At 70.5% G+C, this 55,565-nt stretch carries 58 protein-coding genes and 1 tRNA gene; 38 read left to right on the top strand and 21 right to left on the bottom strand.

Annotated elements, in window-relative coordinates; genetic code table 11:
* The first annotated feature begins 657 nt into the window (after positions 1–657).
* Both H9I49_RS21970 and H9I49_RS21975 read left to right on the top strand, forming a co-directional pair.
* A complete protein-coding gene (locus H9I49_RS21970; protein WP_188032548.1) occupies positions 658–1,059 on the top strand; it encodes a VOC family protein in 402 nt (133 codons plus the stop codon).
* A gap of 113 nt (positions 1,060–1,172) precedes the next feature.
* Positions 1,173–1,430 (top strand): DUF3303 domain-containing protein, encoded by a 258-nt coding sequence (locus H9I49_RS21975; RefSeq protein WP_188032549.1) that lies wholly within the window; start codon positions 1,173–1,175, stop codon positions 1,428–1,430.
* Between the two features lie 130 nt (positions 1,431–1,560).
* Here H9I49_RS21975 and H9I49_RS21980 read toward each other — a convergent pair whose 3' ends face one another.
* Positions 1,561–2,133 (bottom strand): NADPH-dependent FMN reductase, encoded by a 573-nt coding sequence (locus H9I49_RS21980; protein ID WP_188032550.1) that lies wholly within the window; start codon positions 2,131–2,133, stop codon positions 1,561–1,563.
* A gap of 69 nt (positions 2,134–2,202) precedes the next feature.
* The gene (locus tag H9I49_RS21985) at positions 2,203–2,376 is read right to left on the bottom strand and encodes a hypothetical protein (protein ID WP_188032551.1); all 174 of its coding nucleotides are present in this window, start codon (positions 2,374–2,376) and stop codon (positions 2,203–2,205) included.
* Positions 2,377–2,838: 462 nt separating this feature from the next.
* Between H9I49_RS21985 and H9I49_RS21990 the strand changes: the two genes are divergently transcribed.
* Positions 2,839–3,936, top strand: coding sequence for a glycoside hydrolase family 32 protein (locus H9I49_RS21990; RefSeq protein WP_188032552.1), 1,098 nt, complete (start codon positions 2,839–2,841; stop codon positions 3,934–3,936).
* A 458-nt stretch (positions 3,937–4,394) separates the two neighbouring features.
* Here the strand turns inward: H9I49_RS21990 and H9I49_RS21995 are convergent, their stop codons facing one another.
* The gene (locus tag H9I49_RS21995) at positions 4,395–4,877 is read right to left on the bottom strand and encodes a MarR family winged helix-turn-helix transcriptional regulator (protein ID WP_188032553.1); all 483 of its coding nucleotides are present in this window, start codon (positions 4,875–4,877) and stop codon (positions 4,395–4,397) included.
* A 37-nt stretch (positions 4,878–4,914) separates the two neighbouring features.
* Between H9I49_RS21995 and H9I49_RS22000 the strand changes: the two genes are divergently transcribed.
* The 5 genes from H9I49_RS22000 to H9I49_RS22020 all read left to right on the top strand — a co-directional run bounded on the left by H9I49_RS22000 (position 4,915) and on the right by H9I49_RS22020 (position 12,677).
* Positions 4,915–6,234, top strand: coding sequence for a multidrug effflux MFS transporter (locus H9I49_RS22000; protein ID WP_223129105.1), 1,320 nt, complete (start codon positions 4,915–4,917; stop codon positions 6,232–6,234).
* A 587-nt stretch (positions 6,235–6,821) separates the two neighbouring features.
* On the top strand, positions 6,822–9,494 hold the full coding sequence (locus H9I49_RS22005) for a response regulator (RefSeq protein WP_188032554.1): 2,673 nt from the start codon (positions 6,822–6,824) through the stop codon (positions 9,492–9,494).
* Positions 9,491–9,886: a response regulator gene (locus tag H9I49_RS22010; protein ID WP_188032555.1), complete on the top strand. Its 396-nt coding sequence runs from the start codon at positions 9,491–9,493 to the stop codon at positions 9,884–9,886. Before H9I49_RS22005 ends, H9I49_RS22010 begins: the two co-directional genes overlap by 4 nt.
* Positions 9,886–11,061: a response regulator gene (locus tag H9I49_RS22015; protein ID WP_188032556.1), complete on the top strand. Its 1,176-nt coding sequence runs from the start codon at positions 9,886–9,888 to the stop codon at positions 11,059–11,061. The genes H9I49_RS22010 and H9I49_RS22015 overlap by 1 nt, the downstream gene beginning before the upstream one ends.
* Positions 11,058–12,677 (top strand): peptide ligase PGM1-related protein, encoded by a 1,620-nt coding sequence (locus tag H9I49_RS22020; RefSeq protein ID WP_188032557.1) that lies wholly within the window; start codon positions 11,058–11,060, stop codon positions 12,675–12,677. The genes H9I49_RS22015 and H9I49_RS22020 overlap by 4 nt, the downstream gene beginning before the upstream one ends.
* 4 nt (positions 12,678–12,681) lie before the next feature.
* Here H9I49_RS22020 and H9I49_RS22025 read toward each other — a convergent pair whose 3' ends face one another.
* A complete protein-coding gene (locus tag H9I49_RS22025; protein ID WP_188032558.1) occupies positions 12,682–12,876 on the bottom strand; it encodes a hypothetical protein in 195 nt (64 codons plus the stop codon).
* 150 nt (positions 12,877–13,026) lie between these two features.
* Between H9I49_RS22025 and H9I49_RS22030 the strand changes: the two genes are divergently transcribed.
* The gene (locus tag H9I49_RS22030) at positions 13,027–13,719 is read left to right on the top strand and encodes a Crp/Fnr family transcriptional regulator (protein ID WP_188032559.1); all 693 of its coding nucleotides are present in this window, start codon (positions 13,027–13,029) and stop codon (positions 13,717–13,719) included.
* 40 nt (positions 13,720–13,759) lie between these two features.
* On the opposite strand, the gene H9I49_RS22035 is transcribed toward H9I49_RS22030, so the two are convergent.
* Both H9I49_RS22035 and H9I49_RS22040 read right to left on the bottom strand, forming a co-directional pair.
* The gene (locus H9I49_RS22035) at positions 13,760–15,055 is read right to left on the bottom strand and encodes a hypothetical protein (protein WP_188032560.1); all 1,296 of its coding nucleotides are present in this window, start codon (positions 15,053–15,055) and stop codon (positions 13,760–13,762) included.
* Positions 15,052–15,552, bottom strand: coding sequence for a SigE family RNA polymerase sigma factor (locus H9I49_RS22040; RefSeq protein WP_188032561.1), 501 nt, complete (start codon positions 15,550–15,552; stop codon positions 15,052–15,054). Before H9I49_RS22040 ends, H9I49_RS22035 begins: the two co-directional genes overlap by 4 nt.
* Before the next feature lie 123 nt (positions 15,553–15,675).
* On the opposite strand from H9I49_RS22040, the gene H9I49_RS22045 reads away from it, so the two are divergent.
* Positions 15,676–16,002: a DUF952 domain-containing protein gene (locus H9I49_RS22045; RefSeq protein WP_223129106.1), complete on the top strand. Its 327-nt coding sequence runs from the start codon at positions 15,676–15,678 to the stop codon at positions 16,000–16,002.
* Between the two features lie 32 nt (positions 16,003–16,034).
* Here the strand turns inward: H9I49_RS22045 and arfB are convergent, their stop codons facing one another.
* The 4 genes from arfB to H9I49_RS22065 all read right to left on the bottom strand — a co-directional run bounded on the left by arfB (position 16,035) and on the right by H9I49_RS22065 (position 19,077).
* Entirely contained in the window at positions 16,035–16,490 is a 456-nt protein-coding gene (gene arfB / locus H9I49_RS22050; RefSeq protein WP_370587697.1) for an alternative ribosome rescue aminoacyl-tRNA hydrolase ArfB, read from the bottom strand.
* Positions 16,491–16,631: 141 nt separating this feature from the next.
* Positions 16,632–17,408, bottom strand: coding sequence for an SDR family NAD(P)-dependent oxidoreductase (locus H9I49_RS22055; RefSeq protein WP_188032563.1), 777 nt, complete (start codon positions 17,406–17,408; stop codon positions 16,632–16,634).
* A 28-nt stretch (positions 17,409–17,436) separates the two neighbouring features.
* The gene (locus tag H9I49_RS22060) at positions 17,437–18,582 is read right to left on the bottom strand and encodes an acyl-CoA dehydrogenase family protein (protein ID WP_188032564.1); all 1,146 of its coding nucleotides are present in this window, start codon (positions 18,580–18,582) and stop codon (positions 17,437–17,439) included.
* A gap of 93 nt (positions 18,583–18,675) precedes the next feature.
* Positions 18,676–19,077, bottom strand: a complete 402-nt coding sequence (locus H9I49_RS22065) for a helix-turn-helix domain-containing protein (protein WP_188032565.1) — start codon at positions 19,075–19,077, stop codon at positions 18,676–18,678.
* Positions 19,078–19,179: 102 nt separating this feature from the next.
* Here H9I49_RS22065 and H9I49_RS22070 point away from each other — a divergent pair, with 102 nt between their 5' ends.
* Positions 19,180–20,100 carry an alcohol dehydrogenase catalytic domain-containing protein gene (locus tag H9I49_RS22070; protein WP_223129107.1) on the top strand — a complete coding sequence of 307 codons (921 nt, stop codon included), beginning with the start codon at positions 19,180–19,182 and terminating at the stop codon, positions 20,098–20,100.
* Here the strand turns inward: H9I49_RS22070 and H9I49_RS22075 are convergent.
* Genes H9I49_RS22075 through H9I49_RS22090 form a run of 4 tightly spaced genes read right to left on the bottom strand, consistent with a single transcriptional unit; the run spans position 20,088 to position 23,188 of the window.
* On the bottom strand, positions 20,088–21,161 hold the full coding sequence (locus H9I49_RS22075) for an ABC transporter ATP-binding protein (protein WP_188032566.1): 1,074 nt from the start codon (positions 21,159–21,161) through the stop codon (positions 20,088–20,090). The two genes, H9I49_RS22070 and H9I49_RS22075, sit on opposite strands and share 13 nt — an antisense overlap.
* Positions 21,158–21,943 (bottom strand): ABC transporter permease, encoded by a 786-nt coding sequence (locus H9I49_RS22080; protein WP_188032567.1) that lies wholly within the window; start codon positions 21,941–21,943, stop codon positions 21,158–21,160. Before H9I49_RS22080 ends, H9I49_RS22075 begins: the two co-directional genes overlap by 4 nt.
* Positions 21,944–21,980: 37 nt before the next feature.
* Complete coding sequence (gene modA, locus H9I49_RS22085; RefSeq protein WP_370587698.1) at positions 21,981–22,796, bottom strand: molybdate ABC transporter substrate-binding protein; 816 nt, start codon at positions 22,794–22,796, stop codon at positions 21,981–21,983.
* On the bottom strand, positions 22,793–23,188 hold the full coding sequence (locus tag H9I49_RS22090) for a molybdopterin-binding protein (RefSeq protein ID WP_188032568.1): 396 nt from the start codon (positions 23,186–23,188) through the stop codon (positions 22,793–22,795). Before H9I49_RS22090 ends, modA begins: the two co-directional genes overlap by 4 nt.
* 131 nt (positions 23,189–23,319) lie before the next feature.
* Here H9I49_RS22090 and H9I49_RS22095 point away from each other — a divergent pair, with 131 nt between their 5' ends.
* The 7 genes from H9I49_RS22095 (at position 23,320) to H9I49_RS22125 (ending at position 30,286) form a co-directional block, all read left to right on the top strand.
* Positions 23,320–23,739, top strand: coding sequence for a helix-turn-helix transcriptional regulator (locus H9I49_RS22095; protein WP_188032569.1), 420 nt, complete (start codon positions 23,320–23,322; stop codon positions 23,737–23,739).
* Positions 23,736–24,233 (top strand): SRPBCC family protein, encoded by a 498-nt coding sequence (locus H9I49_RS22100; RefSeq protein WP_188032570.1) that lies wholly within the window; start codon positions 23,736–23,738, stop codon positions 24,231–24,233. The genes H9I49_RS22095 and H9I49_RS22100 overlap by 4 nt, the downstream gene beginning before the upstream one ends.
* A gap of 5 nt (positions 24,234–24,238) precedes the next feature.
* Positions 24,239–24,679, top strand: a complete 441-nt coding sequence (locus tag H9I49_RS22105; protein WP_188032571.1) for a VOC family protein — start codon at positions 24,239–24,241, stop codon at positions 24,677–24,679.
* Between the two features lie 138 nt (positions 24,680–24,817).
* Positions 24,818–25,396: a hypothetical protein gene (locus H9I49_RS22110; protein WP_188032572.1), complete on the top strand. Its 579-nt coding sequence runs from the start codon at positions 24,818–24,820 to the stop codon at positions 25,394–25,396.
* 111 nt (positions 25,397–25,507) lie between these two features.
* The gene (locus tag H9I49_RS22115) at positions 25,508–27,616 is read left to right on the top strand and encodes a bifunctional polysaccharide deacetylase/glycosyltransferase family 2 protein (RefSeq protein ID WP_370587699.1); all 2,109 of its coding nucleotides are present in this window, start codon (positions 25,508–25,510) and stop codon (positions 27,614–27,616) included.
* A 175-nt stretch (positions 27,617–27,791) separates the two neighbouring features.
* Entirely contained in the window at positions 27,792–29,129 is a 1,338-nt protein-coding gene (gene gabT / locus H9I49_RS22120; protein WP_188032573.1) for a 4-aminobutyrate--2-oxoglutarate transaminase, read from the top strand.
* A 215-nt stretch (positions 29,130–29,344) separates the two neighbouring features.
* Entirely contained in the window at positions 29,345–30,286 is a 942-nt protein-coding gene (locus H9I49_RS22125) for a DUF559 domain-containing protein (protein ID WP_188032574.1), read from the top strand.
* A gap of 76 nt (positions 30,287–30,362) precedes the next feature.
* Here H9I49_RS22125 and H9I49_RS22130 read toward each other — a convergent pair whose 3' ends face one another.
* Together H9I49_RS22130 and H9I49_RS22135 are read right to left on the bottom strand one after the other, a co-directional pair.
* Positions 30,363–31,181 carry an SGNH/GDSL hydrolase family protein gene (locus tag H9I49_RS22130; protein WP_188032575.1) on the bottom strand — a complete coding sequence of 273 codons (819 nt, stop codon included), beginning with the start codon at positions 31,179–31,181 and terminating at the stop codon, positions 30,363–30,365.
* Positions 31,178–31,855 carry a uracil-DNA glycosylase gene (locus H9I49_RS22135; protein ID WP_188032576.1) on the bottom strand — a complete coding sequence of 226 codons (678 nt, stop codon included), beginning with the start codon at positions 31,853–31,855 and terminating at the stop codon, positions 31,178–31,180. Before H9I49_RS22135 ends, H9I49_RS22130 begins: the two co-directional genes overlap by 4 nt.
* Before the next feature lie 43 nt (positions 31,856–31,898).
* On the opposite strand from H9I49_RS22135, the gene H9I49_RS22140 reads away from it, so the two are divergent.
* From H9I49_RS22140 to H9I49_RS22165, 6 genes are all read left to right on the top strand, one after another.
* Positions 31,899–33,077: an N-acetylglucosamine-6-phosphate deacetylase gene (locus H9I49_RS22140; RefSeq protein ID WP_188032577.1), complete on the top strand. Its 1,179-nt coding sequence runs from the start codon at positions 31,899–31,901 to the stop codon at positions 33,075–33,077.
* A gap of 9 nt (positions 33,078–33,086) precedes the next feature.
* A complete protein-coding gene (locus H9I49_RS22145; protein WP_188032578.1) occupies positions 33,087–33,734 on the top strand; it encodes an HAD-IA family hydrolase in 648 nt (215 codons plus the stop codon).
* Between the two features lie 138 nt (positions 33,735–33,872).
* Positions 33,873–35,234, top strand: a complete 1,362-nt coding sequence (locus tag H9I49_RS22150; RefSeq protein ID WP_188032579.1) for a pyridoxal-dependent decarboxylase — start codon at positions 33,873–33,875, stop codon at positions 35,232–35,234.
* A gap of 174 nt (positions 35,235–35,408) precedes the next feature.
* A complete protein-coding gene (locus H9I49_RS22155; RefSeq protein ID WP_188032580.1) occupies positions 35,409–35,708 on the top strand; it encodes a DUF3263 domain-containing protein in 300 nt (99 codons plus the stop codon).
* A gap of 100 nt (positions 35,709–35,808) precedes the next feature.
* Positions 35,809–36,273: a GNAT family N-acetyltransferase gene (locus H9I49_RS22160; RefSeq protein ID WP_188032581.1), complete on the top strand. Its 465-nt coding sequence runs from the start codon at positions 35,809–35,811 to the stop codon at positions 36,271–36,273.
* Entirely contained in the window at positions 36,270–37,352 is a 1,083-nt protein-coding gene (locus H9I49_RS22165; RefSeq protein ID WP_188032582.1) for a P1 family peptidase, read from the top strand. Before H9I49_RS22160 ends, H9I49_RS22165 begins: the two co-directional genes overlap by 4 nt.
* Here the strand turns inward: H9I49_RS22165 and H9I49_RS22170 are convergent.
* Positions 37,346–38,608: a M48 family metallopeptidase gene (locus tag H9I49_RS22170; RefSeq protein ID WP_188032583.1), complete on the bottom strand. Its 1,263-nt coding sequence runs from the start codon at positions 38,606–38,608 to the stop codon at positions 37,346–37,348. The two genes, H9I49_RS22165 and H9I49_RS22170, sit on opposite strands and share 7 nt — an antisense overlap.
* Positions 38,609–38,696: 88 nt before the next feature.
* Here H9I49_RS22170 and H9I49_RS22175 point away from each other — a divergent pair, with 88 nt between their 5' ends.
* Positions 38,697–39,185, top strand: coding sequence for an SRPBCC family protein (locus H9I49_RS22175; RefSeq protein ID WP_188032584.1), 489 nt, complete (start codon positions 38,697–38,699; stop codon positions 39,183–39,185).
* A 255-nt stretch (positions 39,186–39,440) separates the two neighbouring features.
* Here the strand turns inward: H9I49_RS22175 and H9I49_RS22180 are convergent, their stop codons facing one another.
* Positions 39,441–40,361, bottom strand: coding sequence for an MBL fold metallo-hydrolase (locus tag H9I49_RS22180; RefSeq protein WP_188032585.1), 921 nt, complete (start codon positions 40,359–40,361; stop codon positions 39,441–39,443).
* A 104-nt stretch (positions 40,362–40,465) separates the two neighbouring features.
* On the opposite strand from H9I49_RS22180, the gene H9I49_RS22185 reads away from it, so the two are divergent.
* The 3 genes from H9I49_RS22185 to groL all read left to right on the top strand — a co-directional run bounded on the left by H9I49_RS22185 (position 40,466) and on the right by groL (position 43,440).
* Positions 40,466–41,002, top strand: coding sequence for a hypothetical protein (locus H9I49_RS22185; RefSeq protein ID WP_188032586.1), 537 nt, complete (start codon positions 40,466–40,468; stop codon positions 41,000–41,002).
* An 80-nt stretch (positions 41,003–41,082) separates the two neighbouring features.
* Complete coding sequence (locus H9I49_RS22190; protein ID WP_188032587.1) at positions 41,083–41,511, top strand: HIT family protein; 429 nt, start codon at positions 41,083–41,085, stop codon at positions 41,509–41,511.
* A gap of 297 nt (positions 41,512–41,808) precedes the next feature.
* A complete protein-coding gene (gene groL / locus H9I49_RS22195; RefSeq protein WP_188032588.1) occupies positions 41,809–43,440 on the top strand; it encodes a chaperonin GroEL in 1,632 nt (543 codons plus the stop codon).
* Between the two features lie 98 nt (positions 43,441–43,538).
* Here the strand turns inward: groL and H9I49_RS22200 are convergent, their stop codons facing one another.
* Positions 43,539–43,829, bottom strand: coding sequence for a WXG100 family type VII secretion target (locus tag H9I49_RS22200; protein ID WP_188032589.1), 291 nt, complete (start codon positions 43,827–43,829; stop codon positions 43,539–43,541).
* A gap of 128 nt (positions 43,830–43,957) precedes the next feature.
* Between H9I49_RS22200 and H9I49_RS22205 the strand changes: the two genes are divergently transcribed.
* A complete protein-coding gene (locus tag H9I49_RS22205; protein ID WP_188032590.1) occupies positions 43,958–44,746 on the top strand; it encodes a DUF4031 domain-containing protein in 789 nt (262 codons plus the stop codon).
* An 83-nt stretch (positions 44,747–44,829) separates the two neighbouring features.
* Here H9I49_RS22205 and H9I49_RS22210 read toward each other — a convergent pair whose 3' ends face one another.
* Positions 44,830–45,324, bottom strand: a complete 495-nt coding sequence (locus H9I49_RS22210; protein WP_188032591.1) for a YajQ family cyclic di-GMP-binding protein — start codon at positions 45,322–45,324, stop codon at positions 44,830–44,832.
* Between the two features lie 137 nt (positions 45,325–45,461).
* Between H9I49_RS22210 and H9I49_RS22215 the strand changes: the two genes are divergently transcribed.
* From H9I49_RS22215 to H9I49_RS22255, 9 genes are all read left to right on the top strand, one after another.
* Positions 45,462–45,542, top strand: a tRNA-Tyr gene (locus H9I49_RS22215).
* 1,144 nt (positions 45,543–46,686) lie between these two features.
* Positions 46,687–48,030 (top strand): cytosine permease, encoded by a 1,344-nt coding sequence (locus H9I49_RS22220; protein WP_188032592.1) that lies wholly within the window; start codon positions 46,687–46,689, stop codon positions 48,028–48,030.
* A 30-nt stretch (positions 48,031–48,060) separates the two neighbouring features.
* Positions 48,061–49,608 carry a hydantoinase/oxoprolinase family protein gene (locus tag H9I49_RS22225; protein WP_188032593.1) on the top strand — a complete coding sequence of 516 codons (1,548 nt, stop codon included), beginning with the start codon at positions 48,061–48,063 and terminating at the stop codon, positions 49,606–49,608.
* A 2-nt stretch (positions 49,609–49,610) separates the two neighbouring features.
* Entirely contained in the window at positions 49,611–50,687 is a 1,077-nt protein-coding gene (locus H9I49_RS22230; protein ID WP_188032656.1) for a DUF917 domain-containing protein, read from the top strand.
* Positions 50,687–51,823: a DUF917 domain-containing protein gene (locus tag H9I49_RS22235; protein WP_188032594.1), complete on the top strand. Its 1,137-nt coding sequence runs from the start codon at positions 50,687–50,689 to the stop codon at positions 51,821–51,823. Before H9I49_RS22230 ends, H9I49_RS22235 begins: the two co-directional genes overlap by 1 nt.
* Positions 51,824–51,880: 57 nt before the next feature.
* Complete coding sequence (locus tag H9I49_RS22240) at positions 51,881–52,918, top strand: DUF917 domain-containing protein (protein WP_188032595.1); 1,038 nt, start codon at positions 51,881–51,883, stop codon at positions 52,916–52,918.
* On the top strand, positions 52,912–54,411 hold the full coding sequence (locus H9I49_RS22245; protein ID WP_370587700.1) for a PucR family transcriptional regulator: 1,500 nt from the start codon (positions 52,912–52,914) through the stop codon (positions 54,409–54,411). The genes H9I49_RS22240 and H9I49_RS22245 overlap by 7 nt, the downstream gene beginning before the upstream one ends.
* Positions 54,412–54,424: 13 nt before the next feature.
* A complete protein-coding gene (locus H9I49_RS22250; RefSeq protein WP_188032596.1) occupies positions 54,425–54,586 on the top strand; it encodes a CBS domain-containing protein in 162 nt (53 codons plus the stop codon).
* A 115-nt stretch (positions 54,587–54,701) separates the two neighbouring features.
* Positions 54,702–55,016: an aldehyde dehydrogenase family protein gene (locus H9I49_RS22255; protein ID WP_223129108.1), complete on the top strand. Its 315-nt coding sequence runs from the start codon at positions 54,702–54,704 to the stop codon at positions 55,014–55,016.
* A gap of 126 nt (positions 55,017–55,142) precedes the next feature.
* Here the strand turns inward: H9I49_RS22255 and H9I49_RS22260 are convergent, their stop codons facing one another.
* On the bottom strand, positions 55,143–55,562 hold the full coding sequence (locus H9I49_RS22260; RefSeq protein WP_188032597.1) for a hypothetical protein: 420 nt from the start codon (positions 55,560–55,562) through the stop codon (positions 55,143–55,145).
* Between the last annotated feature and the right edge of the window lie 3 nt (positions 55,563–55,565).

A 55,565-nucleotide genomic window follows, 5' to 3' on the forward strand; every position in this document is an offset into this window, starting at 1 on the left:
GAACTCCGCGTCGGCCCCAGCTCACGACGGGAGCAACAGCTGAGCGCAGCATTCCGCATCCGGACGTGAAGCCGCACACCGGCCACGAGGAGCTCGGCCAGCGATCAGCCCGGGGGGTCGACGATCGAGCGCCCTCGCCGCCCCCAGGTCGGAAGCGCAGCACATCGAGGGAACGACGGTCACCGGCTAGAAGTTGATCGTGTCGGGGGTGGGAACCTACGACGGGTTCCGCGGCGAGGCGATTCATTATTAGGGTCAACGGTCAAGTCCGGCCGAGCAGCGCGGGACAGAAATGGACACGAGGAGTCATGGCTAATCGCACAGAGATCACACGACCCACCGGATCCGGTGATTGCGGCATGGCGTTTGTGCAGGTCAGCGGCCTTTTGGGTGGTGGACGCGCTCGAAGGCTTGTAAACAGGTGGTTGAGAGTTCGAGTCTCTTCGCCAGCTCTGTGCTGAGTGAGCCGGATCGGGTGGCACCGCGCCGGCCCGGTCCGCTGTAGCGGTGAGCACGAGCGAACCTTCTCCACCATCTCGCGCTGGCAGCCGATGACCGACCACGCGAACAGGTCCGGAACAAGCACTGCGACGCGAGCGGCGCGGCGCGGGCCTGTCTCAAACTCCGGATTGTTTGACGCTGTGGCAAGATCGCCGGGTGTTGCGACTCACCGATGTCATCATCGACTGCCCGGACACGATGAAACTGGCAGCCTTCTACTCAGAGGTGACGGGTCGCCCGGTCAAGGAGGGGAGCCACGACACCTGGGCCGGGATCCAGTTTGGCGAGATAGAGCTGGCTTTCACCCGGGTGGAGGCCTACTGCGCCCCGCACTGGCCCGACGATGAGCACCCCAAGCAGTTCCATCTCGACTTCGAGGTCGACGACATCGAGGCCGAGCAGAGCCGCGTCCTGGCCCTCGGCGCGACCTTGCAGCAGGACTCCGTCGGCGCCGACGGTTACGGCTGGCGCGTCTACACCGACCCCGTCGGCCACCCGTTCTGCCTCTGCCACAACAAGGGTGTCACCTGGGCCGAGCTAGGCCCGATCTGGGGCTAGAGCCAGACACGCGGCCTTTCGAGACCGCCGCCGAAAAGGATCATGGCCTCGGGTGGCCGTCGCTAAACTCCGGGGGAGGAGTCCGCTGAAGCGCACGTCGACCGAGGAGCGCCATGCTGTTCCACATCAAGCAATCGCATGCACCGGCGGACTGTCCCTTCGGCGCGGGCGGCTCGCGCTCGCTGTTCGACGGCGACTACCCCGACGTCACCGTCCACGGTTTCTGGCTGGCGTTCCCGCAGCACACCACGTACCTGGTTGTGGAGACCGACGACATCGCGCACCTCCAGGCGTTCTTGAAGCCGGGCGCCGGCATCACGTTGTGCGAGATCACTCCAGTCAGCGACAGGCCCGTCACCCCCAACAGGTAGCCGCTTCAAGGGTGCGGCCTCGCCGCGGCAGGCCGCTGGTGGCGGCACCGTGGCACAACGACGTCGCGCTCGTGCTCACCGCCGCTCACACACCCACGCCTCCTCCGACGAGCTCGGATGTGTGAGGTCGCTACGACGAGCGGGGAAGGACCGTCAGGACGCGCTCGATGTGGGCGCGGAACTCCTGCATGAAGTCCTGCAGGAATGCTGCCGTGGAATCGTCCGTGACCTCTCCGCCCTCGGTGAAGACACCGGGTTTGAACTGGATGTAGGCCTCAGGTGCAGTCATCTGCCGCGCGTTGCAGAAGCTCAGCACGGCGCGCAGGCTCTGCTGCCCCACGGCCGTCCCGATCGCACCGGGGGATGCGCCGATGACGGCGGCCGGCATGTGGTCGAACGAGTTCTGCCCCCACGGCCGTGAGGCCCAGTCGATGGCGTTCTTCAGGGCGCCCGGGATCGACCGGTTGTACTCGGGGGTCACGAACAGTACGGCGTCGGCGGCCGAGATCGTGTCCTTGAGGGCGCGCGCCTCGGCCGGGTAGTCGCTGTCGAAGTCCGGGCTGTACAGGGCGAGGTTCCCTATGGGGATCTCGGTGAACTCGAGGTCCCGGGGAGCCAGTCGGATCAGTGCCTGGCTGAGGATGCGGTTGATGGAGGTCGAGGAAAGGCTTCCCACGAAGTATCCGACCTTGAATGACGTCACGTCGCACTCCTTGTCACGGTGATGGCCGGCCTTGGGCCGGGGACCGATTGGGCCGCGTTCCTCAGCATGTCAGGCCCGACCCGGCGGCACCCGTCCACCAGAACCCGGCCGCCGTGGTTGCACGACGTGGAAGTCGATCCGATGGACGAGAGTGTCGTCGGTGATCGGGCCCGAGTGCGCCGCTCGGTGACGCATCGCCTCCCGGTCGCTGTCGCCCGAGGCCTGGACGTCGTCGTCGCTCATGGCAGAGAAGGGCAAGAGCTCGACCGAGTCGATCGGACTGTTGGCAACTTCGCGCAACGGTTCGAGTCCAGCAACCTGCACGGCTCTACGGTCACGCTATCGACGCCTTCTTGCACAGGTTCTTTGACTGGGAAGAGATGCGGGGAGTCCTGCCCTCTCTCCTCACCGAGGGCATTCGGAACACCCTCCTCATTGCGGTCCTGGCCGCCGTCTTGGGCCTGGTCATCGGCATGGTCGCCGCCGTCAGCTGCTGTCCCGGCGGTGGTGGGTCCGGCTGCCGGCGCGCCTGTACGTCGACGTCTTCCGTGGCCTTCCGGCGATCCTCACGATCAGCCTGATCGGACTCGGGCTGCCGGCTGCGGACCTCCGCCCGTTCGGCCGCAGCCCCCTTGGGTATGCCGTGCTGGCCGTCGGGCGACGACCTGCTGCACTGGTCGCCCGAGCCGGTCGCCCTCGCGCCCGGTGACGGCGACGACGGCTGGCGGCAGCATCGTCACCCCACCGGGACAGCCAGCGACGATGTTCTACACCACCGTCGACTTCCCGGACGTCCAGGTCGGCCGCGTCCGGGTCGCCCACCCCGAGGACGAGAGCTGGATCGCCTGGGAGAAGACCGGTCCGGCATTCGCCGAGCTGCCCGAAGGGTTGGATGCCGTCGCGTACCGCGACCCGTTCGTGTTCCACGACGGGGAGGCATGGCGCATGCTCATGGGCGCCGGACTCGAGGACGGTACTGCGACAGCGCTGCTCCACTCCTCGAGGGACCTGGTGCACTGGACCTATGACGGGCCGCTGGCCAGCCGCCACACCAGCGAGACGACACCGCTGTGGATGGGCGCGGTGTGGGAGTGTCCCCAGCTCTTCCTCCTGGGCGACAAGTGGGTCCTGACAGTCTCCGTCTGGGAGCCCTTCATCCCTCACTACGAGGCGTATGCCATCGGCTCCTACGCCGACGGGCGATTCACCGCGGAGCACTGGGGTCGCCTCACCTACGGCCCGTGCTACTACGCCGGTTCCACGTTCACCGACGCCGACGGCAGCCGGGGGCTGATCTACTGGCTGCGCGGTGTCGACGACGCGGACGGCACGTGGGCGAGCGCCAACAGCATCCCCCACCTGCTGTCGCTCGAGGATGACACGGTCGTCGCCCGGCCACATCACAACCTGGAGGCCCTGCGCGGCGACGAGCAGGTGCTGGCGGACGGTGTCCTGCCCATCCCGACCCTCGCCGACCTCGAGTGGGTCCTGGACTCGCCCTCGGCCACCGCCCAGCTGGAGCTCTGCGACAACGACGGCGAGGTCGTCCTGCGGCTGCTGACAGCTGCTGGCGTCCTGCGCGCGCAGACGCCGACCGGCGAATGGGCCATGCCGCTCAAGGGAATCGCCATCCGGCTGCTCGTCGACGGACCCGTCTGCGAGCTGTTCAACGATGCGGGCACCATGGCACTCTCCCTCCCGGCGGTGGAGGGCCTGCGCGCCGGGGCCACCGGCGCAGGGCACGCCACTGCGTACTCCCTGGCCGGCGCGCTCCTCCCGGTGCACCAGTCGGCATCCTCCTGACGGTCGGCATCCCTTGTCCGACTGACCTACCGGCGCCCGCCCTGCTGACCGGCGACCAGAATGGCTGCCACAGGACGCTCGGGGGAGAGTGCGCCATTCCAGCATTGGTCGACGTTCCGTCCTCAGTCACGGCCTCGGACAGACGTAAGCCAAGGCCGCGGTGACCCTGGTCGACGTGCACATGGATCAGTGCAGTCGCGCAGCCTTCGGGCGCCCGGACGAGACTTCGAGACCGAGTCCTGCCACGCCGAGAGCTACGAGCACTGCCGACGGCACGAGGAGCGGAGAGCGCCAAGGCTCGAAAGCGCCGTAGCCCTCGGCGACGGCGGCGAGCGTGAGCACCGGTACCCGCGCCGCCGTGCGGAACGCAACGGATCGCCGGAGTTCGCCGACCTGCGCTGATCCCCATGAAGGCGCGGGCAGCAAGCCGGTGGCCCTGTTGCGGGATCGTCGTTCGCCTAGGTCTGGGCCCTCGCGTCGAACAGGCGTCGCTCGAGACGACCGAGGAGCTCGACGCACGTGCGCACGCTCGGAAGGTCATCGCCGAGCGCCCCGGCGAGCTCACGCGACCAGGCCGCGCGAAGCTTGCGGAGGTTGTCGGCAGCGCGCTGGGTGGGAGAGACGGCGACTCCTCGTCCGGAGGTGGAGCTACGCGTGACCATCCCCTTGTCCTCCAGGGTTCGCAGGGCGGCGCTCACGTTGGTGCGCTGCACGTGGGTGCGTGCGGCGATCTCGCTCGGGGACGATCCGGGGAAGAGGTCGACCACCCGCATGACGGTGCGCTCGGTCTCGGTCAGCGGCACCACATCCGCCTCGGAGGGGGTGCGTGCGCGCACCAGCCGACCGACGTTCAGCATGAGGTCGGCCAGTTCGGCCAAGGGGTCGTCAAGGGAGTCGACGCTGGCGGCAGAGGCCCGAGCGTCCGCATCCTGGTCCGGCATGTAGACAGCGTACCTTTAATGATGCAAACATAATTATGTGGACATCATCAACTCTGCCCCCGACGGTCAGCGGCGCGTCCGGCTTGCGCTCATGCTCGGCGCGCTGAGCGCGTTCCCGGCCATGGCCATCGACATGTACCTGCCCGGCATGCCGGTCATGGCCGAGGACCTGCGCGCAGACCCTGGGCTCGTCCAGCTCACGGTCACCGTGTTCGTCGCCGGCCTGGCCGTCGGGCAGGTCGTGGCCGGTCCGCTCTCGGACGCCTGGGGACGACGCCCGCTCCTGGTCTGTGGGCTCATCACCTTCGTCGTCGGCTCACTCGCCTGCCTCGTGGTGCCGACCGTGGGCTGGCTGATCACTGCCCGCGTCGTGCAGTCCCTCGGCGCTGCGGCCGCGACCGTCCTGTCACGCGCCGTCGTCCGGGACCACTTCGAGGGCAGCGCGATGACCCGGTTCCTCTCGACGCTGATGCTCGTGAACGGAGTTGCGACCATCGTGGCTCCGGTCGTGGGTGGCCAGCTGCTCGGGGTGGCGCCGTGGCGTGCCGTCTTCCTCGTCCTCGCCGTCGTGGGAGCCGCCCTGCTGCTCCTGGTCGTGCTCCGACTTCCCGAGTCCCTGCCCCAGGAGCGCCGGCAGCCCGCGCACCTGGGCGCCAGCCTGCGTACCTTCGCGCAGGTGTGCCGCGATGTCTCGTACCTGCGCTACGTGCTCGCCGCGGCACTGATGTTCGCCTCGCTGTTCGCGTACATCTCCGGCTCGTCGTTCGTCCTCCAGGAGATCTACGGCCTCAGTGCACAGCAGTACAGCGTCGTCTTCGCGGTCAACGCTCTCGGTATCGCGCTCCTCGGACAGGCCAACACCCTGCTCGTCGGCCGGGTCGCCGGCGAGCACACCCTCCTCGGGGTCAGCCTGGGCATCGGGACCGTGGCCGGGCTCGGGGTCCTGGTGTCCACGCTGGCCGACCTGCCCCTCGCGACGCTCCTCGTGTGCCTCTTCCTCGTCGTCTCCATGCTCGGCCCGGTCCTGGCCAACGCCACCTCACTCGCCATGGCCCCCCACGCGTCCTCAGCGGGGGCCGCCGCCTCCGTCCAAGGCGTGCTCCAATATCTCGTCGGTGGGTTGGTCGCCTCCACGATGGCAGCCCTGGGCGAGGCCAGCGCCGTCGCGATGGGTGCCGCCATCTTCCTCAGCGCCGCAGCAGCGCTCCTCGTGTTCTCCAGTCGCCGCCGCGAGAGCGGTCCCGCGCGCCGGCGAGAACGCGCAGCCGGCGCAGAGCACGCGGTCGTCCAGGGCTCGATCCCATCTTGTCGGTGTGGAAGAACCGTCGCAGAAGCTGCGCCGTCAGCGACATGTTGAGCAGATCGAAGAGACGTGCGTTCTCACGCGGCGCGATGGCACTCAGCGCATCGTGCGGGGCGACGTGCATCATCGCGTACATGCGTGACTCCTGCGGACCGTAGCCGCCGAGGAAGCACGCGGCCACGGCGGCCTGCCCCGCGTTCTCGTTCCAGTCGATGACCGCGTTGGTGGTCGTGACCGAGGTCGGTGGAGTGCCCTGCCCCTGAACCTCCGAAAGTCCCATGCCGGTCACGGCTGTTGCGAGGGCCACCGAGGCGGTGACGAGGACGCGCCTTCGAAGATGCATATCGTCCTGGACGATCCCCGAGGGGTCTGGCCGGATGCGCGGGCTTGCCATCGGAGTCGTCGTCCAGCGTGCAATCACTCCTCACGATCGGAGGTCCTGTCCGGCGAACGACTCAAACGGCCAGGGTCTGTGGCCGGGAAGTTCCAATGATTTTCAAGCTTTCAGGAGTAGTGCGCCCTCGTCGCCCGGGTCGGGGCGGAGCTCACCCGTTTCGTGGGTGCGCGGTCCCGTGGAGGAGCAGACTGCTGTGGGGGAATCCACGACTGCAGAGCTGACGCACGGTGTGATGGGGGACTCGATGACCGAGTTCGAGCAGCCTGGCGACGCGGCAACCACGGACCGCGCCGACACGGCAGCGCGACTGACCGAGGTGCAGCAGCAGCTCCGCGCCACGAGCGACATCCTCAAGGTGCTGACGTCGTCGGCGACCGGGACCTCGAGCCGAGACCACGTGTTCGACGCGGTGGTCGACCACGCCCGGCGGCTCCTCGACGCACAGGTGGCCCAGATCTACCTCGTCCAGGGCGACTCCTTCCTGCTGGCTCGTTCGAGTGGGCTGACAGCCGAGTTCGTCGACTTCGTCGCACAGCACCCGATCGCCCGTGACCGGGCCACCCTCGTCGGGCGGGTCACCATCGACCGGACGGTCCACCAGATCGAGGACGTGCTCGCCGATCCCGACTACCGCCGCACCGACTTCCAACGGGTCGGGCGCTACCGGACGATGATGGGCGCACCCATGGTCGTCGGCGACCAGGTCGTCGGCGCCCTGAACGTCTGGCGCACCGAGGTCGCACCCTTCGACGAGAACGACAAGGTGCTGTTGTCCACCTTCGCCGAGCAGGCCGCGCTCGCCCTGCGACACGTCGAGCTCTTCGGCGCGCTGGAGAGCCGGTCCGCCGAGCTGGCGCGCAAGGTCGACCAGCTCGAGGCGCTCGCCGAGGTCGGCGAGGCGATCAGCTCGACCCTCGTCCCCGACGAGGTGCTGACGACGATCGTCTCGCACGCCGTGGAGCTGTCCGGCACCGACGGCGGCTCGCTCATGGAGTTCGACGAGGCGACCGGGCTCTTCGGCGTGCGCACCGCCTACGGGACCAGCCTGGAGGTCATCGAGGCCCTGCGCGCGGCCCAGATCCACATCGACCGCACGTGGGTCGGCCGGGCCGCCCGCAGCCGTGAGGTGCTCCAGATCCCCGACCTCCACGCCGTGCCGCGCCCCCTCGACCCCCATCTCGAGGTCCTCCACGCGTCCGGCTGGCGCTCCCTCGTCGCGATCCCGCTCGTGCGGCCCGACCGAGTCGTCGGCGCGCTCGTCGTTCGCCGCAAGTCGACCGGCCCGTTCAGCGAGGAGACGTGCGAGCTGCTCGCCGCCTTCGCCAGCCAGTCGGCGGTGGCCCTGACGAACGCCCGGCTGTACCAGCAGCTCGAGCAGCAGAGCCTCGAGCTCGCCGAGGCCAGCCAGCACAAGTCGGAGTTCCTCGCGAGCATGTCGCACGAGCTGCGGACCCCGCTGAACGCCGTGATCGGCTTCTCGGAGGTGCTCCTGGAGCGGATGTTCGGCGACCTCAACGAGCGGCAGGAGGACTACCTCGAGGACATCCATGCGGCCGGGCGCCACCTGCTCGCCCTGCTCGGCGACATCCTCGACCTGTCGAAGATCGAGGCGGGCCGGATGGAGCTCGACCTCACGACGTTCCCCATGGACGACGTCCTCGTCCAGGCACTCGCGCTCGTGCGCGAGCGAGCGGCCCTGCACGGCATACGGCTGACCCTCGACGCCGCCGCGATCGGCCCCGTGACAGCTGATGAGCTCAGGCTCAAGCAGGTGCTGCTCAACCTGCTCAGCAACGCCGTGAAGTTCACGCCCGACGGCGGCAGTGTCGAGGTGCGCGCGTGGCGCGACGGCGACGAGGTCGACGTGACCGTCACCGACACCGGCGTCGGCATCGACCCGGCGGACCAGGACCGCATCTTCGACTCCTTCCAGCAGGGGGAACGCTCGGTGTCGTCAAGCGAGGGCACGGGGCTCGGGCTCACGCTGAGCCGCCGCATCATCGAGCTGCACGGCGGCCGGCTCTGGCTGTCGAGCACGCAGGGCGAGGGGAGCACGTTCGGCATCTCGATCCCGCAGCCCGAGGGCGCCGCGCCACCCGCCGAGGACGACCGGTGGATGCTCGACGACGCGTCCGCGACCGGGCCGACGGTCGTCGTCATCGAGGACGACCCGCGGTCCGCCGAGCTCGTCGAGCTGCACCTGCGCGCCGCCGGTCTGCGCGCCGTGGGTGCAGCGACGGGGGAGCAGGGGCTCGAGCTCGCCCGCTCCGAGCACCCCGTGGCGGTCGTGCTCGACATCCACCTGCCGGGGATGGACGGCTGGGAGGTCCTCACCGAGCTCAAGTCCGACCCCGTGACGGCCGACGTGCCCGTCGTCGTCGTCAGTGTCGAGCCCGAGCGCGGTCGCGGGTTCGCCCTCGGGGCAACGGAATACCTTGTCAAACCCGTCAGCGGCGATCATCTGCTCGCCGCGGTGACCCGCCTGCTGCCGCAGCGGCGGCCTGACGACAGCACGGACACCGGCCGGCTCAGCGTCGTGGTCGTCGACGACGACCCACTCGCCCTCAAGCTCGTGCGCAGCACGCTCGAGCCGCTCGGGTGGGAGGTCCACACCTGCGCCGGCGGGCAGCAGGCGGCCGACGTCGTGCGAGCGGTGGCGCCGTCGGTCGTCGTCATGGACCTGCTCATGCCGCAGGTCGACGGCTTCGCCGTGATCGACGAGCTGCGTCCCGAGCGCGCCTCCGACGGTCCTCCGATCGTCGTGCTGACCGCGAAGTCGCTGACGCCGCAGGATCGTTCGCGCCTCGAGGGCCGCATCGCCTTCGTCGCCGAGAAGGCGGGACTCGACCTGCCGCGACTGGCGCGACGACTCGCGGCCGTCGCCGCCGCGCACGTCGCCGGGGAGGGGGAGCCGTGACCAGCCCACCGGTCGTCTTGCTCGTGGAGGACAACCCGCGCAACCTCAAGCTCGCGCGCGACGTGCTGGAGTATGCCGGGTTCTCCGTCGTCGTCGCCACGACGGGTGAGGAGGCGGTGGAGCAGTCGCGCGCAGCGCTCCCGGACGTCATCCTGATGGACCTCCAGCTGCCGGGCATCGACGGCTTCGCGGCTCTGGAGCTGATCCGCGGGCACGCTCCGACCGCGCACATCCCGATCGTGGCGCTGACCGCGTTCGCGATGCGCCGGGACCGGGAGCGCGTCCTCACCTCGGGCTTCTCGGGCTACCTCGAGAAGCCGATCAGCGTGCGGGAGTTCCCCGCGCAGGTGCGTCGTCACCTGCCGCGTCGCGACGACCCGCCGGAGCAGTGATGACGATCCCGGTCGACGCGAGCGCACAACCACCAACCGGTGTGCGGGTGCTCGTCGTCGACGACCTGGAGACGAACCGCAAGCTCATGCACGCGGTGCTCGAGCCGCGTGGCTTCGTCGTGCGCTCGGAGCCGTCCGGCGAGGCAGCGCTGGCGGCCCTCGCCGAGGTGGACGTCGACGTCGTCCTGCTCGACGTGCTCATGCCCGGGCTCGACGGCTACGAGACGTGCGCCCGGATCAAGGCCGACCCGCGCACCGCCCTGCTCCCGGTCGTCATGGTCACGGCGAGTGGTACGCAGCAGCGCCTGCGCGCCCTGGAGGTCGGCGCCGACGACTTCATCACCAAGCCCTTCGACCAGGCCGAGCTCATGGCCCGGGTCCGGTCGCTGGCCCGGGTCAACCGGCTGCACACCACGATCGTCGAGCAGGCCACGGCGCTCGAGCGCTGGAACGCCGAGCTCGAGTCGCGGGTGGCCGCGCAGGTGGAGGACCTCGAACGGCTCAGCCGCCTGCGCCGCTTCCTGTCGCCTCAGATCGCGGGCCTCATCGTCGAGACGGGTGACGAGTCCTTCCTCGAGAGCCACCGGCGCGACATCACTACCGTCTTCACCGACCTGCGCGGGTTCACGGCATTCGCCGAGACGTCCGAGCCGGAGGAGACGATGGCGGTGCTGCGGGACTACCACGGCGCCCTCGGCGAGCTCGTCTTCGCCTACGAGGGCACCCTGGAGCACTTCGCCGGAGACGGCCTGATGGTGTTCTTCAACGACCCGCCGCCGTGCGCCGACGCGCCTGAGCGGGCAGTTCGGATGGCGCTCGACATGCGTGACCGCGTGGACGATCTCGCCGCGTCGTGGCGCCGGCAGGGGCACGACCTCGGCTTCGGGGTCGGCATCGCGCAGGGCTACGCGACGCTGGGCCGGGTGGGTTTCGAGGGACGCTGGGACTACGCGGCCATCGGTACCGTCACGAACATCGCCGCCCGGCTGTGCGCCGCGGCCGCCGCCCGCCAGATCCTCATCAGCCCCCGCGTCCGCGCGGGTCTCGACGACGGCTTCGAGACCCGCTCCATCGGACCCCTCGAGCTGCGCGGCATCTCGCGGCCGCTCGAGGTGCACGAGGTCATCGGTGTCCTCGGTGGCCACCCCACCGCCCCGCAGGAGGCCCCGCCATGAACGAGCCCACGACGACCGCGGCCGCGCCCGTCGGGTTGGCCGACCTCGACGAGGAGGCCCGCGGCAGGCTCTTCGACACGCTGCAGCGTCGGTTGCCCCAGGTGTGGCGGCGCTTCGGACAGGGCGACGCGCGCGAGTCGGTCGTGGTCGTCCCGTCGATGAGCGTCGACCGGATCGGTCCCTCGGCCGGCGCGATGAACCAGGCCCTGGAGGAGCGGTTCCTCTTCCTGCTCCTGCTGTTGCGCCAGCCGTGGCTCCGGATGGTCTACGTCACCTCGATGCCGATAAGCCCAGCCATCGTCGAGTACTACCTGTCCCTGTTGCCCGGTGTCATCCCGAGCCACGCCCGGTCCCGCCTCGACCTCGTCTCCGTGGGCGACTCCGCGCCGACGCCGCTCACGGACAAGCTCCTCGCTCGCCCGAGACTGCTCGCGCAGATCGCCGCGCTCGTGCCCGATCCCGAGCGCTCGCACCTGATCCCCTACAACAGCACGACCCGTGAGCGTGACCTGTCGCTCCTCCTCGGCATCCCGATGTATGCCGCCGACCCGCGCCTCTACCCGTTGGGCACGAAGACCGGCTGCCGGAGGGTCTTCGCCGAGGCGGGTGTGGAGCACCCGTTCGGCGCGGAGGACCTGCACTCGGTCGACGACCTCGTGGGCGCGGTGCTCGACCTCCACGCGGCGCGACCGGCCGCGGAGTGGGCCATGGTCAAGCTCAACGAAGGGGCGTCGGGCTCGGGCAACGCGCTCGTCGACCTGCGGGACCTGCCTGTGGATGACGGGGACCCGTCGGGACCGAGCCGGCGCGATGCGGTGGCCAATCGGGTGGCCGCCATGCGGCTCGAGGACGCGAGCGTGCCCCTCGACGCCTACCTGCGCCGTCTCGACGAGCGCGGCGGCATCGTCGAGGAACGCATCGTCGGCGACGAGGTGCGCAGCCCGAGCGTGCAGCTGCGCGTGACGCCCCTCGGCGAGCTCGAGATCCTCTCGACGCACGACCAGATCCTCGGCGGGCCGACCGGTCAGATGTACCTCGGTGCACGCTTCCCGGCTGACCCGGCGTACGCGACGACGATCACGCGCGATGCGGCGAAGGTGGGTCGCGTGCTCGCCGACAAGGGCGTGCTGGGCCGGTTCGCCCTCGACTTCGTCGTCGTGCGTCACGGCGCCGAGTGGGATGCGCACTCCATCGAGATCAACCTGCGCAGGGGCGGCACGACCCACCCGTTCCTCACGCTCCAGTTCCTGACGGACGGCACGTACGTCCACGAGGAGGGACGGTTCCGCACCCCGTCCGGCGACGTGCGCCACCTCGTCGCGACCGACCACCTCGAGGACGAGTCGCTCAAGGGCCTGCGCGTCGAGGACCTCTTCGACCTCGTCGCCCGGGCGGGGCTGCACTTCGACCAGTCACGGCAGTCCGGCGTGGTGTTCCACATGATCAGCTCGATCACCGAGTGCGGCCGGGTCGGCATGACGGCGATCGGGGACACGCCAGACTCCGCCCAGGATGTGTTCGACCGGGCGGAGTCGGCGTTGCTCGCCGAGGCGCGTGCGTCGCTGGTGCCCCTCCAGGTGCCGCAGCCGGGGCGTCTCGGCGAGGGCCTGCGGTGAGGGCTCAGGGTGCGATCGACGCCGAGTGGATGAGGGCTCCGATGAACGCCTGGTGCCAGGTGAGGGGAGCCGCGGCCGCCCGGGCGGACGCGCCGCCGCAGTTGCACTCCCAGGTCCAGCCACCGCGGGCCAGCCGGGTGACCCGGGGATGGTGGTGCGCCAGGTCCGCGTGGACCCGTCGTCGTGTCGTCGTCGTCATGTCGGTTCCCTCCCTCGCCACGGGGTTCGTGACCCCCGCTTCCGTGGATGTGCTCGATGACGACGATCCCGTGCGGGCGCGCCGGCGTCTGTGCGCGCAGCGACACGCCGGGAGTGCTCGTGCACACCCGCTCGAACGATGGGAGCGGACGTGAGCATCGACGTGGGCCTGCTCTCCGACCTCAGCCCGCAGGAGCGCCGCGAGGTGCTCGCCCGGATGCACCGGCACACGTACCGCAGCGGCGAGGTCGTCTGCTACGAGGGCGAGTCGGCCGACACCGTGCACTTCGTCATCGAAGGCAGGGTCGTGGCCCGGCGTGCCTCCGAGGCCGGGGACGTGCACGCCTACGCCGTCCTCGGACCCGGCCAGGCGTTCGGTGAGCTGGCCATGATCCGGAGGGACGGGCGACGTACCGCCACGATCGAGGCGATCGAGCCGACCGTGACGATGACGCTCGGCTACGCCGACTTCGAACGGCTCTGTGCCGCCCATCCGGAGGTGAACCGGCTTCTCCTCCGGCTCCTCGCGGCACGGGTCGCGCGGCTCACCGACGCACTGATGGAGGCGTTGCACGCTCCAGCCGAGCAGCGCGTGCTGCGAAGGCTGCTCACCCTCTGTGGCATGTACTCCTCACCAGCGCAAGGCAGCTCACCAGTCACCATCGCCATCAACCAGACGGGTCTGGCCGAGCTGGCCGGGGTCACGCGGCCCACGGCCAACCGGGTCCTCAGGCGGCTCGAGGCCGATGGCGTCGTCGCGCTGCACCGAGGACGCGTCACGGTCTGCGACCCCGCTGCCCTCCGCACGGCTGCCAACGGAACGTACGCGCCCGGCCAGGCGTGACGGCATACGCCGGGATGTGTGGATCAGCAGCGCGTGCGGGTCACCTCGGCACGACGTAGCGCGGCTGCGTCGAGCCGCCCTTGTCGGCCAGGTTGACCGTCGGCCGGACGTCGGTGCAATCCATCGACAGGGTGCATCGTTGGAGGGTGTTCCTCCTCGCGGGCGAGGGCGGGTCGGACGTGTTGCGCGAGACGAGGAGCGTCGACTCGTCGTCGTCGAGGTGCCACGTCCAGCCCGACAGGATGGGGGCACGGTCATTGGTCCAGCCGAGCTCGACCGTGCCATCGCTGACCCGCACGACGCCGGGGATGAACCAGTCCCCGCCGTCGATGTAGTGGGAACCGACGAGGTAGGTGCCCCGGCTGGAGAACGCGCCCGGCATGAACATCGTCGGGTTCTCGTCCGGACCGCACTTCTCCACAGTCTTCGGGAACGACGGGCTGGTCAGGTCGACGACGGCCCAGCAGATCTCGTCCATCGCATCAGTGGCGACGAACCACTGCAGCGCGGCCTGGGTGCGGTCCCGGGACACGGCCACGACGTGTGCCGGGAGCTCCTTCGTGGCGCCCGTCACGACGTTCCACTCGAGCGATCCTCGGGAGGCGTCACCGTTGAGGTAGGCGACGTCGCCGACGATCGCGGCCACCTCGCGCGCGTCCGTGCGCTGGCCGACGACAGACCCGTCCGGCGCGTAGACGACGAGGGTGTCGGCGGCTCCGCTCTTGGCCAGCACCCGCGTCCCGTCCGGCGACACGGCGTACGTTCCCGAGAGGCCGAGGTTCGTGACCCTGCGCCCGGCCGGTGACAGGAGCTCCATCTCGCTGTTCGACGGGCCGGTCGACATGTGCGACTGGAGGACGAAGCCACCGTTCGCGAGGACCGTGAGGTTCTCGACGACCGTGCCCTTCTCGAGCTGGAGCGCCGTGTCGGCGACGCGGATGGTGTCATCCAGGGCGTACGTGTTCTCGCGTGTCGCAACTGCGCCGGTCGGCGGGGGGTTCGTCGCCGACGGGTCCGGGCTGTCGGTGCCCGCGGGCGTGGTGGGGGGCGTCGTTGCGGGGGTGGTCGGGACCGAGCTGCTCGGTGACAGGACCGAGGTTGTCGAGGTGGTCAGGGCGGGGACCGGGGACGGGCCGGAGCGGCTCGACCACACGGCCGGCACGCCCACGGCGATGACGGCCACGGCGGCCGCCGACCCGAGGACGGCGCGGTTGCGCCGGCTGCGGCGTCGCGCGGCGATGGCGACGGGTGCGAAGTCGCCGGGCACGTCGACCCGGTCGGCCTGCTGGCGGAGCAGGTTCTGCAGCTCGTGCTCCTGCTGGTCTGACGTGGTCACGGCGTGACCTCCTTCATCGTGCTGCGCAGGGATCGGATCGCGCGGCTCGTGTGGCTCTTGACGGTGCCGACTGAACATCCGAGGATCTCCGCGGTCTGTGCCTCGGTGAGGTCCTCGTAGTAGCGCAGGACGACGGCGGCCCGCTGCTGTGGCGCGAGGGAGCGCACGTGCGTCCACAGGTCGCTGTCGTGGCGCTGCGCGTCGACCGAGGCGGGGTCCATGATGCGGATCAGCTCACTGTCGGTGCGTTCGCGGTGCCGCCAGGTCCGGCGCCACCAGGTCGTGTGCTCGTTGACCATGACCTTGCGCACATACGCGTCGGGCGACTCGACGGCGCTGATGTGGTCCCACCTGGCGTAGACCTTCGCGAGGGCCGACTGGACGAGGTCCTCGGCGCTGTACGGGTCGCCGGTGAGCAGGTACGCGAACCGTGCGAACGCCTTCTGTCGCGCTCGCACGTAGGCCGAGAAGTCGGCCTCACGCTCGGTGTTTGCCACGGGACGCCCCTGTCTGGAGTGGCTGGACACTCTCTCGACGCGCTGACCCTCCGTGAGGTTGTCATCGCGGACGAGGGATTCTCTCCAGTGTCGCGCTGGTCCGTCGGGGTGCAGGCTGGTCCCGTGATCTACCACCTGGCTGAGCAGTCCCACTGGGAGCGGGCGCGCCGCGACGGCATCTACGCGAGGTCGACGCGCGGGCTCTCGCTCGGCGAGGAAGGCTTCATCCACGCGTCGTCGGCGCAGCAGTGGCCGGTCGTCCGACGGCTCTTCTACGGCGACGTGACCGAGCCACTCGTGCTCCTGCACATCGACGAGTCACGTCTCGGCTCACCCGTCGTGCACGAGGTCGGCAACCCGGAGACAGGCGAGACGTTCCCGCACATCTACGGACCGGTCGACGTCGACGCCGTCGTCGACACGACCGTCCTCCGACCACCCCACGCCTGAACCGTCGAGAGACCACGGTCCGGGGTCACGCGTCACTCCGGGCGGATGCGGCCGCGGCCCGACTTCACGTCGGCCCGACGCTTCTTGCCCGCCAGGCGGCGCTGCTGCGAGCCACGGGTCGGTTTCGTCGGGCGACGCGCGGGCGGCGGGGGAGCGAGGGCCTCACGGAGCAGGTCGGCGAGCCGCACCCGTGCCGCGGCCCGGTTGCGCAGCTGCGCCCGGTGCTCCGAGGCGACGACGGTGAGTCGGCCGCCCACGAGCCTGCCTGCGAGGGCCTCGACGGCGCGCTCGCGCTGCGCCTGCGTGAGCGCGTTCGAGGTGCCGGGCTCGAAGAGGAGCTCGACCCGGCTGTCGGCGGTGTTGACGCCCTGGCCGCCCGGGCCGGACGAGCGGCTGAAGCGCTCGACGAGCTCGACGGCGGGGATGACGAGACCTCGCCGCAGGCCGGGGGCCGGAGCGATCACGAGGTCACCGCCGGGCTCGTTCACCCAGCCATTCTCCCCGAGAGGCATTGCACCGTACGTCTGGTCGTGCGCGTGATCGCGCAGTTCGGGTCACCAGAGCGCAGCCACCGCGCGATCTCACGCCCGATGTCAGGGGCGATGGGCCAGGGGGCGACCCTGCGGGAGTCAGCGGGGCGGCATACGCAGGGCGCCGTCGAGGCGGATGACCTCGCCGTTGAGCATCGGGTTGTCGACGATGTGGCGCACGAGGGAGGCGTACTCGTCGGGGTGGCCGAGCCGCGACGGGTGCGGCACCTGCTTCTCGAGGACCTCTCTGACCTCGCCCGCCAGGCCCGCGAGCATCGGCGTCTCGAAGGTGCCCGGGGCGACCGTCATGACGCGGATCGCCTTGTCGGCCAGGTCGCGGGCTGCCGAGAGCGTGAGGCCGACGATGCCGCCCTTGCTCGCCGCGTATGCCGCCTGGCCGACCTGCCCGTCGTAGGCCGCGATGCTCGCGGTGTTGACGATGACGCCGCGGTCGCCGTCGACGGGCTCGTTGGCCAGCATCGCCACTGCCGCGAGCCGCATGACGTTGAACGACCCGACGAGGTTGATGTCGATGACCGTCTTGAAGGTGTCCAGCGAGAGGGGGCCGCCTCGGCCGACGACGCGGCCCGGTGTCGCGACGCCGGCGCAGTTGACGGCGATGCGCAGCTCGCCGAGCGAGGTGGCCCGGTCGATCGCGGCCTGGACCTGGTCCTCGTCGCGCACGTCGGCCGGGACGAAGACGGCCGAGCCCTCGCGCCGGCCGTTGAGCTCATCGACGAGGGACGGGGCGGCGGAGCCCTCGAGGTCGATGATGACGACGGTCGCGCCGTCGGCCACGAGGCGACGCGCGGTGGCTCCTCCGAGGCCGGAGCCGCCTCCGGTGATGAGGACGACGGTGGACGGGCTCAGCTGCATGGCAAGGCCTTTCGCGGTTTCGTGGAGGTCAGCGGGGCAGGAGCTGGCGGGCGATGACCAGGCGTTGGATCTGGTTGGTGCCCTCGAAGATCTGGGTGACCTTCGCCTCGCGCATGTAGCGCTCCAGGGGGAAGTCCTCGGTGTAGCCGGCGCCGCCGAGCACCTGCACGGCGTCGGTGGTCACCCTCATCGCGGCGTCGGTCGCGACGAGCTTGGCCACGGCCGCCTCCTTGGTGAAGGGACGCCCGGCGTCCTTGAGCCGGGCGGCGTGCAGGTAGGTCGCGCGCGCCGAGGTGACGGCGGCCTCCATGTCGGCAAGGAGGAAGGCGAGGCCCTGGAAGTCGGCGATGCGGTGGCCGAACTGCCGGCGCTCCTTGGCGTAGTCCGCGGCGGCGTCGAGCGCGGCCTGCGCGAGTCCGGTTGCGGCGGCAGCGACTCCGAGGCGTCCGGCGTCGAGCGCCGACAACGCCATCCTCATGCCGTCCCCCTCCCGGCCGATGAGACGGGCGCCGTCGACCGGCACGCCGTCGAACATGACCTGGGCCACCGGATCGCAGTGCAGACCCATCTTCCTCTCCGGATCGGCGAAGGTCAGGCCCGCGGCGTCGCCCGGCACGACGAACGTCGACAGTCCCTTGCCGCCGTCGTCGGAGGTGCGCGCGAAGGTCGTGTAGTAGTCGGCATGCCCGGCGTGTGAGATCCATGCCTTCGTGCCCTTGAGCGACCAGCCGTCGTCGGTGCGCGTCGCTCGTGTCGTCATCGAGGCGATGTCGGAGCCCGCGAGAGGCTCGGAGAGGCAGTACGCGCCGAGCTGCTCACCGGAGAGCATGCCCGCCAGCAGGGACTCCTGCTGCTCACGGGTGCCGAACGTCGCCACGGGGTGTGCCGTGAGGCTGTGCACGCTGACCCCGACCGCGACGCTCATCCAGGCCGAGGCGATCTCCTCGACGACCTGCAGGTAGACCTCGTAGGGCTGCCCGGCACCACCGAGCTCCTCCGGGTAGGGCAGCGACAGCAGGCCGGCGCGCCCGAGCGTGCGGAAGGCCGCCTCGGGGAAGGCGCGGGCCCGCTCGGCCTCATCGACCTTGGGCGCGAGCTCCTTGCGGCAGATCTCGCGGGTCAGCTCGATGAGGTCAGTGGCTTCGTCGGTCGGCATCAGCCTCGTCGCTGGCATGGTCAGATACTAGGACGTCCGAGCATTTTGTCCAAAATGTGAGACGGATGATGACCCGTCGTGGACAGCCGCCCGAGTGCGGGCGGCTCGTGGCTAGGCGCTCACGCGGTCGTACCGGTCGCGGGCCTGGTCGACGGCCGGCATGTTGCACTCCGCCCACGCCTTGATGTGCTGGATCGGGTCGAGCAGCGACCGTCCGAGGTCGGTCAGGGAGTAGTCGACACGCGGCGGGACCGAGGCGGTGACGGCGCGGTCGACGAGCCCGTCGCGTTCCAGTGACCGAAGCGTCTGCGTGAGCATCTTCTGGCTCACGCCTGCCAGTCGCGCCGAGAGCTCGGAGTAGCGGTGGTCCCGCTCGCCGAGAGCGCAGACGACGAGGGTGACCCACTTGTCGGAGAGCGTGGCGAGCAGCTGCCGGCTCGGGCATGACGCGAGGTAGGCGTCGTACTCCTCCTTGGCCTCGAGCCGGCGCTGGACTGCGGTGCGTGTTGCCATGACAAACCTCCAGGTGCGTGTGCCACTTCGAAGTGCGTACTTCCCCGCGGAGAGTAACCGTCCGAGGATGAAGTCGCAAACGACAGCGACCCAGGAGAGATGATGAAGACCCTTGTGTCACAACCGAACCGCAACGAGCCGGTCCTCGTCGAGGTCCCCACGCCACCGATCGGGGACCATGACGTGCTCGTCGACGTCGCGGCCGCGGCCGTCAATCCGGTCGACGTCGGCGTCGTGCTCGGCCCGATGCGCGAGATCGCCGGTCTCGACGGTGTCGTCGGCCTCGGGTGGGACGCCTCCGGGATCGTGACGGCGGTGGGCGCCTCGGTGACATCGGTGCAGGACGGCGACCGCGTCGCCGGCCTGGACGACAACCTGGCGCGGAGCAGCCGCACGCACGCCGCGCAGGTGGTGCTTCCGGAGTCGGCGGTCGCGCTCGTGCCGGGCGACCTCGATCTGATCGACGCGGCATCCGTCCCGCTCAACGCGCTGACGGCGGACCAGGCGCTCGCGGCCCTCGGTGCCCCGGCCGGCCGGTCGCTGCTCGTGACAGGCGCCGGTGGCGCCGTCGGCGGGTATGCCGTGGCGCTGGCCTCGGCGGCCGGGTGGTCGGTCGTGGGACACGGGCGCGACCGCGACGAGCAGTTCGTCCGTGATGCGGGAGCGAGCGAGTTCGTCACCGTGCTGCCCTCGTCGGCCGTCGACGCGGTGTTCGACGCGGCCGGTCTGCAGGAGAACGCGATCGGCGCCGTCCGCGATGGCGGCCGGTTCCAGGGCGTCTACCCGATGGCCGTGGTGGAGAGCGTTCGCGGGATCGAGACGTCGGCCGTGTCGGTCCGGGCCGACGCTGCGCGTTTGGCTGACCTCCTGCGGCACAGCGTCACCGGCGAGCTCGCCGTGCGAGTTGCCGGGCTGCTTACCACTCGCCGATGCGGCGGTCGCCTATGCCAAGCTCGCCGGCGGCGGTCAGCGCGGGCGATGGCTGCTGGTGCCCTGAGGGATGCCGCGCGTCAGCGCGGGTAGGTGCGCACCTCGGTCGCCTTGACCGCGGCCCACACGTCGCGTCCGACCTGCAGGCCGAGGGCGGTGACCGACTCCAGCGTGACCTCAGCCGTCAGCGCCAGGTCGCCGACGAGTCCGACGCGCGCCGACTGTCCCTGCATGGTCACCGACGCGATGCGGACCCGCCATGCGTTGCGGGGCGACCCCTCCGGTTCGTGGAGGTGCAGGGACACCGCGCTTGGTGGGATCGTCGCCCACACGCTGCCTTCGGTCGGGCTCGTCGTCACGACGAGCCCGCCATCGGCGGTGCGCACGTGGCCATGCGAATCGCCCTGTCCGGCATACAGGTTCAGTCCAACGACCGTGCCCACATAGGCACTCCGCGGTTCGCTCAGCACCTCGGCAGGGGTGCCCGCCTGTGTCACCTGCCCGTCCTCGACGAACACGAGGTGGTCGGCAAGCGTGAGCGCGTCGAGCGGGTCGTGGGTCACGAGCACCGTGACGCCGTCGTATGCCGCGAGGCGGCCCGCGAGGTCGCTGCGAGTGCGGGCGCGGGTGTCGGGGTCGAGGGCGGCCAGGGGTTCGTCGAGCAGCAGCAGCTGTGGGTCGGTGGCCAGAGCGCGCGCCAGGGCGACCCGGGCCTGCTGCCCCGACGACAGCTCGCGGGGACTGGATCGGGCGCGGTCGGCCAGGCCGACCCGGTCGAGCTCCGCGCGCGCCCGGTCGCGGGCCCGACGACGGTCGACACCCCGGCTGCGTGGGCCGTAGGCGACGTTGTCGAGGGCGCTGAGGTGGGGGAAGAGCAGGCTGTCCGCGAGCATGAGGCCGACGGCGCGCTCCTCCGGGGCGAGCGGGCGGCTGCCGTCGTCCCAGACCCGTTCGCCGACCCGGATGAGACCCTCGCTGATCTGCAGCACGCCGGCCAGCGCCAGCACCGTCGTCGTCTTGCCGCCGCCGTTCGGTCCGAGGACCCCGATGACCTGACCGGGCTCGGCACTCAGTGCGACATCCACGTCGATCGCCCCGCGCGAGAGTCGAACCCGCGCGTCGAGCCAGCGTGGAGATTCCGCGGTCCTGCTCATCGCAGCCACCTGCCGCGCAGCACACCGAGTACGAGGACGCTGACGGCGAGCAGCATGATGCTGATCGAGATCGCGATTTGCGGGTCGCGTTCGAGCTCGACGTAGACGAGCAGCGGCAGGGTCTGAGTGCGGCCCTGGAAGTTGCCCGCGAAGGTGATCGTCGCGCCGAACTCACCGAGCGCGCGGGCCCAGGCCAGCGCCAGGCCGCTCGCGATGCCGGGTAGCACGAGCGGGATGGCGACCGTGCGCAGGTAGCGCATGTCGCTGGCGCCCAGCGTGCGCGCCACCGACTCGAGCCTCGGGTCCAGGCCGCGCATCGCGCCCTCGACCGCGAGGACGTAGTACGGCATCGCGACGAACGTCTCGGCGAGCACGACCGCCACGGTTGTGAACGGGATCTGGATGCCGAGCGGTGTCAGGTGCTGCCCGACGAGCCCCGTGCGGCCCCATGCCATGAGCAGCGCCACGCCTCCCACGACCGGTGGCAGCACGAGCGGCACGGTGAGCAGCGCGCGCACCCAGCCCGTCGTGCGGTGTTCGGAGCGGGCGAGGAACCAGGCCAGAGGAGTGCCGAGGATCAGGCACAGGACGGCCGTCGAGCTCGTCGTCGTGAGTGAGAGCCGCAGTGCCGGAAGGACGTTCGGCGTCGCGAGGTCCGAAGGGATGCGCGCCCACTCGGCGCGCAGCAGGAGTGTCACGAGCGGGACGACCAGCAGGAGCAGTGCCGCGGCGGCGGGCACGCCGAGGGTGATGCGTGAACGCCACCGGCCGGCATACCTCATCTCACGCCATCCTCTCGAGGGCCGGGCGGCCCGGCGCTCAGGGCGCTCCGAAGCCGAACGACTGCACCGTCGCGAGGCCCGTCTCGCTCAGCAGGTAGGCCACGAACGCCCGGGAGGCGGCGTCGTCGGCCAGCGTGATGACCGGGTAGTGGAGCGTCGTGTTGTACCGCCGCTCGATGGGAACGCCCGTGACTGCGTCCTTCGCGGCGACGACGTCGGAGTGGTACACGATGGCGGCATCGGCCTCGGCGAGCTTCACCTTGGCGAGGGCGGCCTTGACGTCGACCTCCTTGCTCACGACGTTCGGCACGATGCGCGCCTTCGTGAACGTCGCGTGCGCGGCCTTGCCACACGGCACGGTGTCGGCGCAGACCACGACCTTGACGCCGGCCTTCGCCAGGTCGTCGATCGAGGTGATGCCGGCGGGGTTGCTCGGCGGGACGGCGATCTCGAGCACGTTGGTCGCGAAGTTCTTCGTGTCCTTGACGAGGCTCTTGTCGAGGGGCTCGGCCGCGGCGGTCCCGGCGAGGGCGATCACGGACGCCGGCGCGCCGTTGTCGACCTGCTGCACGAGCGTCGAGCTCGAGCCGTACGACGTCTCGACCGTGACGCCCGGGTGGGCCCTCTCGAAGTCATTCTTCAGCTGGTCGAAGGACTCGGTGAGGGAGGCGGCCGCGAGCACCGTGACCGTGCCCTGCAGAGGTGCCGCCGAGGCATCGGACCACCCCCGTTGTCCGGTGCCGTCGGCGGAAGAGGGAGCGCTGCCGCATCCGGCGAGGAGGACGGCGGCGAACGCCGCGACGACGACGGGCAGCAGCCTGCGGCGGGCGGGTGCGGGGTGGGCGAGGCTCACGCGGGGACCTCGACGACCACGTGCGTCGACTTGACGCTCGCGACGGCCACGGAGCCGACCTCGAGCGCGAGATCGTCGACGGACTCGCTCGAGAGCAGGGAGACGATGCGGAACGGGCCGCACTGCAGCTCGACCTTGGCCATCACGGTGTCCCTGGTGATGGCCGTGACGATGCCGCGCATCCGGTTGCGTGCGGACGCTCCACCGATGGTGCCGACCGCGGCCGGGTGGGCCAGCTCCTGGGCGACGGCGGCGAGCTGCGCGCCATCGACCGTGCGCCTGCCGGCCTCGTCGGTGGCGCCATCGAGGCGCCCGGAATCGACCATGCGGCGCACGGTGTCGTCGGAGACGCCGAGCAGGGCGGCTGCCTCGGTGATGCGCAGGTGCGGCATGAGCAGCAGGTTACACCCGCATCTGCGGCAGAGTGCATGGTCATCGACCCGCCGACCGCGCGAAACGGTTGACAGCGCGAGGCGGTCGGGTCTTTAATCAACGTATCGATTGATCAAGAAGTTGGTTGACAATGATTCTCTCGCCGGTTTCGGACGCCGACCTCGACCGCGCCTTCGCGGCCCTGGCCGACCCCGTCCGGCGCGCGATCATCGCCCGCCTCAGCAGGGGCGCCGCGACCGTCAACGAGCTCGCCGAACCGTTCGAGATCAGCAAGCAGGCCGTCAGCAAGCACATCCAGGTGCTCGAGCTGGCGGGCCTCGTGAGCCGGACGCGCGACGCACAGCGGCGTCCGGTCCATCTCGAGGCCGCCCGGCTCGAGGCCATGACGGCCTGGATCGACCGCTACCGCCTCGTCGCCGAACAGCGTTTCCGGTCGCTCGACGCCGTTCTCGAACGAACCGCAGCAGCACCGTCCGCCACAGACACAGCAACCACAGCGGCGCCCGCGACCCCCGCGGCGCGCAACACCGAGAAGGAGCAGCAGTCATGAGCAACCCACTGAACCTCGACGTCCCCGCCGGCCTGCCGTGGATCGACTTCACGCGCGAGTTCGACGCCCCCGTCGAGGCCGTCTTCAACGCCCACCGTGACCCCGAGCTCGTCCGCCAGTGGCTCGGCCCGCGCGGCTACGAGATGACCATCGATCGCTGGGACTTCACGTCCGGCGGCGGTTACCGCTACACCCACCGCGACGGCGACAACGTCTACGGCTTCCGCGGCACGTTCCACACCGTCCGAGACAACGAGCTCGCGATCCAGACCTTCGAGTTCGAGGGCGCGCCCGACGAGGTCGCCATCGAGTTCATGCGGTTCGTCGACCTCGGCGACGGCCGCTGCCGGCTCGAGGGCCACAGCGTCGGCCCGTCCGTGGAGGGCCGCGACATGATGGTCCAGAGCGGCATGGAGACCGGCATGGTGCAGGGCTACGAGCAGCTCGACGAGCTCCTCGGCGTCTCCAGCGCCCCCGCGAAGGCCGAGGGCTGAACGCCGTGGACTGGACTCTCGAGGTCGTCATCGTCCCGGTCAGCGACCTCGACGCGTCCATCGCCTTCTACCGCGACCAGGTCGGCTTCGCGCTCGACCACAACACGAAGAACGAGTACATGCACGTGGCGCAGCTGACGCCTCGGGGGTCCGGCTGCTCCATCGTCATCGGGGACCTGCCGTCCCAGAAGGCGATGGCTCCCGGGTCGCTGCACGGGATCCAGCTCGTCGTCGCCGACGCGGCGGCGGCCCGGGAGGAGCTCGTCGGCAGGGGAGTCGAGTGCTCGGAGATCCAGGTGATCGACGAGCGCGACGGCGGCACCTTCTTCGGCTTCACCGACCCCGACGGCAACTCGTGGGCGGTGCAACAGCTCAAGGTCCGCGCCGACAAGCCGCTCATCCCGCACGAGCACCGAGGCCGCTTCGGCGAGGGGCTCGAGCCCTGACCGGCGGTACCGGCCTCGAACGCCCCAGCCGTGTCGCCCCCTACCGAGGGACGACAGGGCTGGGGCAGGACCACGTGTCCAGCCTCTGAGGTCGAGGAATCGCGCGGTCCCCCGCAGGCGGCGTACCCTCTGTGCCCGATGCCCCTCATCCACCCTCCCGTTCCACCAGCTCCCGCTGCTGGTCCCGCGTCTGGCGCAGGTTCCGAGGACGCCGTCGGCACCGGTCCGGTCTTCCTCGACGTCACCGGTCGTCGCCTGCGTCGGGTGCGACTGCTCGGGGCGGCCGCCGCCGTCCTCGTCATCGGCTACCTCGGGCTCCTGCTCAGCGCCGCCCTCGGCGGCCCGACGATCGACGCACCGTTCCTGCCGCGGCCGGCAGCGCCGAGCCGGCTGCTGGCCAAGCCTTCGACGGTCCCGTCGTCCGCCTCTGGGACGCACGCGGCCACGGGCTCGCGGACGCAGACCGCGCCCGGTGCGGCGGGGTCCGCGGTCCTCGCGCGCGCCGGCGCCACGAGCGCCGCACCGCGCAGCACCGCGAAGGCCACCAGCACTCCCAACGCACCCAGCCCGGCACCGGTCTCGGTGACCGGAACCCCGACGCGGGGCGCGACCCCGACCGCCAGGCCCACGACGGTGCCCGCGGCGACGCGCAGCGCGAGCAGCCCCACGGCGGCGCCGGGACTGACCCAGCGCGCGACCCCGACGAAGACCCGCTGACCTGTGGCCGCGGAGCACCCGGTGCGGGCGACACGCGGGAGAAGGTCGTCGCGAGCCGGCCGACACCGTCCGCCGCCCTCGCGACTGGTCCGCCCCCGAACCCACTGGTTCGTGCTCTCGACGGTGTTGGTCGCTCTTGCGGTCGCGCTGGTCATGCAGGGCTACCTGCGCCACCTCTACGGCGTCACCGACGATGCCGCCGTGCCGCCGGGCAGGGCCGACCGGGTCCCGAGCGCCCTCGCCCGGGGCGGTCCGGTGATCGACGCCCGAGGCGGCAGCCTGCGCACGGCGCGTCCCGCCTCCGGCGTCGTCGCGCTCACCTTCGACGACGGGCCCGACCCGACGTGGACCCCCAAGGTGCTGGACATCCTCCGTCGCAACCACGTGCATGCGACCTTCTTCCTCGTCGGCACCCAGGCCCTCGACCACCCCGAGCTGGTGCGGGAGATCCTCGCCGACGGCCACGAGATCGGGCTGCACACCCTGACCCACGTCAACCTCGGCTCGGCCCCGGCGTGGCAGCGTCACCTCGAGCTGCGTGAGGCCCAGCAGGTGCTCGTCGGGCTGACCGGTCAGACGACCGCGCTATTGCGACCGCCGTACAGCTCGGAGAACGCCGCGATCGACAACGACATGCTCGATGCCATGCTCACTGCGGCGTCGGACGGCTACGTCTCCGTGCTCGCGACGCGAGACGCCGAGGACTGGCGGCGGCCCGGTGTCGACGCCGTGGTCCGGGGGATGACGCCCACCGGGCGCGCCGGGGAAGTGGTCCTGCTCCACGACGCGGGCGGCGACCGCAGCCAGACCGTGGCCGCTCTCGACCGGGCCCTTCCCGCGCTGAGGGCCAAGGGCTACCGCTTCGAGACCCTGAGCCGGTCCGTGGGGATGGCGACGGCCGTGCGCCCGGCCTCCTCCGTCGACCGGCTCACCGGGATGACGCTCGTCTCGGTGCTTCGCCTCAGCGACCTGCTCATCACGCTCGTCGGCGTCCTCCTCGTCGCCAGCGGCGTCGTCACGGGTGTGCGCGCTGTGCTCGTCATCGCGGCCGCCGCCCGCCACCGCCGGGGCCGGCTTCGCGACCAGCTCCGCGGCCAGCGCCGCGGCGACCCGCCCGTGGTCGAGCCCGTGAGCGTCATCGTGCCCGCCTACAACGAGACGGCCGGCATCGAGGCGGCGGTGCGCTCGATCGTCGCCTCCACGCACCCGGTCGAGGTCATCGTCGTCGACGACGGCTCCACTGACGGCACAGCCGACCTCGTCGAGTCGCTCGACCTGCCCGGTGTGACAGTCATCAGGCAGGAGAACGGCGGCAAGCCCGCGGCCCTCAACACCGGCCTGCGGCACGCCTCGCACGACCTCATCGTCATGGTCGACGGCGACACCGTCTTCGAGCCCGACGCGGTGCACACGCTCGTCCAGCGGTTCGCCGACCCCCGCGTCGGGGCCGTGTCGGGGAACGCGAAGGTCGCCAACCGCGACGGCATCCTGGGCCGGTGGCAGCACATCGAGTACGTCATCGGCTTCAACCTCGACCGCCGCCTCTTCGACGTCGCCGAGTGCATGCCGACGGTCCCCGGTGCGATCGGCGGATTCAGGCGGTCGGCCCTCGAGCGCGTCGGTGGCGTCAGCGACGACACCCTCGCCGAGGACACCGACCTCACCATGGCGCTCGCGCGCGATGGGTGGAGGGTCGTCTACGAGGACGACGCCCGCGCGTGGACCGAGGCACCCGCCTCGCTCGGCGCGCTGTGGCGCCAGCGCTACCGCTGGTGCTACGGCACTCTCCAGGCCATGTGGAAGCACCGCGGCGCGCTGGTCCAGTCCGGAGCAGCCGGCAAGCTCGGCCGGCGCGGCCTCACCTACCTGCTCGTCCTGCAGGTGCTGCTTCCGCTGCTGGCGCCGACGGTCGACGTCTTCGCGATCTACGGCCTCGTCTTCCTCGACCCGGTCCGTGTCGTGCTCGTCTGGCTGGCCTTCCTGGCGATCCAGGCGGCCATGGCGGTGTACGCGTTCCGGCTCGACCGCGAGTCGCTGCGCCCCATGTGGACGCTGCCCCTGCAACAGGTCGTCTACCGCCAGCTCATGTACCTCGTCGTGATCCAGTCGGTCTTCACCGCGCTGGCCGGGACGTATCTGCGCTGGCACCGGATGGACCGCTACGGCTCGCTCCGCGTGCCCGCGCCCGGGCCGGAGGCCCTACCCGACCTCATGCGCTGACGATCAGGCGAAACCATGGTCGGCTCTCGTCCCGCGGACAGGTGCTCTTTCGGTCGCGGAGGCCGCCCTACGCCGCTGAAGTGAACGGTGGGCGCCCGTGGCCGGTGCGGAATTCGCAGGTTCGGGCCATCGGCCGGGTTCCGCTCCCGGGCCACCGGACGGCATACTGACCCGCATGAGCAGCGTCCCCCAGCAGCGCGTCCTCAGGACCGCGATCCCGGGCCCCCGATCGGCCGAGCTCCAGCAGCGCAAGACAGCGGCGGTGTCCGCGGGCGTCTCGACCGGCCTCCCGGTCTACGTCGAGAGGGCAGGCGGCGGCATCCTCGTCGACGTCGACGGCAACCAGCTCATCGACTTCGGCTCCGGCATCGCCGTGACGACGGTCGGCAACGCCGCCCCGCGCGTCGTCGAGCGCGTCACCGAGCAGGTGGCCGACTTCACGCACACGTGCTTCATGGTCACGCCCTACGAGGAGTACCTCGAGGTCGCCGAGGCCCTCAACGAGCTGACGCCGGGTGACCACGAGAAGCGTTCGGCGCTCTTCAACTCGGGTGCCGAAGCCGTCGAGAACGCTGTCAAGGTCGCGCGCCACTACACCGGCCGCAACGCCGTCGTCGCGTTCGACCACGCGTACCACGGCCGCACCAACCTCACGATGGCGCTGACCGCGAAGAACATGCCGTACAAGCACCGGTTCGGGCCCTTCGCCGGCGAGGTCTACCGCGCGCCGATGAGCTACCCCTTCCGCTGGCCCGGCGGCCCCGCCGACTGCGCGAAGGAGTCCTTCGACGTCTTCGTGTCGCAGGTCCACGCCCAGGTCGGCGAGGAGAACCTCGCCGCCGTCATCCTCGAGCCGATCCAGGGTGAGGGCGGGTTCATCGTCCCCGCACCGGGATTCGTCCGTCAGGTCGCCGACTGGTGCCGTGACAACGGCGTCGTCTTCATCGCCGACGAGGTGCAGACCGGCTTCTGCCGCACCGGCGACTGGTTCGCGAGCGATCACGAGGGCGTCGTGCCCGACATCGTCACGACCGCCAAGGGCATGGCCGGCGGACTCCCGCTCGCGGGCGTCACGGGCCGCGCCGAGATCATGGACGCCGTCCACGGCGGCGGGCTCGGCGGCACGTACGGCGGCAACCCGGTCGCGTGCGCCTCGGCCCTCGGCGCCATCGAGACGATGAAGGCCGACGACCTCTGCGGTCGCGCCCGCCAGGTCGAGGCGCTCTTCAGGCCCCGCCTCGAGGCGCTCGCGGCGAGGTACCCGCAGATCGGCGACATCCGCGGCCGGGGCGCGATGCTCGCCGTCGAGCTCGTCAACGGCGAGGGCGACATCTCCCCGAACGCCGCCCTGACGGGGGCGGTCAACAAGGCCTGCCACGCCGACGGCCTCGTCACCCTGACGTGCGGCACGTACGGCAACGTCTTCCGCTTCCTGCCGCCGCTCGCCGCGAGCGACGAGCTGCTCTCGGAGGGGCTCGACATCTTCGAGAAGGCGTTCGCCGCCTCCGTCTGAGACCGCGGCCGACCCGCCGACGTATGCCGTCCCGTTGAGCCGGCGCGGCGGCATTCGGCTGCTCGGGCGGGACCGATGACGGGACGGTCGCGTGATCGGCACCGCGGGCCACGCGTCCAGCGGGCTGGGTCCCGTCAGCCGTCCCAGGCGTCTGGCCCTCCGTGCCCTGTGGATGACGGCGGACGCAGCCGACGACGCGCGGCCAGTCTGGGTCGATGCGTGGCAATCCGTCCGTCGCCGTGGCTGTCGAGCGCCTCGGCGGTACCTGCACCTGGCGTGAGCTGAGGCGTGCGGTGCCGTGGCGACGCATCGCTTCCGCCGTCGCGGCGGGTGAGGTGGTCCGCCACGGGCACGGTGTCTACGCGCTCCCAGGTGTAGCCACCGCCCGGATCGTGGCCCTGCGCCTGCACGGTGTCGTGTCGCATCGCAGCGCTGGACTCCGGCGGGGCTGGAAGGTCAAGTCCGTTCCGGCGCTACCTGATGTCACCATCCCCGCCAACCGGAAGCTGCGTGACAGCCAGCGGGGTCTTGTGACGCTGCACTGGCGGACGTTGGAGCCCGCGGTCGTGGCCGACGGCGTGACGACGCCGGCGCGGACCGTGGTCGACTGCTGCCTCGACCTACCATTCGACGAGGCTCTGGCGGTGTTCGACTCGGCGCTGCGGGCGGGACTGCGGCTGCGTGAGGTCACCGAGGTCGGCCTCACGCTCGGGCCGCGGCAGCGCCGGCGAGTGCTGCGCGTCGCGCGTGAGGCCGACGCGCGAGCCGCGAACCCCTTCGAGTCGGTGTTGCGCGCCATCGCCCTCGAGGTGCCCGGCCTCGCAGTCGTTCCGCAGACCCGGATCCGCTACGACGGCTTCTACGCCCGCGTCGACCTGGCCGACGAGAAGCTGCAGGTCGTGCTCGAGGCCGACAGCTTCGAGTTCCACGCCGAGCGGAGGGCGTTCGACCGCGACTGCCGGCGCTACGACGAGCTGGCAGTGCGCGACTGGCTCGTGCTGCGCTTCACGTGGGAGCAGGTCATGTTCGAGCCGGCGTGGGTGAGGGCGACGCTCGCCGCCGCAGTGGCGCTCCGTCGGTCGCAGCGGCGGTCCCGTCGTGACGCGCGTCGCCGGGGACGCATGACGGGACCTTCACCGGTCAGCCGCGCCGTCTGAGCACGAGTCCGTTCCAACGTCCCGTCAACGGTCCCGCAGGCGACGCCGGGCCGTCAGCCGCGCCCGTCCGGCAGTGTCAGTCGAAGGGTGTGATGTCGGGGCGCTTGGCCTTGCGGGTGTCTCCCGACGAGCGGCCGGTGAGGCGTCGGTGCACCCATGGGCCGACATACTCCTTGGCCCACTGGGCGTTGGCCTGGAGGGCCTCGCGGCGTCCGATGGGCGGAGCAGGGTCGAGCGGCGTCGCCCAGCCGGTCTCGGCCGGGGTGTGGCCGAGGGCCTCGAGCGCGGCGAGCGACACCCGCCGGTGGCCCTCGGTCGTCATGTGGATGCGGTCCTCGGCCCACATCCGCCAGTCGCGCAGGGCGTGCAGGCCCCACTGGTCGATGACGTGGGCGCCGTTGCGGCGGGCGATGCTCCAGATGTTGGCGGCGTGGATCGCGGCGCGCCCGCGCGTGGCCTTGACCAGGGGTGCGTCGGCCGGGTCGACGGGGGTCGCCATGAGGACGTCGGCCCCGGTTGCCCGGATGCGGGCGACAGCGGTCTCCAGCCGGGCGGCGAGGCCGTCGAGGTCGGCCTTGGGGCGCAGGATGTCGTTGCCGCCGCCGACGATGCTGACGAGGTCGGGCTGGAGCGACAGGGCGTCCTCGAGCTGGGGGCCGACGACGTCAGCGAGCTTCCGGCCCCGCACGGCGAGGTTGGCGTAGCCGAAGTCGAGCCCCTCGGTGCGGGCGATCTCCGAGAGGTGGGCAGCGAGCCGGTCGGCCCAGCCGGCGAACTCACCGTCATGGCCGAACTCGGGGTCGTCGTCGCACATGCCCTCGGTGAAGGAGTCGCCGATCGCGACGTAGCGGGTCCAGACGGTGGGTGCGGCACCGTCTGCGGCGGGCTGGGTCATGTCAGCCTCCAGTCGATGGGTGGGGCGCCCTGCTGGGCGAGGAGGTCGTTGGTGCGGCTGAACGGCCGCGAGCCGAAGAAGCCCGACCGCGCGGAGAGCGGTGACGGGTGGGCGGTCTCGATGCGCGGCACGGGGCCCAGCATCGGCGCCAGGGACTGCGCCTGTCGACCCCAGAGGATGGCGACGAGTGGGCCACCGCGAGCGACGAGCGCCGAGATCGCTTGTGTCGTAACGGTTTCCCAACCCTTGCCTTGGTGGCTCGCCGAGCGCCCCGGCTGCACGGTGAGCACGCGGTTGAGCAGCATGACGCCTCGCTCGAACCACGGGGTCAGGTCGCCGGAGGCCGGCGTCGGCAGGCCGAGGTCGGTGCCCAGCTCCTGGTAGATGTTCTGGAGCGACCGCGGGACCGGCCGCACGTCCGGGGCGACGCTGAAGCTGAGCCCGACCGGGTGCCCCGGCGTGGGGTAGGGATCCTGGCCCACGACGAGCACGCGCACGTCGGGCAGGGGCCGCGAGAAGGCCCGCAGCACGCGCTCGCCCGCCGGGAGGTAGCCGCGCCCGGCAGCGACCTCACCGCGCAGGAACTCACCCAGCTGGGCGATCGTGTCGGCCACCGGCTCGAGGGCGGGCGCCCACGTCGGGTGGACGAGCTCGTGGAGGGGTCGGGCCGGCACGGCCACACGCTACCGCGCCGGCCGTGCGACACAATCGTCCCCGATGGACCTCACACTGCGCGGACCCGCCCTCGTCGACACCACGGTGCTGCCCGACGTCCTCCTCCGGATCGAGGGCGAGCGCATCGCTGCGGTCACACCGCTGGCCGCCGGTGCCGAGCTGCCGGGGGAGGCCCACGCGGCCGAGCGCGTTAGCGGCACGATGGTGCCGGGATACGTCGACATCCACTGCCACGGCGGCGGAGGCGCGGCGTTCACCGACCTGCGCGACGAGGCGGCAGCCGCGGCGGCCCGGCACCACCACGCGCACGGCTCGACGAGCATCGTCGCGAGCCTCGTGACGATGAGCCCGCGTGACCTCGAGCGTGGCGTCGCGATGCTCGCGGAGCTGTGTGACGACGGGCTCGTCGACGGCATCCACCTCGAGGGCCCGTGGCTCGCGGAGGCGCGGTGCGGCGCGCACGACCCGACGCTGCTGCGCGACCCGAGCCTGGCGGAGGTGGAGCGTCTCATCGATCTCGGCCGCGGGCACCTGCGACAGGTGACGCTCGCGCCCGAGCGCGAGCACGGCCTCGACCTCGTCCGCTGGCTGACCTCGGCCGGCATCCACGCCGCGGTGGGGCACACGACGGCGACGTTCGCGCAGGTCGAGCGGGCCGTCGCGGCCGGCGCGGACATCGCCACGCACCTCTTCAACGGCATGGACCCGTGGCACCACCGCACGCCGGGCGCGGCCCCGGCACTGATGCGCTCGGCCGCGCGGGGTCACGTCACGGTCGAGCTCATCGCCGACGGCGCGCACCTCGACGACGACACCGTGCGCACCGTCCTCGACCTCGTCGGCGCCGACCACGTCGCCTTCGTGTCCGACGCCATGGCGGCGGCCGGTGTGGGCGACGGGGCGTACGTGCTCGGTGGCCTGTCCGTGGTCGTCGACCGCGGGGTCGCACGCCTGGCGCGCGACCCCGACGGCACGACCCCCGGCTCCATCGCCGGAGGCACGAGCCATGTCGCCGACATCGTGGCGCGGGCCGTCGCGGCCGGCGTCCCCCTGCCGTATGCCGTCCGCCCCGCCACGCGAACGCCGGCCCGCGCGCTGGGGCTGGCCGACCGCGGGGCCTTGGTCGCGGGGGCGCGCGCCGACGTCGTCGTCGTCGACGACTCCGCACGGCTGGTCCGGGTCCTGAGAGCCGGTCGCTGGGTGGACGCCGACAGGCCCTAGGCTCGCCCGGTGACTTCTCCCCGCTGGTCCACCGCCGTCTTCGATCTCGACGGCACGCTGGCCGACACGATCAACCTCATCGTCGAGTCCTACCAGCACGCCTTCCGCACGATCATCGGTCGCGAGGAGGACCCGGACGTCATCCGCTCGTGGATCGGCCGACCCCTCATCGCTGCCTTCCGCGACCACTCGCCGGAGCACGCCGACGACCTGTACGCGACGTACCTCGCGTGGAACGCCGACAACACCGAGCGGCTGATCCGCGGCTACGACGGGGTGCGTGAGGTCCTGGCCGACCTGCGCGCCGCCGGCGTCCACGTCGGAGTCGCGACGTCGAAGCGGCGCGAGTCCGCGCAGCAGGCCATGGACATCCTCGGCCTCAGCGAGCACGTCACGGTGCTGGTCGCGATGGAGGACACCGAGCGGCACAAACCAGACCCGACCCCGCTGCTGCTCGCCCTCGACCGGATGGGTCGCGGCTCCAACGACGCCGTCTACGTCGGTGACGCCGTCGTCGACGTGCTCGCCGGCAAGGCGGCCGGCATGGACACCGTGGCGGTCACATGGGGGGCCGGTGTCCCGACCGCGCTGCACGGCGTGCGCCCGTCGGCCGTCGTCGCGACCGCCGGCGAGCTGCGCACCGCCATGCTCGGCTGACCACGGTCGCCGGGCCGGAGCGGTCGTCACAGGGTCGAGCGGGCTCGAGCGGGCTCGGGCGGGCTCGGGCGGGCTCGGGCGGGCTCGGGCGGGCTCGGGCGGGCTCGGGCGGGCTCGCGCAGGCCCTAGCATCTGTGCGTGCACAGCTTCGACAAGGACGCCGACCACGCAGCCGTCGACAAGGTCCTCAGCTACGCGCGTGAGCGCCTGCTCATGGACCCGATCCCGCTCGACGGGGCCCAGGCCGAGGACTACCTGGCGTCCGCGGCCGGGCAGACGATCACGCCACAGGGCCTCGGCTCGACGCGCGCCATGGAGCTCTTCGAGCACACCCTCGCGCCGGCGTGCCTCTCGACCGACCACCCGCGCTACCTGTCCTTCATCCCGTGCGCCCCGACGCGCGAGGCAGCGGCCTTCGACGTCGTCGTCGGCGCCTCGTCGATCTACGGCGGCTCGTGGATGGAGGGTGCCGGCGCGGTCTACGCCGAGAACCAGGCGCTGCGCTGGATCGCCGACCTCGCCGGCCTGCCAGAGTCGGCGGGCGGCGTCTTCGTGCCGGGCGGCACGGTGGGCAACCTGTCCGCGCTCGTCGTGGCACGGCATACGGCCAGGGCGAAGGCGAAGGAGGCCGGCACGGGCGCGCGTCCGTACCGGATCGCGGCCACCGACAACGCGCACTCGTCCGTCGTCTCGATGGCGGCAGTCATGGACGCCGAGGTCTGCGGCGTCCACGTCGACGAGAAGCTGCGCCTGAGCGGCGCCGAGCTGCGCCGCACGCTCGAGGAGCACGGTCCCGAGACGTTCTTCGCCGTGGTCGCGACGAGCGGGACGACGAACTTCGGTGTCGTCGACGACCTCGCCTCGGTGGCCGAGGTGTGCCGGGAGTACGGCCTGTGGCTGCACGTCGACGGTGCCTACGGTGGCGCCGGGCTCGTCGCTCCGTCGGTCCGCCACCTCTTCAACGGCATCGAGCACGCCGACTCCTTCATCGTCGACCCCCACAAGTGGCTCTTCGCCCCGTTCGACTGCTGCGCCCTCATCTACCGCGAGCCCGAGCTCGCCCGCGTCGCGCACACGCAGGAGGCCGGCTACCTCGACGTCATCACGAAGTCGACCGAGTGGAACCCGACGGACTACTCGATCGGCCTTACGCGCCGCGCCCGGGGGCTGCCGCTCTGGTACTCGCTCGCGGTCCACGGCACGGACGCCTACGTCGAGGCCGTCGAGAGCACGCTGGCGGTGACGCGCTTCGCCGCCGACGAGATCGGGCGCCGCGACTACCTCGAGGCCGTGCGCGAGCCCGACCTGTCCGTCGTGGTCTTCCGGCGCCTCGGGTGGTCCCCCGAGGACTACCAGGCGTGGACCGACCGCCTGCTGGCCGAGGAGTTCGCCTTCGTCGTGCCGACGAGCTTCCGCGGGGAGACGCTGACGCGGTTCGCGATCTGCAACCCGCAGACCACGCGTGAGGACGTGAACGCCATCCTCGATACGATGTCGTGACCTCGGGGGCGGGCCGTGACGAATGCGCCCGGTGAGGCCGATGTGACTGCAGTTCCACCGGTGCAGCGACGCCCGCACACGACATGCCGCGAACATGCCGGACTGAATGACACCCTTGTCATTTCGGTCTAGGGTGTGAGCGGAGCCAACGCACGACCGCAGCGAGACGGGGACATGAGCACAGACCACGCCACGGCGCAGCCGCACCGCCACGAGTCCGAGGACGGCCTCAGCGCTCGCGACCTCGAGATCCTGGCGTTCGAGCGACAGTGGTGGAAGTACGCCGGCTCGAAGGAGCAGGCCATCAAGGAGCTCTTCGACATGAGCTCCACGCGCTACTACCAGGTGCTCAACGCCCTCCTCGACAGCCCCGCGGCGCTCGAGGCCGACCCGATGCTCATCAAGCGCCTGCGCCGCATGCGTGCGAGCCGACAGCGCGCCCGCACGAGTCGGCGGCTCGGCATCAACGTCTGACGGCTCGACGCCGCCGGGGCGGTGACCGTCCCGGACCTACCTGACCGACTCGGGGACGCACCTGCACGCGGTCGCGCCGCGCGCGTGGTTCACTTCCCTCATGGCCGAGGTGACGATCCGGCGAGCGTCGGCCGACGACGCCTTCATCGTCGCGGCCCTGCACCTGCAGTTCGCCCGCGAGCTCGGTATGCCGGCCGAGGCCGGCTATCTCGACCGCTTCGTCGACGCGTGGCTGGCCGAGCGGCCCGATCGCCCGACGTGGATCGCCGAGAGCCGTGGCGAGCACGCCGGCATCCTCGAGACGCGTCGCATCCGCGCCCTGCCGTGGCCCGGGCGCAAGGACGTCTCGTGGCTGCACGTCGGTGGGCTGTTCGTCGTCCCGGCCTGCCGTGACCGGGGCGTCGGCCGGGCCCTCACCGAGGCGATGATCGAGTGGTCCCGCACCACCGACGTCAAGTGGATCCGGCTCAACGCGCCTGATGCGCGTGCCCAGGAGTTCTACGAGCGGCTCGGGTTCAGCTCGCCCGGCCGGCTCATGGAGTTCGACCTGCGGGACCCGCAGTGACCGGTCCCGTCCCCGGCCCGACGAACTCGCTCGTCGACGTCGCGGGCCTCTTCGTCGGTCACTGCACCCGGGACGAGCCGGGGTGGCTCACCGGCGTTACGGTGGTGCTCGCGCCCCAGGGTGGCGTCGTCGCCGGCGTCGACGTGCGCGGTGGTGGACCGGGCACGCGCGAGACCGACCTGCTCGACCCCCGCAACCTCGTCGACCGGGTCGACGCGATCGTCCTCGGTGGCGGGTCCGCGCCGGGCCTGGCCGCCGTCGACGGGGTCGTGGACGCGCTGCTCGACGACGGGATCGGCTGGCCGATGGGCGAGCCGGGGCACATCGTGCCGATCGTGCCGTCCGCGATCCTCTTCGACCTGGGACGCGGCGGCACCTGGCGCCACCATCCGCGGGCGGAGGACGGGAGGGCGGCATACGCCAGCGCGTCGACATCGGCCGTGGCGCAGGGGTGCGTGGGCGCCGGGACGGGCGCCAAGGCCGGCGGTTTCAAGGGCGGCATCGGCTCGGCGAGCGTCGTGCTCGAGTCGGGAACGACCGTCGCAGCGCTCATCGCCGTCAACGCCGTCGGCTCGGCCGTCGACCCTACGACCGGGCTGCCGTATGCCGTCGGGCTGGGTCTGGGGGACGAGCTGGCCCACGTGGGCCGGCCGGGCGCGGCCGAGCTCGAGGAGGCCCGCGCCCGGGCCGAGGCGTTGCCCGCGAACGCCGGCAGGCCCGGACTCGCCACGACGATAGGCATCATCGCGACCGACGCCACCCTGACCAAGGCCCAGTGCCAGAAGGCGTCCGGCATCGGTCACGACGGCTTCGCGCGCGCCCTCAAGCCGGTGCACACTCTCTTCGACGGCGACACCCTCTTCACGCTGGCCACGGGCGATCGGCCCGCCCCCGACCCCGTCGAGCAGACGGTGCTCATGGAGGCCGGTGCCGACTGCGTCGCGAGGGCCATCGTCCATGCCCTGCTGGCCGCGACGTCCGTCGACCGCACGGCCGACGGTGGTGTCGCGCTGCGGTCGTGGTCCGACGCGTTCCCATCGGCGCTGGCTGCGGACCAGGGCCCGGGCCGCGCTCAGTAGTACGTCCCGCTCAGTAGTACGTGTCGGTCAGCTCGTCGGCGAACCGCCGGGTGAGCTCGGGGGAGACGCCGGCCAGCTCGCGGTCGGCGCCGTCCTGGCCTTCGGACAGCGCGAAGGTGCGCGAGGCCGCTCGGGCCTCGACGAGGCTCATGCGCAGGTCGTCGCGCGGATGGCTCGCGTCCCACCGCAGGTCCTGCTCCCGGGCCCGCTGCCGGGCGATCGCGACCTGCGCGGCCGTCGGGTCCGGGCGCTCGCGCACCGCCGCGAGCACGGCGAACGGGTCCTCGCGGCGCCGCACACCCGCGGCCCGCCAGCGTGTGGAGGCCGGCCAGGTTCTCCGTCGTGATGAGCAGGCGCACGACGGCGCGGGTGCCGGCGACCTCGGCGGCGCGGAGGTCCGCGAGGTACTCGCGGCGCTGGGAGCTGACGGCGGCGAGCCGCTCGAAGAGCAGGAGCAGCAGGATGGCGGGCGTCGAGACGATGCGGAGCAGGAAGGCGGCGAGGGCGTTCATCGTCGCTTCGGAGGCCGCGATCTCCAGCCGATAGTCGGCGAAGTCGGAGTACGCGTCGCTCGGCAGCGGCGTGAGCAGCGTGGCGAACCGGCGCAGGACGCCATGGGCCGTCCATGCCACGTGGCCGACGGTGGTGTCGCGGCCGCGGAGGTGGCCCATCTCGTGGGCGAGGAGGGCGAGCCGTTCGTCCTCGGTGAGCAGGGTCCAGAGGGGAAGGCCGATCACGAGAGCCTGGCGGCGACCCCAGCCGATGCGCGCGACGCCGGCGTTGAACTCCGTCGAGACGGCGACGACCTCAGGTGCCGGCGTGCCGACCGCCTCGGCGACCGCGGCGACGTGTCGATGGATGCTCGGGTGCTCGGTGGCGTCCAGGCGTCGAACGTCCCCGAGGCGGTTCGGGCGCGGGGCGATGGCGACGACGACAAGCCAGCCCAGGACAACCCCGATCCAGCCGACGACGTTCTTCGACGCGAAGGTCGCGACGACGAGCAGCACGACCGCGACGGCATACACGACGAGCACCAGCACCGAGAGGGCGAGCACGCCGCCCGAGGTGCCCGTCGACCCGGACGGCCGCTCGCCCCGGCTCACCTGCGCGAGGAGACCCCCGTGGACCCGGGCCGACGCGGCATCGAGCGCGGCCACCCTGCGGCGGGCGAACCATGAAAGCCGCGACTGGCCCGCCTGCTTCCTGGGCGGTGCCGTGGTCGCGGGGGACGGGCTGGTCGGGGGGAGCTCGGACACGGTGATCCTTCGGCGACGGGTGAGACGTCTCCGGATGCTACGGCGGAGGCGCCGGATCGCGGGCGGTTTGGGCGGATAGGGTCGCGGGATGCCGAACGTCACCGCCGAGGTCTGGGTCCCGGTCGAGCCCGACCTCGCGTTCGCCGTGTCGCAGACCACGGGCGAGGTCCGGCTGCGCTGGGACCCGTTCATCCGCAGCCAGCATCTCGTCGACGCTGTCCAGCCGGGCAAGGGGGTGCGCACGGTGACCCGTGCCCGGGTCGGTCCGCGCATGGTCAGCGAGTACGTGTCGTACCGTCCCCCGACGAGCGTCGGCATGACCATGGTCGACGGTCCGTGGTTCTTCGAGCGCTTCGGCGGCGGGTGGCGCTTCACGCCGGAGGAGCGGTCGGGCGTGGTCGGCACCCGCGCCGTCTGGAAGTACACGTATGCCGTGCGGCCGGCTTGGTTACGCCCCGTGGCCGAGCCGATCGGGCAGTGGCTGCTCGGTCGTGAGATCCGCTCTCGCATCGCCGCGTTCGCCCGGGCCTGCGGCGACAACACCGTCCTCAGCGCCGTCGTCACCCCGGCCGACTGACCCGGTCTGAATGCGGGCGGGCGGCGCAACCGCGTCGACGCGGACACCGAGGCCATCCAGGTCGCCGTGGACCGGAACCGGCACGTCAAGGTCCCGAACGGCGTGGTTCTCGTCCGGTGCGCGGCTCGAGAACCTGGCCCGCTGCACCTGTCACCGCCGCGGTTGCGGCTGGAGGAAGCGCCCATCGACGTCGCCGACGCGGCACTGCGTGACTCCGAGGCAGCGGGACGTCTCCTGACGGGAGCCCCGAGCGGGTCAGGCAGAGGGTGGGGAGAACTGTTCCCACCCTCTGCGGATCGCGGAACCGAGGTGGTCGAGCGGATAGGGCAGGCGCGGGTCGGGGTCGTGCAGGGCGTCCTCGAGGGATCCGCCGCCGAGCCGGCGCTCGCGGATGACGGTGGCGACGGCCGCGATGTCGTCGCGCTGCCGAGCCACGAAGGCGCCGTCGACTGGGCGTCCGTGTCCGGGCACGACGACGGTCCTGTCGCTCGCCTCGACGAGGTGCGACGTCAGGGTGTCGGCCCAGTCCAGCGGCCACGAGTCGCCGCCGAACGACGGGTGCGCGCTCTCCTCGACGAGGTCGCCGAGGAACAGTGCATCGGTGTCGGGCACGTGCACCGCCACGTCACCGTCGGTGTGGCCGCGGCCGGCGTACGCCATCGTGACGACCCGGTCGCCGAGGTCGATGGTCGCGTGCGAGCAGAAGGTGCGGTCGGGGCCGCGCACCACGGTCGCCAGGACGTCAGCCGCGTCGCGCGCGGTGTAGCCGAGCTCGGGGCCGTCACCGGGGTCGTCGCGGAAGAGGCCCTTGATGCGCTCCGCATCGGCCTCGAGCGTCCTGCCGACGTTGTCGTGCGCGTGCACGGTGGCCGTGTCGAAGGCGGCGTTGCCGAACGTGTGGTCGAAGTGGACGTGCGTGTTGACGACGTGCCGCACGACGATGTCGCGGGCCAGACGGCGCACGTCGTCGAGGACCTGGATGCCCTGCACGTCGCTCGCACGCGTGTCGATGACGACGGCGCCGTCGCGCCCGAGGACGAGACCGACGTTGACGTCCCAGGCCTTGTAGCGGGCGACGAAGACGCGGTCGGCGACCTCGACGAAGCCCGTCGTGGGGCCGTCGGGCGCGGTCGGGCCGTACAGCGGACTCGGCCCGGCCCGGCCTGCCGGGCTCATCGTGCGCACCTCGATGTGATCCACGTCTCTGCCGGCATGCCTCAACGGTAGTGGGCACGGGACGGACAGGCGCTTCTCGCCGGGTTCCTCTACCTTTGGTAGCCATGTCGACCGAGACCCGCACCTCCACGAAAGCCCCCAAGCCTCGGCGAAAGCTCCTCATCGCGGCCGCGCTCGCCGCCTTCGCCATCGGCACGACGGGCGCCGTCGCGTTCTGGTCGGGCGACAGCTGGAGCGACGAGGCGATGTCGTCCGCGTTCCCGGGCCTGCCGGGCGGCGACTGGGCGAGCACCCCGTCGGCCGACGGCTGGGGCGATGCCACCTCCTCGAGCACGACCGCCGCCTCGAGCACCACCGCAGGCACCACGGGCACCCAACCGACAGCGACGGCCGTCGTCGAGCAGGCAACCGCCACACCGACGAAGGTGCCGACGAGCAAGGCTCCGGCCCCCGCGCCGTCCTCGACCGCGACCTCGACCTCACGCTCGACGGCCGCCCCGGCGCCGACCTCGACGTCGGCCCCGGAGCCCACCACGACGCACGACAACCCGAAGCCGAAGCCGACGAAGAAGCCCACGCCGACGAGCTCGCCCACCTCCTCCGACGACTCCGGCGGGTGCGTCCTGCTCGTCATCTGCTGAGGCGGCAGCACACCCGCCCGATCTGCTGAGGCGGCAGCACACCCGCCGGATCGAGGCGGTGCGCGTGGGAGCCTGAGCGCATGGACTGCGTCTTCTGCTCCATCGTCGCGGGCGAGACCCCAGCCGATGTCGTGCTCGACGAGCCTGACTTCGTCGGCTTCCTCGACCGGCGTCCGGTCTTCAAGGGTCACGTCCTGCTCGTGCCGCGCCCGCACGTCGACACGCTTCTCGACCTCCCGGAGGGGCTGCACGCGGGCCTGCTCGGCGCGGCTCGGCGACTCGCGGCCGCCGCCGTCGCCGGCCTCGGTGCCCAGGGCACGTTCGTCGCGGTGAACAACGTCGTGAGCCAGTCGGTCCCGCACCTGCACGTCCACGTCGTGCCTCGCACCAAGGGTGACGGCCTGCGCGGCTTCTTCTGGCCGCGCACGAAGTACGCGTCGGACGCCGAGTCCGCCGACTACGCCGCGCGACTGTCGGCCGTGCTGGAGTCGGTGCGCCCTCGTCAGTGAGGAGGGTGGGCATCCGTCGCGACGCGGGCGCCGAGGTCACGGCGCCGCGCGACCCGGCCTGGCGGCATACGCCCTCGGACGTGCCCCGCCCCGGCGTGTCCCCGGGTCGCCGCTTGTTTGCACTCTCACCCCGAGAGTGCCAATAATGGCGTTAGCACTCTCCCCGTGGGAGTGACAGATATGGACCGAATGCCGAGGGGCTGGGTTCGCAGCGACGTGAGCTGAGGAGTCCGGTCCCGTCCGTCGCGGGCGGTAGGCGGGCCACCACCAACGATTCGCGTGGGAGGAACCACCCGAATGGCCAAGACCATTGCGTTTGACGAAGAGGCGCGCCGCGGCCTCGAGCGAGGAATGAACATCCTCGCCGACGCCGTCCGCGTCACGCTCGGCCCGAAGGGCCGCAACGTCGTCCTGGAGAAGAAGTGGGGCGCCCCCACCATCACCAACGACGGCGTCTCGATCGCCAAGGAGATCGAGCTCGACGACCCGTACGAGAAGATCGGCGCGGAGCTCGTCAAGGAAGTTGCCAAGAAGACCGACGACGTCGCCGGTGACGGCACGACGACGGCGACCGTCCTCGCCCAGGCCATGGTGAAGGAAGGCCTGCGCAACGTGGCCGCCGGCGCCAACCCGATGGCCCTCAAGCGCGGCATCGAGAAGGCCGTCGACGCCGTCTCCGCCCGCCTGCTCGAGCAGGCCAAGGAGGTCACGACCAAGGAGCAGATCGCCTCGACCGCCAGCATCTCGGCGGCCGACGAGGAGATCGGCGCGCTCATCGCCGAGGCGATGGACAAGGTCGGCAAGGAAGGCGTCATCACCGTCGAGGACTCCAACACCATGGGCCTCGAGCTGGAGATGACCGAGGGTATGCGCTTCGACAAGGGCTACATCTCGGCGTACTTCGTCACCGACACCGAGCGCATGGAGGCCGTCCTCGACGACGCCTACGTGCTCGTCGCCAACTCCAAGATCGGCAACATCAAGGACCTCATCCCGCTGCTGGAGAAGGTCATGCAGTCGGGCAAGCCGCTGCTGATCATCGCCGAGGACATCGAGGGTGAGGCCCTCGCGACGCTCGTCGTGAACAAGATCAAGGGCACGTTCAAGTCCGTCGCCGTCAAGGCTCCGGGCTTCGGCGACCGCCGCAAGGCCATGCTCACCGACATCGCCATCCTCACCGGTGGCCAGGTCATCTCCGAGGAGGTCGGTCTCAAGCTCGAGAACGCCACCCTCGACCTGCTCGGCCGGGCTCGCAAGGTCGTCGTCACCAAGGACGAGACGACCATCGTCGAGGACGCCGACGACCGCTCGCAGATCGAGGGCCGCATCGCCCAGATCAAGGCCGAGATCGAGAAGTCGGACTCCGACTACGACCGCGAGAAGCTCCAGGAGCGCCTCGCCAAGCTCGCCGGCGGCGTCGCCGTCATCAAGGCGGGCGCGGCCACCGAGGTCGAGCTCAAGGAGCGCAAGCACCGCATCGAGGACGCCGTCCGCAACGCGAAGGCTGCCGTCGAGGAGGGCATCGTCGCCGGTGGTGGCGTGGCCCTCATCCAGGCCGCCAAGGCGCTCGACGAGCTCGTGCTCGAGGGTGACGAGGCGACCGGCGCGAACATCGTGCGCGTCGCGACCGAGGCTCCGCTGAAGCAGATCGCGATCAACGCCGGTCTCGAGGGCGGAGTCGTGGCCGAGAAGGTGCGCGGTCTCGACGGCGGGCACGGCCTCAACGCCGCGACGGGCGAGTACGGCGACCTGCTGGCCGCCGGCATCATCGACCCGGTCAAGGTGACGCGTTCGGCACTGCAGAACGCCGCGTCGATCGCCGCGCTGTTCCTGACCACCGAGGCCGTCATCGCCGACAAGCCGGAGAAGCACGCCCCGGCCATGCCGGGCGGCGACGACATGGGTGGCATGGGCGGCATGGGCTTCTGAGCCCACTCGCTCCAGCGACACGACCGAAGGGCGGTTCCCCGCGAGTGGGAGCCGCCCTTTGGCGTACCCGATGCCGTATGCCGTGTGTCCCGCCCCGCTCAGCGGGCGAAGAGGGCGCGCGTCGCGTTCTCGTGCTCCGCGTAGGCCGTCGACGCCTTGAGGGTGAGCCGGCCGACGTCGGCGAGGGCCGCGGTCATCTGGGCCTGGATGCGCTGATAGTCGTGCATGACGCGCTCGAACTCCACCTTGGCCGGGCCCTGCCAGTCGGCGCCCATGCCGGCGAGGCGGCCACGCAGCTCGGCGGTGCTCGACGTGATGGTGTCGGCGAGCCGGTTGATGTCGGCGGCTGCGGCGGCGATGCGTTCGGTGTCAACGACGGAACGGGACATGGGTCTCTCCTCGATCGGTGGCCGACCGGACGGTGGCCTCGTGCGTTCGAGGCTAGGTCGGGCGGGGGAGCGGCGGCCGGCGTCATCCACAGGCGCGGGTGACACCTTGCTGGCCTAGGCTTCGAGCCATGACCGTGTGGATCGACCAGCCCATCTGGCCCGCCCACGGTCGGCTCTTCGCGCACCTCGTCAGCGACACGTCCTACGACGAGCTCCACGCGGTCGCGCGCGCTGCACGGTTGCACCCGCGCTCCTTCGACGGCGACCACTACGACGTGCCGCAGGTTCGCTGGCAGGACGCCGTCGACGCAGGCGCCACGCCCACCACTGGCGTCGAGCTCGCCCGCCGGCTCAACGCGTCCGGCCTGCGGCTGCGCAAGCGCAAGCGGGACCGCGGGGTGCGCCGCGTCCTCGACGTCGCGTTCCCCAACGGCGCCAGCGACGTCGACCTCGTCGCGTCCGACGACCCCCTGGACCCGTCGCGTGTGCTCGCAGCCATGGTCTTCGTCCGCGACCGGCGCGGCGACTTCGTCGTCGTGCACAGCGTGCGGCGCGGCGAGTGGGGCTCGCCCGGCGGGTGGCGCGAGGAGGACGAGACCCCCATCGAGAACGCCGTCCGCGAGACCCTCGAGGAGACCGGTCTGCGGCTGCGCCTTGCCGACGTGTTCGCCTGCGGCTACGAGCGGTTCACGCCGCGCACCGCCGACAACCTCTTCACCTCGGAGCGGCCGTTCCTCCAGGTGTTCCGCACCCGGCTCGACGAGGTCCGGCCCTCACTGACCGACGGTGACGACGGCATCCACGAGACCCGATGGGTCACGCCGGAGGAGTATGCGGAGCTGTGCGGGCACCTCTTCTGGTGGCCCCTCGCGGTCGAGGTGTTTCCCGACCTGCGCGGTCTCGCCCGCCACCCCTGAACGCGCGTATGCCGCCCACCGAGGTGGACGGCATACGTCGGCTTGCGTCGTGGGCTCGTCTGCGGCGCAGGCGAGCCCGGGCGTCAGCGGTAGTTCGTGAAGGTCAGTGCGACGTCGAGGTCGGCGGCCTGGAGCATCCGCTGGACGGCCTGGAGGTCGTCGCGGGACTTGCTCGTGACACGCAGCTCGTCGCCCTGGATCTGGCTCTTGACGCCCTTGGGCCCCTCGTCGCGGATCAGCTTGTTGATCTTCTTCGCGTTCTCCTGCGAGATTCCCTCCTTGAGGGGCGTGTCCAGGTGGTACTCCTTGCCCGAGAGGCGGGGCCCGGCCTCCGGGACGTCGAGGTGCTTGAGGCTGACCTTGCGCTTGACGAGGTGGGTCTTGACGACGTCGAGCACTGCCAGGCAACGCTCCTCCGTGTTCGCCTTCATCTTGATGACCTCGCCGGTCAGGTCGATGGAGGCGCCGACGTTCTTGAAGTCGTAGCGCGTCGCGAGCTCCTTGCTGGCGCTGTTGACCGCGTTCGCGATCTCCTGCTTGTCGAACTTGCTGACGATGTCGAAGGAGGAGTCGGCCATCGGTGAGGTCCTTCCGGATGCTGTGGGTCTGGGCTGTCGGGCGGGTGTGCGCGGGGGGCCGCGGACACGCGAAAAGCGTCGCCGTGGCCCGATTTCGGACCACGCCCGATCTCTTGCTATCCTTCCAGACGCACCAAGGCAGGTTGTCCGAGCGGCCAATGGAAACGGACTGTAAATCCGTCGCGAAAGCTACGAAGGTTCGAATCCTTCACCTGCCACCCTGTGATGTCTCAGGAGATCGGCGACAGTGGCCCTACGGAGACGTAGGGCCACTGTTGTTTTGTCTGGGGTGTTGTGGCTGGTAATGGCGGCTGGGGTCGAGGGTGAGCTCGCGCGGGATCTCGCCGGTGGCGGTGTCGACGATGGCGCTGTCGAGGTCTTGGACCAGGAGTCGGACGTAGGTTCCGGTGTGGGTTCGGCCGATGCCGATGCCGATGTGTGTAGGCGGCCGTTGTGGCGCAGGGTGAGGTCGCGGGCGACGTCACCATCGCCCTGCAGTACGGCTCGGCCGGCCGACCCGAACACCGCTACCGCTGGGTCCTGCTTCGAGTCACCGCGGCTGACGATCATGCCGCGTCGGGCGCATTGGTGGACGACGGCTGGCTGGTAGTCGCGGATGTCCACGACCAGCTCCTCGGCCGTGAGCAGCAGCGACGGGCCGGCCATCGCAGCGCGCGTCGCCTCGAGGTCCTGCGACAGCGCGCACCGGCAGGCGATGGGGCGGTCTCGGTTGGGCTCCCGACTCGGCGGCCCACCTCTCGTCGACGTTCTTCTGCTGCTCGTTCTCGGCCCACAGTTCAGCCTGCTCGCCGTCCGCCACGGCCACGACGTAATGCGCGATGTGGTTCCATGCGTCCCACTGTTGATGCGCGTGTCCATGCGGCCTGGACTCCCTGCGCATACTTCGCAAAACGCTGCGACCCCCCGTCGTCGACGGCTACCTTGTGCTCGGCGTCCCGGTCGGGGCCTCGTGGAGGGGGTTGCGGCCCGGGACGCCACCAGCCGCCACCCCAGCGTTGGCGATAGCGACTTCGTACTTACCGCCTCGTCCGGTCTGCGGTGACGAGCGCTCACCATGGATGCGGCACCACCGGTCACCGATCCGCGGCCCCCAGCAGTGGAGCGCCCGCCCGGGAGCGGTGTCCCAGGAGCTGGCGGCGGGAGTTCCACGCGCGTGCACCAGGTTCGTGCTGCGGACTGCGCGTCAAGGGCCGAGTCGGTGGACCTTCGCAGATGTGTGGCGTCGCTCGGCGTGTGCAGATCGCACATGCCGACCCCGGAAATGGGCAGTCCGCCCATTGTAGGTCTGCGGCGGCGACCTTACTTTGGCCGGACCCAACATCCCACGGAAGGACATCAGTCATGGCTCACGCAGACGACTTTGCGCTCTCGCGAGTGGCGCCGCCGGCGCGACGGCATTGGTTCGGTATCGCAGTGCAGCGATTCGGCCAGGTCAGCGCCCTTTCACAGTTCCTGCTGGGCGCGACGCTCGGCTTCAGCATGACCTTCGGTAACGCGGTGCTCGCCTTCCTCTTCGGCTCGATCATCCTCGAGGTGATCATGTGCGTGGTCGGCATGGTCGGGCAGCGGGAGGGGCTGAACACCGCACTCCTCGCGCGGTGGACAGGGTTCGGAGAGGTCGGTGCGTCCCTTGTCGGTCTCGCCATCGGGATCAGCCTCATCGGCTGGTTCGGCATCCAGTCCGCGATCTCTGCCGAGTCGCTCGACGCTCTCATGCCGGGCGCGCTTCCGGCGTGGGCCTGGTGCCTGATCTTCGGCCTCATCGTCACGGCGATCGTGGCGGTGGGCTTCGGCGGGATGCAGTGGCTGGCAAACGTCACCGTGCCGCTGTTCCTCGCCCTTGTCGGCTGGTCGATCATCTCCGAGCTGAGCCGCCACTCCATCGGCGACCTGCTGGCGTCGCCCCCACCGGGTCCGGCGATCACGGTCGGTCAGGGGACGGCTGTCGTCGCGGGCGGCCTCATCGTCGGCGCCATCATCACGGCGGACATGACGCGCTTCAACCGCTCGGCCTCGGACGTCGTCAAGCAGACCGTTGTGGGAGTCACCCTCGGGGAGTTCGTCATCGGCCTGGCAGGGGTGCTGCTGGCCCACGCCGCGGGCACCGGCAACATCGTTGCGATCGTCACCTCGTCGGTCGGCCTCATCGGCCTGCTCATCGTCCTCACCGGAACCTTGAAGATCAATGACTGGAACCTCTACTCCTCCTCGCTCGGTCTCGTGAACTTCGTGTCGACCGCCTTCCGGCGCGACCTGCACCGAGTGACCACGACGATCGTTCTCGGTGTTGTGGGATCAGTCCTCGCCGCAGCGGGCATCCTCGGTCACTTCACAGATTTCCTGATCGTCCTTGGCGTCGCCTTCCCGCCGATCGCGGGGATCATGATCGCGGAGTACTTCATCGTCAAGCAGTGGCGCGCCGACTTGGACGCGACGCGGGCGCTGGGCACTCTGCCCGCCACGGCGCCGCGACTAGTGCCGGCCACACTCGTGGTCTGGGCGATCTCCGGTGCAGTGGGCTACTTCGCTACCTGGGGCATCCCCAGCATCACCTCACTGGTGCTGTCGGTCGTCCTCTACACCATCGCCGGCAAGCTCGGCCTCATCCGCGGCATCGGGATCGCGAACACGAGGACCGCCGACGCGCTCGCCGACGCGCTCCCCGAGTCGCAGCCGGTGCGCTGACGTATCGCCCATCAGAACGCTAGGAGAGTCATGCACATCGGAATCGACGTCGGCGGGACGAACACGGATGCCGTCCTCATGGAGGGCACCCAGGTCCTCGCCGCGGTCAAGGAGTCGACCAGCGAGGACGTGACGAGTGGCATCGTCAGCGCCATTCAGCAGATCCGCGCACAGCACCACTTCGAAGGCGCCACGATCCACGCCGTCATGATCGGGACCACCCACTTCATCAACGGGCTCGTCGAGGCCCGACGTCTGGCCCCGACCGCCGCACTGCGCCTCGGCCTACCGGCCACCCGTGCCTTGCCGCCCTTCGTGGACTGGCCAGCCGGGCTACGCGCGGCCATCTCCGGCCGTGCATACCTCGCCCACGGGGGCTACGAGTTCGACGGCCGACCCATCTCTCCGATCGACCACGAGGAGCTGAAGCGGCACGCCGCCGACATGGCCGCCCACGGCATCCGCTCGGTCGCGATCTCGTCCGTGTTCAGCCCCGTCAACCACGACCTCGAGGTCGAGGCGGCCGCAGTGATCTCTGGCGAGCTGGGTCCTGATGTGGCGATCTCGCTCTCGCACGAGATCGGGCGGATCGGTCTGCTGGAGCGGGAGAACGCCACGATCATCAATGCTGCCCTGAGGGAGATGGCGGTCTCGATCGTCGATGGCCTGACCGCGGCCGTGCGCGCGCACGGAATCGACGCGCCGATCTTCCTCAGCCAGAACGACGGAACCCTCATGGATGAGGACTTCGTCCGCCGCTACCCCGTGGCCACCTTCGCCTCGGGCCCGACCAACTCCATGCGAGGAGCCGCTGCCACGAGTGGGCTGGAGACCTGCGCCGTGGTCGACATCGGTGGAACGACATCGGATGTCGGCCTGCTGGTCAACGGTTTCCCGCGAGAGACCACGACCGAGGTCAAGGTGGCGGGGGTGCGGACAAACTTCCGGATGCCGGACGTGCTCTCCATCGGCATCGGAGGCGGGAGTCACGTCGACCCGGCCACTGCCGAGGTCGGACCGCATTCAGTCGGGTACAAGCTCACGTCCGAGGCCCTGGTGTTCGGCGGGTCCCAGCTGACGGCTACGGATCTCGCCGTTGCGGCGGGACGAGCCGACGTCGGGGATGCCTCGTTCGTTGCCCATCTCGACCGGGATCTGGTCAAGCGTGCCCTCGACCGGGTCGCGGATCGCATCGCTGAGGCAGTCGACCGCATGCGCACGTCGGCCGAGCCGATCCCTGTCGTTGCCGTCGGTGGCGGATCCATCCTCCTTCCTGACGAGATCCCCATCTTCGGAACGGTCCACCGCCCCGAGAACTACGCGGTGGCCAATGCCATCGGTGCCTCCATCGCACAGGTCGGCGGTGAGATCGACAAGGTCATCGCCGTCGATCCGGGTCGCCGCGACGGGATCCTGGACGACGTGCGCCAAGAGGCGGTCGACAAGGCAATCGCCGCAGGAGCGAGCCCGTCGACCGTGAAGATCGTCGACTTCGACCAGGTGCCGATTCCCTATCTGCCGGGCAACGCGACCCGGATCAGGGCCAAAGCAGTCGGCGACCTCGACATGGGGGCGTGACGATGGCCTGGACACTGCATGCGGACCAGGTCCCTGACCTGGCCAGGGGGGCCGCGGTCCTCGGAACGGGCGGTGGGGGAGACCCTCACATCGGAGCCCTGCTGGCCAGTCAGGCTCTCACCGAGCATGGGACGGTCGAAGTCGTCGGCATCGACGAGGTGCCCTCGGACGCCCGCGTCGTCATGGTCGCGATGATGGGGGCACCGACTGTCATGGTCGAAAAGCTGCCGTCGCTCGACGAGGTCGTCACCACCGTGCGGGCGCTGGAGCCGTTTCTTGACGGCCCGGTCACTCACATCGCTTGCGCCGAGGTGGGCGGGGTGAACTCCACCATCCCGGTCGTTGCGGCTGCCGCGTTGGGACTGCCGCTCGTGGACGGCGACGCCATGGGGCGCGCCTTTCCCGAGCTCCAGATGGTTCTGCCGACTCTGGCGGGAGTAGCCGCCAGCCCCATGGCCTTCGCTGACGACAAGGGCAACACTGGCGTGCTCACCACGATCGACAACGCATGGGCTGAGCGGATCGCCAGGGTCGCGTGCGTTGAGATGGGCTGCTCCGTGATGGTCGCCCTCTTCCCCCAGGCCGGTGCGCAGCTGAGCCAGACGATGGTGGCTGGCTCGCTCAGCAAAGCAGCGGCCATCGGCCGGACCATTGCTGCGGCCCGAGATGCCAACGAAGACCCAGTGGCTCGCGCTGTCGACCAGCTGGCGGGACGGGAGCTCTTCGCCGGCAAGGTTGTCGACATCGAGCGAGCGACCACCACCGGATTCGCGCGTGGCCGCGCTCGGATCGAAGGCGAACTCGGTGGCATGGAGCTGTCGTTCCAGAACGAGCACCTTCTCGCGCAGGCGGACGGGGTGGTACTCGCCACCACCCCCGACCTGATCATCGTGCTCGAGCACGACTCCGGGGAGCCGATCACCACCGAGGGGCTGAGGTACGGGCAACGTGTGAGGGTCATCGCCGCTCCGTCCGACGAGCGATGGCACTCCGCCGAGGGCTTGGCCTTGGTGGGGCCGCGCTACTTCGGCTACGACATGGACGCACATCGCTTCGACGGGGCACGGGAGGTCGCCTGATGAGCTGGCAGATCACACGAGACGACCTGGCGGACCTCGCGCGCGGCGCGACTCTCCTTGGCACTGGGGGCGGAGGAGACCCTTACATCGGGATGATGCTCGTCCAGGGCGTTCTCGGCGACGGTGCGATAACCATCCTCGACCCCGACGAGATCGCCGACGACCTCTTCGTCATCCCGACGGCGCAGATGGGCGCCCCGACCGTCATGATCGAGAAGATCCCGGCTGGTACGGAGCCCACGTTGTCCCTGCGCATCCTCGAGGAACACCTGGGTCGGACCGCCGACGCAACCATGCCCATCGAGTGCGGCGGCATCAATTCGATGATCCCGCTCATCGTGGCCGCCGAGACCGGTCTGCCGGTCGTCGACGCCGACGGCATGGGCCGAGCCTTCCCCGAGCTGTCCATGGAGACCTTCGCCGTCTATGGGGTGCACGGATCCCCCTTGGCCTTGGCAGGCGAGCGCGGTGAGCGGGTCATCATCGACACCGGCGACGACGACCGGCAGATGGAGTGGCTGGCCCGAGCGGTGACGATCCGCCTCGGTGGCGTCGGGCACATCGCCGAGTACGCCATGACGGGCGCTGATGTGAAGCGCACGGCAGTGCCACGCACCCTGTCCATGGCGCTGGCTCTTGGCCGCGCCATCCGCGTCGCCCGCGAAGAGAAGCGTTCACCGTTCGACGCGATCCAAGACACGCTCGCGACCACCTTGTACCAACATGTACGCACGCTCTTCGAAGGCAAGGTTGTCGATGTCGACCGTCGTACGACGGAAGGATTCGCCAAGGGAGTTGCCCGGATCGCTCCGGCAGACGGAGGGGCGGGTGAGCTCGAGATCCGCTTTCAGAACGAGAACCTCATCGCGTTGCGCGACGGGGACATGGTCGCCATCGTCCCGGACCTCATCTGCGTCGTGGACGGCGACTCGGCGGAGCCCATCACCACTGAGGGCCTGCGCTACGGGCAGCGCGTTCGGGTCTTGGGCATCTCCACGCCGGAGATGATGCGCACCCCGGCTGCTCTCGCCGCGTTCGGCCCGGACGCATTCGGCCTGACTGAGAGCTTCAGTCCCGTGGAGCTGCTTGCGAGTGGGGAAGTACGGCCGACAGCCGCATCCACCCTCGTTCACTGACGTACGCCCGGCCGCACCATGGGCGGCACCTGACCGTCGTGCCCCTACGCTGGTCAGGTGCCGCTGACACTTCATGCCGCGGACCTGCCGACGCTCTCGCGCGGATTCGCGCTGCTCGGCTCCGGCGGCGGGGGTTCCCCGCACGTGGCCCAGCTGATTCTGGCCCAGTCGGACGGCTGGCCCATCGCAGTACACAGCATCGAGGAGCTCGAGCCGGCAACGCCCTGTGTCGCCGTCGGCTACATCGGCTCCACGCTGCTGCTCGAGGAGCGCCTGCCTGACGGCGAACCGTTCATGCCAGCCATCGCGGCGATAGAGCGCTGGCTCGGTGTGGACACCTCGGCCGTGTGTTCCATCGAAGGGGCAGGGCTGAACGGTCTGTCGACCCTTCAGCTGGCGCCTCACCGGGCGATAGTTGACGCCGACTGCATGGGGCGAGCGCTCCCTGACCTCGACCAGATCTCCCTCCTCGTCGATGCTCTGCCGGGGCTGGTCGCCGCCACCCCTACGGGTGCCGGGGGTGTGGCGCTGGTGCATGGAGCCCGGCCGGAGGACGTGGAGCGGGTCCTGCGAACCGCAACGTCGTGCAACGGGGGATGGGCTGGTTTCGCGCTGGGAGGGTTTCACGTTGGCGACCTCGTGGACCACGCCATCCCGGGCGGCATCGAGCGAGCACAAACTCTGGGGCAGGCCATGCTCGCGGCGGATGCGCTGAGGCCTGAGGAGCTGGCGACGTCTCTGCACGGCTCCCTGCTTGGCGTAGGCCGAGTCGTGGCCAGCACGCCTGAGCCGGGCACGGCAGGGGCCCACTCCTACGATGTGCGCACGGATGGCGCGGATGTGCTTCGACTTGTGGCGCGTTCGGAGTTCATCGCGCTCGTGTGCAACGGAACCGTGGTCGCCGCGAGCCCGACCATCATCGCTGTCCTCGACACCGTCAGCCGTGCCGCTCTGCAGGTTGACGAGCTTGCGGTAGGAAAGGACGTCATCATCATCGGGCTACCTGCTGCCGCTTGGTGGAGGTCCGACTCGAGGAGGCTCGCAAGGGCTCGCCCCAGCCGTTGGGGCATCGTCGGGCTGGAGGAAGTGTGCTGAGCGCCGGACTGACCCTGGAGGCGCTGCTCGAGCATCAGGACGCGGGCGGCTTGACCGTCGTCAGCGGCTCTGAGGGCAGCTGGGCCACTGTCGCCGTCGAGGTCAGAGAGCAGGACCTGCCAGATTCGGTCACCGACGGACTCGCCGTGATTGTCATGCCTGCCCCCGCCGTGTCCTGGCAGACGGATGCCTTGGTCCGACGCGTCCGAGACAGGGGGTTCACAGGGCTCGCTCTCACCGGCGAACCGATGGGTGCAGGCAGCCGAGCTCTCGCGGAGCGACTCGGTGTCCTGGTGATGCACGTCGATCATCCGACCCGGCTGGCACGCGCCTGCTGGCAGCTTCTGGAGGCGCGTGACGCGCTCACGCTGTCCACCGTCCAGAAGATCGCGCGCTCCATCGAGTACCAGGCACACGACCTCGGCGACCTGCTCGCACACGTCGCGGCCAATGTGGGTCACGGCATCGCGTTGATCGACCGCGAGGGAGTCCTTCAGGGCGCTGGTGATCCCGTTCCCGACTCTGTGCTTCGGTCGATCGACTTCGGCCACTGGCTGGACATCGCGGAAAGCAGCGAAGGTTTCGCAGCCTCTGTCCCGGTCGCGAGCCGGAGCAGGCACGGTTTGCGAATCGCCTTGCACGGCAGGAACGCCGGCATCGTGCACCGCAACGCGCTCGCGACGGCGGTTGAGGTGCTGATGCCGATCGTTGCCGCCAGGCTCCTGGTCGACGAGGTCGAGTCCGTCAGTGACGTGTCCCGATCATCAGGGCTTCTGGGAGACTTCCTCGAGAGCCACGGAGGCCTCAACCCTGAGGTTGAACAACGGATGCTCGCGCGCGGATGGCGTGTCAGCGGCTACCACCTCGGCTTCCGCATGGTGGGTCGAGGTCGTGTTGACCCGATGGAGCTGCTCCGGCTCCTCACGTCCAAGCTGGCTCTGCTCCCGGTCGACTCCCACGCCACGACCCGTGGCGCCGGCGTCACTGGCTGGCTGACCGTCGCTCACGCTCCGACTGCCGCGCAGCTCGCCCATCACATCCGCGCGCTGCATGAGCTGCACGCCTCAGCGTTGTCCACTTTTCCCATCGCCACCGGCGTTGGCTCATTGAGGTCAGGAAGCGATGGGCTTGCCACCACACTTGGCGAGGCGCGCGACGCGGCGAGGCTTGCTACGGACCGCGCACGAGCCGGCTGGTTCGTCTCGATCGACAGCCTCGGTCTGGAGCAGCTGCTGCTCTCATGGACGAGCAGCGACACGTTCGCTCCCGCCGCACAGTCCCTGCTCGGCCCGTTGAGTGAGACGGAACGCCACACTCTGGCCGCCTACCTGGACGAGGAGTCGTCGGTCCTCGCAACGGCTAACCGCCTTGGCCTTCACCGCAACACCGTCTCAGGCCGCATTCAACGCATCCAAGCCGCTCTCGGCGCCGACCTCAGCGATCCCGAAACACGGTTGGCCCTTCAGCTGGCATGCCGGGTCTCTCGCGGTTGACGTCGACACGGACATGGACGAGATCCTGGACCGGATGGGGCGGGAGCAGGTCAAGCGGATGCCCGTCATCGAAGACCACCAGCTCGTCGGCATGATCAGCGAGGCCGATCTCGCGAAGCACCTGGACGACAAACGACTCAGCACCTTTGTGGAGCGCGTCTTCGCGCATGCGTGACGGCGCCTCGGGACCAGGCGAGCCGTCCGGACACTTCATCGTCCGGACGGCTTCCTATCACCGGTCGCGCCTTTGCCTGTCGCCGATGGTCTTGAGACACCTGTAGCGCTCGATCGTGCTCACCGAGGAGATCTTCGGGCCGGTCATGTCAATCATTCCGTTCGCGACGCTCGATGAGGCCGTGCGCGCGGCGAACGACAGCGTGTACGCCCTCCAGGCAGGTGTCTTCACCACGTCGCTGGACACCGGCTTCCAGCTCGCGCGGCAACTCGTGGCCGGCGCCGTCGTCGTCAACGAGACCAGCGACTACCGCATCGACGCCCTGCCGTTCGGCGGCTTCAAGAGCTCGGGCATCGGCCGCGAAGGCGTGCGCTTCGCCGTCGAAGCCATGACCGAGCCGAAGAACGTCATCGTCAACCTGGGCTGCTGACCGCACCGCTTCCCTTGCGACTCGTAGGAGCGCGGCGGTTGTTCGGAGCGCCGCGGCGTACCGTCCTCGGCTCGAACAGCGAATTGCATTGTCTGGCCTGTAAATCCGTCGCCTGCCACCCAGTGCTCAGATGGGCCTCGGACCAGCGGAAACGTCGGTCGTAGGCCCTTGTGCTGCGGGAGCGAGCGTTGGCGCCGACACCATCGATAGCCGGCGGGCGGAGTGGATCCGTTCTCGCAGGCACGAACCGTCGAGGTGGATGAGGTGGCCGGACCGGGTCCGGCCCAGGATCGAGTACGTCCACCAGCCGTCGCCGTGGCAGGAACCCCCCCACTCGTAGCCCTGCGACGCGATCTCGGCGTTCATCGTGACGAGCAGATGAACGGGAATCGGCACCGGGACAACCGGCTGTGGCTCGAGCCTGGGACCCCAGATGAGGCGCTCGGGTCCGTTGCCCGAGGACGTGTCCGGCTCGGGTGCCGGCTCCAGACCGGTGTCCCTGTAACCGAGGAAGACCGGTTCGAGGCACATGAGCGCTTCGACCATGCT

Origin of the sequence: Terrabacter sp. MAHUQ-38 (assembly GCF_014518425.1) — a bacterium.
Taxonomy (GTDB): domain Bacteria; phylum Actinomycetota; class Actinomycetes; order Actinomycetales; family Dermatophilaceae; genus Terrabacter.

What these genes read in the sequence shown, in the direction of transcription:
- H9I49_RS21975 (WP_188032549.1), top strand. Translation starts at nt 1,173, where the DNA reads ATGCTGTTCCACATCAAGCAATCGCATGCACCGGCGGACTGTCCCTTC.
- H9I49_RS21985 (WP_188032551.1), bottom strand. Translation starts at nt 2,376, where the DNA reads ATGAGCGACGACGACGTCCAGGCCTCGGGCGACAGCGACCGGGAGGCG.
- H9I49_RS21995 (WP_188032553.1), bottom strand. Translation starts at nt 4,877, where the DNA reads ATGCCGGACCAGGATGCGGACGCTCGGGCCTCTGCCGCCAGCGTCGAC.
- H9I49_RS22005 (WP_188032554.1), top strand. Translation starts at nt 6,822, where the DNA reads ATGACCGAGTTCGAGCAGCCTGGCGACGCGGCAACCACGGACCGCGCC.
- H9I49_RS22015 (WP_188032556.1), top strand. Translation starts at nt 9,886, where the DNA reads ATGACGATCCCGGTCGACGCGAGCGCACAACCACCAACCGGTGTGCGG.
- H9I49_RS22020 (WP_188032557.1), top strand. Translation starts at nt 11,058, where the DNA reads ATGAACGAGCCCACGACGACCGCGGCCGCGCCCGTCGGGTTGGCCGAC.
- H9I49_RS22025 (WP_188032558.1), bottom strand. Translation starts at nt 12,876, where the DNA reads ATGACGACGACGACACGACGACGGGTCCACGCGGACCTGGCGCACCAC.
- H9I49_RS22055 (WP_188032563.1), bottom strand. Translation starts at nt 17,408, where the DNA reads ATGCAGCTGAGCCCGTCCACCGTCGTCCTCATCACCGGAGGCGGCTCC.
- H9I49_RS22060 (WP_188032564.1), bottom strand. Translation starts at nt 18,582, where the DNA reads ATGCCAGCGACGAGGCTGATGCCGACCGACGAAGCCACTGACCTCATC.
- H9I49_RS22065 (WP_188032565.1), bottom strand. Translation starts at nt 19,077, where the DNA reads ATGGCAACACGCACCGCAGTCCAGCGCCGGCTCGAGGCCAAGGAGGAG.
- H9I49_RS22070 (WP_223129107.1), top strand. Translation starts at nt 19,180, where the DNA reads ATGAAGACCCTTGTGTCACAACCGAACCGCAACGAGCCGGTCCTCGTC.
- H9I49_RS22075 (WP_188032566.1), bottom strand. Translation starts at nt 21,161, where the DNA reads ATGAGCAGGACCGCGGAATCTCCACGCTGGCTCGACGCGCGGGTTCGA.
- H9I49_RS22080 (WP_188032567.1), bottom strand. Translation starts at nt 21,943, where the DNA reads ATGAGGTATGCCGGCCGGTGGCGTTCACGCATCACCCTCGGCGTGCCC.
- H9I49_RS22090 (WP_188032568.1), bottom strand. Translation starts at nt 23,188, where the DNA reads ATGCCGCACCTGCGCATCACCGAGGCAGCCGCCCTGCTCGGCGTCTCC.
- H9I49_RS22095 (WP_188032569.1), top strand. Translation starts at nt 23,320, where the DNA reads ATGATTCTCTCGCCGGTTTCGGACGCCGACCTCGACCGCGCCTTCGCG.
- H9I49_RS22100 (WP_188032570.1), top strand. Translation starts at nt 23,736, where the DNA reads ATGAGCAACCCACTGAACCTCGACGTCCCCGCCGGCCTGCCGTGGATC.
- H9I49_RS22110 (WP_188032572.1), top strand. Translation starts at nt 24,818, where the DNA reads ATGCCCCTCATCCACCCTCCCGTTCCACCAGCTCCCGCTGCTGGTCCC.
- gabT (WP_188032573.1), top strand. Translation starts at nt 27,792, where the DNA reads ATGAGCAGCGTCCCCCAGCAGCGCGTCCTCAGGACCGCGATCCCGGGC.
- H9I49_RS22125 (WP_188032574.1), top strand. Translation starts at nt 29,345, where the DNA reads ATGCGTGGCAATCCGTCCGTCGCCGTGGCTGTCGAGCGCCTCGGCGGT.
- H9I49_RS22130 (WP_188032575.1), bottom strand. Translation starts at nt 31,181, where the DNA reads ATGACCCAGCCCGCCGCAGACGGTGCCGCACCCACCGTCTGGACCCGC.
- H9I49_RS22140 (WP_188032577.1), top strand. Translation starts at nt 31,899, where the DNA reads ATGGACCTCACACTGCGCGGACCCGCCCTCGTCGACACCACGGTGCTG.
- H9I49_RS22155 (WP_188032580.1), top strand. Translation starts at nt 35,409, where the DNA reads ATGAGCACAGACCACGCCACGGCGCAGCCGCACCGCCACGAGTCCGAG.
- H9I49_RS22160 (WP_188032581.1), top strand. Translation starts at nt 35,809, where the DNA reads ATGGCCGAGGTGACGATCCGGCGAGCGTCGGCCGACGACGCCTTCATC.
- H9I49_RS22175 (WP_188032584.1), top strand. Translation starts at nt 38,697, where the DNA reads ATGCCGAACGTCACCGCCGAGGTCTGGGTCCCGGTCGAGCCCGACCTC.
- H9I49_RS22180 (WP_188032585.1), bottom strand. Translation starts at nt 40,361, where the DNA reads ATGAGCCCGGCAGGCCGGGCCGGGCCGAGTCCGCTGTACGGCCCGACC.
- H9I49_RS22185 (WP_188032586.1), top strand. Translation starts at nt 40,466, where the DNA reads ATGTCGACCGAGACCCGCACCTCCACGAAAGCCCCCAAGCCTCGGCGA.
- H9I49_RS22190 (WP_188032587.1), top strand. Translation starts at nt 41,083, where the DNA reads ATGGACTGCGTCTTCTGCTCCATCGTCGCGGGCGAGACCCCAGCCGAT.
- groL (WP_188032588.1), top strand. Translation starts at nt 41,809, where the DNA reads ATGGCCAAGACCATTGCGTTTGACGAAGAGGCGCGCCGCGGCCTCGAG.
- H9I49_RS22200 (WP_188032589.1), bottom strand. Translation starts at nt 43,829, where the DNA reads ATGTCCCGTTCCGTCGTTGACACCGAACGCATCGCCGCCGCAGCCGCC.
- H9I49_RS22205 (WP_188032590.1), top strand. Translation starts at nt 43,958, where the DNA reads ATGACCGTGTGGATCGACCAGCCCATCTGGCCCGCCCACGGTCGGCTC.
- H9I49_RS22210 (WP_188032591.1), bottom strand. Translation starts at nt 45,324, where the DNA reads ATGGCCGACTCCTCCTTCGACATCGTCAGCAAGTTCGACAAGCAGGAG.
- H9I49_RS22220 (WP_188032592.1), top strand. Translation starts at nt 46,687, where the DNA reads ATGGCTCACGCAGACGACTTTGCGCTCTCGCGAGTGGCGCCGCCGGCG.
- H9I49_RS22225 (WP_188032593.1), top strand. Translation starts at nt 48,061, where the DNA reads ATGCACATCGGAATCGACGTCGGCGGGACGAACACGGATGCCGTCCTC.
- H9I49_RS22230 (WP_188032656.1), top strand. Translation starts at nt 49,611, where the DNA reads ATGGCCTGGACACTGCATGCGGACCAGGTCCCTGACCTGGCCAGGGGG.
- H9I49_RS22235 (WP_188032594.1), top strand. Translation starts at nt 50,687, where the DNA reads ATGAGCTGGCAGATCACACGAGACGACCTGGCGGACCTCGCGCGCGGC.
- H9I49_RS22250 (WP_188032596.1), top strand. Translation starts at nt 54,425, where the DNA reads ATGGACGAGATCCTGGACCGGATGGGGCGGGAGCAGGTCAAGCGGATG.
- H9I49_RS22260 (WP_188032597.1), bottom strand. Translation starts at nt 55,562, where the DNA reads ATGGTCGAAGCGCTCATGTGCCTCGAACCGGTCTTCCTCGGTTACAGG.